This window comes from Streptomyces sp. NPDC051105, assembly GCF_040682795.1.
Lineage (GTDB): Bacteria > Actinomycetota > Actinomycetes > Streptomycetales > Streptomycetaceae > Streptomyces.
Genome location: NZ_JBFBBR010000001.1, coordinates 226023 through 283469, shown reverse-complemented (window position 1 = coordinate 283469; position 57447 = coordinate 226023). Strand labels below are relative to the sequence as shown.

Sequence of the window (57447 nt, the reverse complement as noted above, 5' to 3'; positions counted from 1 at the left end):
CGATCCTCGTCATCAGCCCCATCGTCTGCCCCGCCGTCGAAACCCGGCCCGGCCCCACGCTGCCCGGCACCGACGGCAAGGTCCGCACACTCGACCGCCCCGCCGAACTGACGGTGGGCGCACTGACGTTGACCCGCGTCCGTGAGCTGCTGGCCGAACATGTGGAGCGACGCCGGAAGGCCGGTGACCACCGGCTCCACCTCATCGACGGCACCACGCTCTTCGGCCCCGAGGACACCGCCGACCTCCCCGACGGCCTCCACCCGAACGCGGCAGGCTACGCCCGCATGGCGGAACGCCTCCTGCCCCGGGCGTTCGGCGAGGCGGGGCTGTTGCGGTAGGACGCAAGGCCGGACGGGCCGGTCCCGTGACGGATGTTCACAGTCCGACTGGACCCGCAGATTTAACCGCGCACCCCTTGTTACGTCATTTCTACGCGCGTAACCTCAGCCGGTCGCATGGATCCCACCGGTCGAAAGCATGTCATGTGCCCTCTCTCCGGCGGACGTTGAAGGAGTCATCCTCGTGCAGATTCACAGACCCAGCGCATCGCGTGTAGCCGGCGCCGCGTTCGTGGCCGCGGCGGCCACGGCGGCCGTCATCGTGGCGCCGCTGCCCGCCGCGTTCGCCACCCCGTCGGCGAACGCGGTCATCTCGGAGGCGTACGGCGGCGGAGGCAACTCCGGGGCGACGCTCACCAACGACTTCGTGGAGCTGGCCAACCGCTCCACGGCGGCCTACTCCCTGGACGGCTACAGCGTCCAGTACCTCCCGGCCTCCGCCTCCGCCGGTTCGCTGTGGCAGGTCACCCCGCTCACCGGCGCGCTCCCCGCCGGCGGCACCTACCTGGTCGGCGAGGGCGCGGGTGCGGGCGGCACGACCGCCCTGCCGGCCGCCGACGCGACCGGCAACACCGCCATGTCCGCCACCGCCGGCACCGTGGCCCTGGTCAAGGGCACCACCGCGCTGACCTGCAAGACGGCCGCCGACTGCACCGGTGACGCCAATGTCGTGGACCTCCTCGGCTACGGCACCGCCGTCGTCCGCGAGGGCACCGCCGCGCCGGCGACGAGCAACACCACCTCCGTGTCCCGGGCCGCCTCGCTCGCCGACACCGACGACAACTCGGCGGACTTCACGGCCGGTACGCCCACCCCGACCAACAGCGCGGGCGACACCGCGAGCGGCGGCACCGGCGGTGGCACCGGCGGCCCGACCGCGCCCGGCGCCTTCCGCATCCACGACATCCAGGGCACCACCCGTATCTCGCCCCTCAAGGGCCAGAGCGTGGTGGGCGTCCCCGGCATCGTGACCGCCGTCCGCACCACCGGCAGCAAGGGCTACTGGATCCAGGACCCCACCCCCGACGCCGACCCCGCCACCAGCGAAGGTCTGTTCGTCTACACCGGCTCCGCCACGCCCACCGTCTCGGTCGGCGAATCGGTCCTGGTCAGCGGCAAGGTCTCGGAGTACTACCCGGCCTCCGCCGCCCAGTCGGTCACCGAGCTGGGCAGCCCGGTCTCCACCACCCTCTCCACCGGCAACGCCCTCCCGGACGCGGTCGCCCTCAACGCCTCCACCATCCCGGACGAGTACACGCCCACGGCCGGCGGCGGCAGCATCGAGGGCCTCACCCTCCAGCCGACCGTGTACTCGCAGGACTTCTACGAGTCCATCGAGGGCATGCGCGCCTCCGTCTCCGACGCCCGCGTGGTCGGCGCGACGAACACCTACGGCGAGATGTTCGTGACGGCCAAGCCGCATGAGAACCCCACCCAGCGCGGCGGCACCCTCTACGGAGGCTACGACCAGCAGAACACCGGCCGTATCGAGATCGTCGCGGCCGACGGTACGACCCCCGTCATGAACGTCGGTGACAAGCTCTCCGGCACCACCACGGGCCCGGTCGACTACTCCGACTTCGGCGGCTACCTGCTCGCCCCCTCCGCCGCCACCACCGGCACGGCCGTCGACAACGGTCTCCAGCAGGAGGTGACGCGCAAGCAGACCCACGACGAACTGGCGCTCGCCACCTACAACGTGGAGAACCTCGACCCGACCGACAGCGACGACAAGTTCACCCGGCTCGCCAAGGGCGTCGTCAAGAACCTCTCCTCGCCCGACATCGTCACCCTGGAGGAGATCCAGGACGACAACGGCGCGACCGACGACGGCACCGTCTCCGCCGAGGAGACCCTGAAGAAGTTCACCGCCGCGATCGTGGCGGCCGGCGGCCCGAAGTACGCCTGGCGGTACGTCAACCCGGTCAACGACGAGGACGGCGGCGAGCCCGGCGGCAACATCCGCCAGGTCTTCCTCTTCAACACCAAGCGGGTCTCCTTCGTGGACCGCGCGGCCTCCGGCGACGCCTCCACGACCGCCGTGTCCGTGGTCAAGGACCGCAGGGGCCAGGCCCATCTGTCCGCCTCCCCGGGCCGTATCGACCCGGCCGGCGCCGCCTGGACGGACAGCCGCAAGCCCCTCGTCGGCGAGTTCGTGTTCCAGGGCCAGACGGTCTTCGTCATCGCCAACCACTTCATCTCCAAGGGCGGCGACGACCCGATCCACGGCCGCTACCAGGAGCCGACCCGCTCCTCGGAGACCCAGCGGGGGCTCCAGGCCGAGGAGGAGAACGCCTTCGTCGAGTCGCTGCTCGCCGCCGATCCCCGGGCCCAGATCGTGGCCGCCGGCGACCTGAACGACTTCGAGTTCTCCGACGCGGTCAAGACCCTCACCGACGACGGCAACGACCTCACGGACCTCATCAACACCCTGCCGGTGTCCCAGCGTTACAGCTACGTCTACGACGGCAACAGCCAGACCCTGGACCACATCCTGACCAGCCCCTCCATCACCCACTACGACTACGACGTCGTCCACATCAACTCCGAGTTCGCCGACCAGGCGAGCGACCACGATCCCCAGGTCGTCCGGATCGACGTGAAGAACTGCGGCAGGAAGGCCCACCAGCCGAACCCGCACAAGAGGTAACGGCAACGGGTGCCGGCACCGCATCCCGCTGTCGCTGAACCCGTCTTCGTCCCGCAGCGGGAGGAGAACCCGGATCCCGACGACGAGGCGGTGGTCGTCATCGCGCGCAGCACCCAGGAGGCGATCGTCGTCAACCTGCCTGGTCTGTACGCCCTTCCGGCCGACGGGGGATGACGGTCATGCCCGCCTCGCCTCCGCGGCCGTGACTCAGGTGCGCGGAACGGCTTCCAGGAAGTGGTGGAGGGAGGCGGTCATCCGGGTGACGAAGGCGTCGCGGGTCCGGTCGGGGACGAGGTCGAGGGAGAGGTAGGGGTTGAGGTCCTCCAGCTCGACCAGGAGAAGGGAGCCGTCCGGGGCCCGGCAGGCGTCCACGCGCTGGATGCCGTGGTCGAGCGTGTTCCAGTCGATGAAACGCCGGGCGAAGACGAGATCGGCTTCGGTGGGCTCGTACGGTTCGAGGACCCAGCGGCGGCCGGGGTCGGGGGCGTACAGCGCGTACTGGAAGGCGTCGTCGACGTAGTAGAAGGACACCTCGTAGCGGAAGTCGACGCGTGGCTGGACCAGGATGTCGCCGTAGGCGAGGTCGGCCAGCCGGTCCCGGGCCACGAAGGTCAGGCCTATGGAGTCCGCTCCCGTCCTGGGCTTGACCGCGTACTGGTCGCTCTCGGGCAGGCGGTCCAGATGCTCGGGCCGGTCGACGGTGGGGATGACCGGGTATCCGGCGGCGGTCAGGTCCGGCAGGTATCCCTTGCCGGACATGTCGCCCCGCCCGTGCAGTGGGTTGTAGACCCGGCTGCCGCCCGCCCTGGCCCGGTCGCGGAAAGCGTCGTACTCCCGCTGGTAGTGGAGTGCCGGACCGCTGTTGCGGACCACGACCGCGTCGAAGCGGTCCATCAGGGCCGCGGCGTCGAGCGGATGGCACAGGGCGATGTCGAAGTCCCCGCGGAGCCGGGAGGTCAGGAACACGTCCTCGTCGCCGTACCGACGTCCGCGCGCCGGATAGGCGAGGTCGGTCACGTACAGCAGGCTCGGGCGGGCGGACATGGGGTTTCTCCTCGGCCGGTGGTCACGCGTGCGGTCAGCCGATGGTGGCACGCTCCCGGCGGGGAGCCGGGCCGCCCCCCGATTCGGTCGCCCCCCGGATCCGCGAGTCGCCGGGCGGCGGCCTACGACCGGAGGCGGGCGCCCGGACCCAGCCGGGCGGTGACTTCCGCCGGGGCGAGGGCGGCGTGGTCCGCGGAGCACTGGACGACGACGCGGACCGGAGCCTCGCAGCCGGTGTGACGAACGTCCAGCGGCGGACTCTCCCCGGGGTTGAGGGCGTAGGTCTCGCCCCACTGGGTCAGCGCCATGAGGACGGGCCACAGGTCCCAGCCCTTGCGGGTCAGCCGGTACTCGTTGCGGGCGCGGCTGCCGGGCTCCCGGTAGGGGACGGTCTTCAGGACGCCGGCCGAGATCAGCTTCCGGAGACGGTCGCTCAGCACCGCCTCCGACAGGCCGATATGCCGGTGGAAGTCGTCGAAGCGGCGGACCCCGTTGACGGCGTCACGCAGGATCAGCAGCGTCCATTTCTCTCCGACCACGTCGAGCGTGCGCTGGACGGGGCAGTTCTCCGTGCTCGCCTCAAGCCACTCCATGACGCCATCGTAGGCCCCTGACTTCGTCATTGACAGTCAGGTGAGCCGGAAGCTAGCTTCATTTGAAAAAGTCAGAGCGATCAGTCTGGCGGATCGGTCAGATGGATCAGTCAGACGGATCAGTGAGATGGATCAGAGGGAAGGGCTCAGCGCTGTGGGACGGACACGTACGTATCAGTGGGACGATCCCGCGGTCCTGGCGGAGGCCGCCGGACGCATGGCCGGTATCGACTTCCTGCGCGAGCTGCAGGCCGGACGGCTGCCGAGCTCGCCGATCAACCACACCGTCGACTTCGGGCTGGACGAGGTGGAGCCGGGGCGGGCGGTCTTCTCCATGACGCCGGGTGAGGAGCACTACAACCCGATCGGCAGCGTGCACGGCGGCATCTTCGCCGTCCTGCTGGACTCGGCCGCGGGATGCGCCGTGCAGTCCACTCTTCCGCAGGGCATGGCCTACACCTCCCTCGACCTGACCGTGAAGTTCCTGCGCCGCATCACCGTGGAGACCGGCACGGTGCGCGCCATCGGAACGGTGGTCAGCAAGGGCCGTCAAACCGCCCTCGCACAAGCGCAGTTGGTCGACGGGACGGACCGGCTGCTCGCCCATGCCACCAGCAGCTGCATGCTCTTCCCGGTGCCGCCCCCGCGCTGAGCCGCGAGCCGGAACGCCCCCGGAGCGCCGGTTCGAGGCGCCCGGGGCCGAGCGCGCCCCGGGGTGACCCCAGGGCGCGCGGCACCGTTCCTCCGCCTCTTCCGCCCCTTCCGCTTCTTAGGCCGACCGGCCTCTTTCGCGTCCTATGCCGACCGGCCTCAGTGGCCGGCCGCCCCCTCGGGTGCGCTGTACGCCGGCTGCTGTTCGGCTGTTCCGGCGTCCGTGCCGGACCGGCGGCGGCCCGGTGTCCACAGGAGGGCGCCGGAGGCCAGGCCGAGGGCGGCGAGAAGCCACCAGACCCGGTGGAAGGAGTCGACGGCGGTGGCCGTGGTGGGCGTGCCGAGGACGGCGACGAAGAGGCTGATGCCGAGGACCGCGCCGAGCTGGCGGAGGCTCGCGTTGATCGCCGAGCCGAGCGCGAACCGCTCCGGCGGCAGTGCCTGGACGGCGGCTCCGGACTGGACGGGCAGGGTGAGCCCGACACCGAGGCCGGTGAGCAGCGCCGCGGGCAGCCAGTGGGTGGTCCAGTGCGGGGTGGCGCCGGCGAAGACCGCGGTGAGGGCGAGGCCGGCCGTCCAGAAGAGGGCGCCGAAGGTGAGCACACGGCGCGCCCCGTGGGCGTGGGAGAGGCGGCTGGCGGTGCGTGCCACGGCGGTGACCACCAGGGGGCTCGGCGCGGTGGCGAGGGCGGCGCGCAGCACCGAGTAGTGCCACACCGTCTGCAGGAAGATGATGTTGCTCAGCAGCATCCCGTAGAAGGCGGCGGCGAACACCAGAGTCGCCGCGTTGACCAGCCGGAACTGCCGCACCCGGAAGAGCGCGAAGTCCATCACGGGCTGTGCGGTGGCACGGTCGCGCACGACGAAGGCCGGGAGCAGCAGCGCGGCGAGCACGAAGGCGCCGATCACCCGCGGGTCGGACCAGCCCCAGTTCGGGCCCTCGATGATGCCCAGGCTCAGCGCGGCGGGCATCCCGGCGATCAGCAGGACGCCGAGCGGGTCGGGCAGGCCGTGGGCGTGCGGGTCGCGGGTCTCGCGCAGCAGGCGCAGCCCGAAGAAGGCGATCACCGCGCAGATCGGCACGTTGACCAGGAAGATCCAGCGCCAGGAGGCGTACTGGGTCAGCAGGGCGCCCAGGGTGGGGCCGAGCGCGGCGGCCGCCGCGCCCATGGAGCCCCAGGTGCCTATCGCGACCGGCCGCCGGGCCGCCGGGAACTCCGGGAGGATCAAGGAGAGCGAGGTCGGAGTGACCAGGGCGGCGAACGCCGCTTGCAGGGCCCGCCCCGCGATGAGCATTCCGGCGTTCGGGGCCAGCCCGCACAGGGCGCTCATCGCCGCGAAGCCGGTGATGCCGATGAGGAAGACCCGCTTGCGCCCGTAACGGTCGGCGAGCCGGCCGGCCGGGATGAGGACGGCCGCGAAGACCAGGCTGTAGGCGTTGAGCACCCACGCCAGATGGCCGGCCGTGGCGTGGAAGCTGCGGCCGATGGTCTCGAAGGCGACGTTGACGATCGTGGTGTCGAGGAACACCACGAACGCGCCGAGGCTGCTCAGCGCCAGCACCCGCAGCGCATGCCGGCGGGCGGCCGCGTCCTGGACCGGCTCCTGTGTCGTCGCTGACCCGGCAGGCGCGGCCGTGGAGGCCCCCTCGGGTACGGCCATGGTGTCCTCACCTGTGAGTTTGATTCTCCTACTGACTGGTCGCGACGCTACCCCGAGTGGGTCGTGAAACACAACCAACCAGGGGTAACGTGGGCTCATGAACGTACAACCGCAGCAGGCCGGGGAGTCGCAGACGGGCAGCGCACGGGCCGTCACCGAGCCGCTGTCCTCGGTCATGGCGGACATGCCGGTGGGCGTGCGCCCCTGCTCGATCGCCGCCGCACTGGGGATCGTCGGCGAGCGGTGGTCGCTGCTCGCGCTGCGGGAGATGGCCTACGGCGTGCACCGCTTCGCGAAGATCGCCGGCTACACCGGCGCACCGCGCGACATCCTCGCCGACCGGCTGCGCAAGCTCGAAGCGGCGGGCGTGATCGAGCGGCGGCAGTACAGCGAGCACCCTCCCCGTCACGAGTACCACCTGACGCAGGCGGGACAGGAGCTCTTCCCCGTCCTGATCGGCCTGCTGCAATGGGGCGACAGGTGGGCGGTGGACACCCCTGCCGTCGCCTTCCGGCACGAGTGCGGTCATCCCCTGCGGATGGAGTCCGGGTGCCGGCACTGCGAGGGGGAGATCACCCCGGAGTCCCTCTTCCCGCACCTGCCCGACGCGCACTCCTGACCTCGGCGCCCCGGCTCGTCACTCGGACCCGGCGACGGACCGTCCGGGTGGCCCACCGGTCAGCGTCCTCGCCCACCGGTACTCGCAGGCACGCCCCCACCTGTCACGGCCGGGTCAGCGGCGCAGTCCGAGGGCCTCCCGCCCCGCGTAGCGTGCTTGCGCCCCCAGTTCCTCCTCGATGCGGAAGAGCTGGTTGTACTTGGCGGTGCGGTCCGAGCGCGACAGTGAGCCGGTCTTGATCTGGCCGCAACCCGTGGCGACGGCGAGATCGGCGATCGTCGTGTCCTCGGTCTCGCCGGAGCGATGGGAGATGACGACCGTGTACCCGGCGCGGTGGGCGGTGGCGACCGTCGCCAGCGTCTCGGTGAGGGTGCCGATCTGATTGACCTTCACCAGAACGGAGTTGGCGATGCCGTCGCGGATACCGGCCCGCAGCAGCGTCTCGTTGGTGCAGAAGACGTCGTCTCCGGTGAGCTGGCAGCGGTCGCCGAGCCGGGCGGTCAGGTCGCGCCAGCCGGCGTGGTCGTCCTCGGCCATCGGGTCCTCGATGGAGGCCACGGGGTAGCGGTCGACGAGGGCGGCGAGGTAGTCGGCGTGTTCGGCGGGGGTACGGCGGACGCCCTCGCCCGTGTAGTCGTAGCCGCCGTCGCGGAAGAACTCCGAGCTGGCCGGATCCATGACGAGCGTGATGTCGGTGCCGGGCTTGTAGCCCGTCTGCTCGATGGCGCGGACGACGAAGTCCAGGGCCTCGTCGGCGGTGCGCAGGTCGGGAGCGAAACCGCCCTCGTCGCCGACGTTGACACTGTGGCCGGCGGCCAGCAGGTTGCCGCGCAGGGTGTGGAAGACCTCCGAGCCCATGCGGACCGCCTCGGCGAAGGTGGCCGCACCGATGGGCGCGATCATGAACTCCTGGAAGTCGAGCGGATTGTCGGCGTGCGCGCCGCCGTTGACGATGTTCATCATCGGCACCGGCAGCAGCCGGGCGTCGACTCCGCCGACGTAGCGGTACAGCGGCTGCCGGTGGGAGGCCGCGGCGGCCTTGGCGGTGGCCAGGGAGACGCCGAGCAGGGCGTTGGCGCCGAGCCGTGACTTGGTCTGCGTGCCGTCCAGCTCGATCATCGTGCGGTCGACGGTCGCCTGGTCCTCGGCCTCCAGTCCGGTCACGGCGTCCGCGATGCTCTCGTTCACGGCGTCGACGGCGCGCCGAACTCCCTTGCCGTGGAAGCGGGTCGGGTCGCCGTCGCGCAGTTCGACCGCTTCGCGGGCGCCGGTGGAGGCGCCGGAGGGGACGGCGGCGCGGCCCAGTGAGCCGTCCTTGAGTTCCACGTCGACCTCGACCGTGGGGTTGCCCCGGCTGTCGATGATCTCGCGTGCGACGACCCGGCTGATGGCGGTCACGATGCACTCCTCACGCTGGGCCCGTGCGCTGACGGGCAGTAAGTTCCATCGAGAAACAAAGTGAGTCCCGATAGGGAACTTACTATGGGTACATGAGGATGCACAACGCTGACGAGACCTGCGGGATCGCCCAGGCCGCCATGGTCCTGGGGGACTGGTGGAATGTTCTGGTGCTGCGCGAGGTCGCCCGCGGCCATGTCCGCTTCGACGCGCTGGCCGCCGAGATCGGCCTGTCCCGCAAGGTGCTCACCGAGCGGCTGGGCCGGCTCGTCGCCCACGGTGTCCTGCACCGCAGCCTCTATCAACGGCGGCCGGTGCGTTACGAGTACCTGCTCACCGACGCCGGTGCCGGGCTGCTGCCGCTGCTCGTCGCGATGCAGGACTGGGGTGACCGCTGGGTGCTGGGCGACGGCGGCCTCACCGCGACGGCGGCGGCGGACGGTGCCGAACACGCCCGCGTGCACTCCCTGGTCGGCACCCGACTGCCCGACGGTCTCGAACTGCCCGCCGCCCAGGGCCCCGGCGTGCCCCTGGTCTCCCCGGACGCCCCGGCGACCGTGCTGTTCACCTACCCCGGCACCGGAGTCGAATGGGGCGAGCCGCCGATCCCCGGCGCCCCTGGCTGCACGCTGGAGAACCGGCTCTTCCGGGACGCCTGGCCCGAATTCCGGAAGGCGGGCGTGGAAGTGCGCGGGATCAGCACCCAACTCACCTACGAACAGGCGGAGTTCGCCCGCGCCGAAGAGGTCCCGTACCCCCTGCTCTCCGACGCCGCCCACCCACTCGCGGCGGCCCTGCGGCTGCCGACCTTCCGCAGTGCGGGCCGACTGCGCCACAAACGCCTGATCCTGGTCGTCGACGCCGAACGGACCGTACGGCACGCGCTGTTCCCCGTCGACGACATCCCGCACGCCGTCGCGGAGAGTCTGCGACTGGCGGCGAACCGCGCTGCCGCGGACGGGAGTCGACCGGGCGCGGGCGGATGGGGTCAGGGGGCCGCGGGATCCGGTTCGTCTGCTTCCGCTTCCTGGTAGGAGTAGCGCTGCCGCTTCCACGCGTCGGCGATGTCGTGGCAGCCGCGTTCCTCCCAGAAGCCGCGCCGGTCGGCGGTCACGACCGGCGTCACCCGGTCGCGAGGGACACCTCGGTCGACTTGATCAGTGCCACGACCGGCGAACCGGCTGTCAGACCGAGGTCGGCGACCGCGTCCTTGGTGATCGCCGAGGTGAGCTCGCCGCCGTCGACGGTGACCTTGACCGTGGCCATCGCCCCGCCCACGGCGACATCGCTCACCGTGCCGGGCAGCCGGTTGCGGATGGACAGCCCCGTCACGGGGCCGGTGGCGAGGGCGACCTCGGTGGACTTCATCATGGCCCGGACGGCCGACCCCTCGGCGAGCCCCAGGTCCTCGACCGCCTCCAGGGTGATCGCGGCGGTGAGGTCCTGGCCGCCGTCCAGGCGTACCTTCACGGTCGCCATCACCTCGCCGGCGGTGACGGCGGTGACGGTGCCGGGGATCTGGTTGCGGATGCTCAGGCTCATGACGAGGCGCCTCACAGACAGAAGGACGGACGGGGGCGAATTGCCACACTTTGTATGGATCGGTGAATCCACAAACTAGCCGCTTCGGCAAACGTCCGTGGTGGCTCCCGTCGCATCCGCCACCCGCGTACCCGCCCGGCCCTGGCACATCCGAGAGGGCTGTACGCCATCGGTGCCGCGCTCACCGCGGCGAGGTCGACATGGCAGTGTAGTTCAATTTGATTGACTCGTGAGTTCAGCCAAACGTACCTTTCCTGCTATGGCTGATGATGAACCCACACGGGCGGCCCGACTGCTGGACGCCCAGGCCAAGGCCGAGCGGCTCTTCGCCGAGATGGAGAAGCGAGGGCTGGTGGCGCCGGGCGAAGGAGAGCGGGCGGTCAGCGACCGCGTCCGTGACCTGGCGAACGAACTCTTCGGTACGACCCGGCACTGGCACAAGCGGATCGTGCGCTCGGGCCCGAACACGCTCAAGCCGTACAAGGAGAACCCGCCGGACCGGGTGATCGGCGCGGACGACATCGTGTTCGCCGACTTCGGGCCGATCTTCGAGGAGTACGAGGCCGACTTCGGGCGGACCTTCGTCCTCGGCGACGACCCGGTCAAACGACGGCTCCGCGACGACCTGGCGAAGGTCTTCGCCGCCGGGAAGCGGTTCTTCGAGGCCGATCCGGACATCACCGGGAAGCAGCTGTACGCCGAGGTGGAGCGGCTGGCCGCCGAGGCCGGCTGGGAACTGGGCGGCTGGCACGCCGGCCACCTGGTCGGCGAGTTCCCGCACGAGAAGATCGACGGCGCGGACACCGAGTCGTACATCGCACCCACCAACGACACGCCGCTGCGCCGCACCGACAAGGCGGGCCGCACCTGCCACTGGATCCTGGAGATCCATCTCGTCGACCGACAGCGGGAGTTCGGCGGTTTCTACGAGGAGCTCCTCACGCTCTGATCCGGCCCGGGCGGCGTCCGGCCCGGGCGGCGTCCGGGCCGGGCGCGCCGCGTCGACGCTCCCCAAGGAGACCGCCGATCGGGACCTCGCGTTCTCCTCGGCCGTCGATCCGGACCGGCCCGAAGCCGTGCCGCGACCGCGTGCCGAAGCGGCCGGACACGGTGATCGCCGCCGGGTACTTCCCGCACGGCGTGTTCGGGAGTCGGACGGCACCTTCGGCAGTGTGTCGCCGCTCCGGCCTAGGGTGATGGCTCGGAGGACCGGCCGGGTCGGCGGGTGAAACGTCGTAGACCCCGTCGCGTGGGCCTGAGCGGCTGGTCCTCGGGGGCGATCGGGTTCTGGCCCGCGGCCAGGGCCGGTGCCGTGGCCGGGGCCGGTACGGACCGGCCGTGCCGTTCGAGCCGGCCCCGGACGGCCTGGGCCATGGCCTGGTGGGACGGTTCCCGCAGCAGGCCCTCCGACGACAGGTGCTCCCACATGTGCAGCAACTCCTGTCCCCGGGTGGCCACCTGGCCCTCGTCGATCAGCCGCTGCCACGCCGCGGTGGCACGGGCCACCTCGGGCGCCGCCCGGTTCAGATCGGTGCGGCAGCGGATGCGTGCGACGGTCAGCGCGAGGACGGTGGAGAGCATGTAGTCGCCGCGCTGATACGCGAGGTACGCCTCGATCGCCCGTGCCTCCAGCGAGAGTTCGTCCTCCGCGCCCCTGCGCAGCGTGAGGTGCTCCCGCAGCGCGCTGGCGAGGACGAACGCGGCGTGCAGCTCCTCGCGCTGCGCGTGCTGGATGATGCGTTCGACACGGGCGAGCGGAGGAAACGACTCCTCCTCCGCGGCCGTACGCTCGCGCCCGGGCGGCAGGTCCTCCTCGTCGGCGATGGTCCGGCTGGAGCCGTCGGGATACACCCGCAGGCGGGCCACCTGCTGCACGGTGCGGTCGATGACGGTGGCCGCCACCGGGGCCCGCAGGGTGCGGGCGAACATGGCGATGGCGTCGAGTATCGCCTCGTTGGGGGGCCGTGTGCCGCCCATCTCCAGCAGATGGCCGTTGACCACCGTCGACCCGTCCTCGGCCACATAGGCGTCGAGCCGGATCAGCGGCGGTGCGCTGAGCGCGGGCAGGTTTCCCTCGTTACGGGGGGTCAGCGAGTAGGTCATCCGTTCAGACTCCGGGTCGGACGACACCGACGATGGGCATGGAGGCGGCCGGTGCGGTCGTGACCGTGCGTCCGGGCCGCGGGGCGTGGACGATCTGCCCGCCCCCTATGTACATGCCCACGTGCGTGGCGTCGTAGTAGATGATCAGGTCTCCGGGCCGCACGGAGGCCAGGCTGACCCGGGTCAGCCCCTGCCACTGCGCCTGCGAGGTACGGGGTATGGGGTGCCCGGCAGCCGCCCACGCCGTGGAGGTGAGTCCCGAGCAGTCGTACGACGAGGGCCCCACGGCGCCCCACACATACGGTTTGCCGATCTGCGCCATCGCGAAGTCGACGGCCTTCGCGGCCGCTCCGCTCGCCTTCGTCCGGCCGCCGCCCGAGCCGGAACCGGTCGAGGTTCCGCCTGAATCGGGCCCCGTCCACTCGGACTTGGCCTGCTGCGCCTCCTCCTTCTCCAACTGGGCCAGTTTGCGGGTCTGTTCCTTCTTGAGTCCCGCCTCGATCCGCTCGGCCTCGGCGATCTTCTTCTCGATCTTCCCTTTCGCCTCGGCCTTGTTCGCGCGGCTGCTCTTCAGCTCCCGCAGCTTCTTTGCCGCGGCGTCGGTCTGCCGGTTCAGCTCCGCGCGGGCGCTCTTCTGGCTCTCGGAGACGTTGACCAGATTCCGCAGGGCCTGACGGGCCTGGGAGGCGTCGTTCAGAGCCTGGTCGGGGTGGTCGCCGAGCAGCAACTGGATGCCCGTGGAATCGAGATTGCCCCCGCGGTACTGCGTCCGGGCGGCCGCACCCGCGAGGTCGTGCAGATCGTCCAGCCGGTCCTCGGTGCGGGCCAGGTCCTTGCGGAGCGACGTCAGCCGCTTCTCCTGCTCGGTCGCCTTCACGTCCGCGGTGTTGTAGGCCTCGGTGGCCACCTCCGCCTCGCGGTAGAGGCCGTTCAGCTCGTTGTGGATGTCCTCGATCGACTGGTCGTCGCGTGGATCGGGTGCGCCCGGCGCCGCGTAACTCGGGCCGGGTAACAGGGTGATCGCACAGACGAGGGCTGCTATGGCGGCACGGCCGCGCAGCCGTCTGCCGCCGGTCGACACGTTCATCGGCTCCATCTTCAGAGGTCGCGTGCAGGCGGCTCAGACGGGTGACTTGCCCCTCCCGGTCGCCACCGCGGTTCTCACGGAGGACCGTTCGAGCCTCGAACACACTACCTCCCCCTGAACGGCAGCCCCTTGTATCCCCACACGTGTCGCAAACAGCACACGTTGCCCGAGCGGGTGCCGGCTTCTCCGGAGCCGGTCCCGGAGCCCCGGGAACTCAACGACTCGGAGAGCGACTGGTTGCCGGGGCGGAGTCGGAGGGCCGCAACAGCCCGCGAGCCGGGCTGGATCACGAGACGTCGCCGTCAAGGACTGACCCCGTGGAGGGGTCAGAGGCCGAGCGGCGGCGACGCCCGGAGGCGATCAGCGTGTGTTCCCTCGGTCAGGGCGTGCCGTGTCCTACGCCCAGCAGCCGTTGACCGTGGCGGCGAGGCCGTCGAGGGCGTCCTTGGTGGCGGCCGGGTCGGCGGTGGAGTTGTTCTCGATGAAGGAGAAGATCTTCCAGCGTCCGTCTCCGGCCTTCGTCAGTCCGCTCAGCGCGATCGCGCCGGTGAGCGTGCCCGTCTTGGCGCTGACCTTCCCGACGGCGCACTGGGAGTCCGCGGTGTCGAACCGGCCCCACTCGGGGCCCAGCGTCGAGCCCGCCTCCCCCGCGACGGGCAGACCGTCCACGATGTACTTCAGGGTCTGGCTGTTGGCGGGGTCGTCGGCCAGGTCGAGGATGTCGGCGATGGTCTGTGCCGGGATGCGGTTGGCACGGGACAGTCCGCTGCCGTCGTGGATCACCAAGTTGTCCAGGGACACGCCGTACCGGCCGAGGATCTGACGTACGACCGCCGTGCCGTCCTCGAAGGTGGCCGGCCGGCCGGCGGCGAGCGCGGTCGTCCGCAGCAGGGTCTCGGCGATGTCGTTGTCGCTCACCTTGAGCATGTGCTCCACGATGGCCGACAGCGCGCCGGACCGGTGCTGTGCCACGGGGACGGTTCCGGTGCCGGCGACGCCGTGGGTGACGCTCCCGGTGACGGTGACACCCTGCTTGGCGAGGAGCCTGGCGAAGGTCTGACCGGCGTCCAGGGACGTGTCCGTGACGTGGTGGCCGTCGACCACCAACGCCCGTACCGGGGCGACGGAGTCGGGGTAGTAGCCGTCGTTCCAGCCGGTGGCGAGCGTGGGCTCGGGGAAGAGGCTGTCGTCGACCTGCACCTTGACCGAGGTCAGGCCCGTGCTCTTCAGGCCGGCGACGACGGTCTTGGCCATCGCGTCGAGGTCGGCGGAGGTGAGGGTGCGGTCCCCGCCTCCGACCAGGGTGAGGGTGCCGGCGCCGTAGACGACCTTCGTGGTGAAGCGGTGGTCGGGGCCGAGGACCGTCAGCGCGGCGGTCGACGTGGCCAGCTTGGTGTTGGACGCCGGCATCAACGCGGTGGTCGCGTCGTGACCCCATACGACCTTGTTGGACTCGGCGTCGATGACAACACCGCTCAACGTGCTGCCCAGACGGGTGTCCTGGACGCGGATGCCGAGGTTGTCCGCGATCTTCTGCTCGGCGGGGTCGAGCGCGGCGGCGGTCTTGGAGACGGCCTTCTCGGCGGCGAAGGCCGACGTGCCGAACAGGATCGTCCCGGCCACGGGGGCGGTCACCGCGATGACCGCGGCACGGCGGATCGCCGGACTGATCGTTCTGCTCTTGCGGTGGCGTCCGCCCGCGCTGTCGACGGAGGGCGAGTTCAGCATGGGGGCCTCGGTACGGGGTGGGTGAGTGGGGGGAGCGGAAGATCCAGGGATCTTGGAAGGGAAAGTAACAGCTGTAACTGGCGTTACCCACGGGTACGTTGTGAAGCGGGGGAGCCTGGCTGGTTTGCGACGGTGCCGGACTTCCGGGGTGGCTCCTTCGAGGCGTCGGCGAGGCCGTCCGCGGCATGGATGCGCGACCGCGGCATGGATGCGTGACGACGAGCCGACGCGTCGCCGATGCGCACCGGACCTGCTGACGTGCGGTTTTCACCGAGAGCGGGATGCCTTCCTGTGAGCTGTAGGATGATCCGACTCTGTGGCGTGCGACGACGAGAGGTACAGGATGGCCGGCGGTTCGAACGCCACGACGACAGGTGTCCCTCGCACCGGCCTCCTCTCGCAGGCCGTCCGGCCTCGGCGGGGGCGGGGCGAGCCCTGGCTCGCGACGGTCGCGGTCGTCTTCACGCTTGCCCAACTCGTCCTCGTACGGCCGGATCTCGGTCTCGGCTGGGACGAGACCGTCTACGTCAGCCAGGTCAGCGGTCACGTTCCCGCCGCCTACTTCAGCGCGCCCCGCTCCCGCGGCATCTCGTTCCTGGTCGCCCCGATCGCGTCGTGGTCCGACTCCACCGTCCTGCTCCGGACCTACCTGGCCGTCCTCTCAGGCCTGGCCCTCTACTTCGCCCTGCGCGTCTGGCGAGGCCACTTCAGGGCCGGCGTCCTGGCTTTGGCCGGCGCCCTGTTCGCCTCGTTGTGGGTGACGCTGTTCTACGGCCTTCAGGCCATGCCCAACTACTGGGTCGCCATCGGCGCCCTGGCCTGCGTGGGCTGCCTCCTGCGCGCCCGCGCGAACGCCCGCGACCGGGCGGCCTGGTGGGGGCTGTTCGCGGGCGCGGCGCTGATGGCGTGCATGCGCCCGATGGACGCGGTCTACGTCGTGCTGCCCCTGCTCGCGCTCTCCCTGCGCCGCCCGCGCCTGCTCGCCGTGCTGGCCGTGGGGCTGGTGGCGGGCGCCGGCGAATGGGTGATCGAGGCATACGTGAGCTATGGCGGCCTCGCACAGCGCCTCTCCGACGCCTCCGACATTCAGGGCGGCCTCGGCTGGCACCTCGCGGTCGTCGACCAGCTGCGCAGCCTCGGCGGACGTACCCTGTGCCGGCCCTGCACCGGATCGGTCCCCAACCCGGCGGTGACCCTGTGGTGGTTCGCGCTGCCGCTCCTCGCCGTCCTCGGCGCGGTGGTCGCCGTCCGCACCCGGCGCGCGCTGCCCGTCCTGCTCCCGGGGGCCTGCGCCGTCACGGCCGCGGTCCCCTACCTGTTCCTCATCGGCTACGCGGCCCCCCGGTTCCTGCTGCCCGCCTACGCCCTGCTCGCCCTCCCGGTCGCCGAGGGCCTGGCCCACCTGGTCACCGCCCCGGCCCGCAGGGCCGGGCGCACCCTGGCTGTCGGCCTGGTGGCGGTCGGCCTGACAGGGCATCTGGGCGTGCAGTACGTCGTCCTGGAGCACACCGTGCACAGCTCCGCCGCCTCCCGCGCCGACTGGGCCCGCACCGCCACCGCCCTCCATGACCTCGGTGTACGGCCGCCATGCCTGCTCAGCGGCTACGAAGCCGTGCCCGTAGCCTTCTACACCGGCTGTGACTCCGCCCAGACGTCGGGGCACGACGCCAGCATGACCAGGGCCGAGCTGACGCGCGCCGCTCACCGCACACCCTTCGCCGTCCTCGTTCCGCCGGGAGGCCGTCCGCCCAGGTACGCGCGCACCTGGCCCAAGGAGCGGGCTGGCGTTCTCCGGGCGTACGTAGCACCCGAGGTACGGCAGGGAAGGTGACCGTCACGAGAGCCTGCCAACCACCGTGGGCAGGCGCCCGTACGTCTACCTGGGCATCACCCTGATCGTGCTCGCCGCCGCCGGTTGGATGCTCGCCGCGCACCGGGCCACGCGGGACAGGTGAAGGAGAGCCGCCCGACAGCGCCGATGACCATGCCGGGCGGGGGCCGTGGTGGACTCGGCCGTATCGGGCGGCCCGATACACCACCGCCGTCACCGGAGAGCGCCGCGACGCCGATGACCCGCTGCGATACGCCTGAACGGGTGCAGGCTTCTCGTTCCCCCTCCCGCTGCCCCCACTGCTCCGCCGGGAAGGCGTTTCTTCGCTCCAAGGGCGTTGACGCACACCACGCGACGACGAACACCACTGGTACGTCGTGCCTCACGTTTATGTGCGGGAACTCGAGGCTCCGTCCGGCCGACTACTGAAGCGATACGGCTTCAACGGCGTCTTCCGCACGACGGTTCGATGCGACCAGGAAGGTCGAGCATGGCCGAGATCCGACAACCGTCCCACCCTGCCGACGCGACCGCCCGCAGGCTGCTGCCGCCCCCGGCGCTGTGCGGCTTCCTGCTGCTGCTCGCCCTCGTGTTCTCGGCGTCCTACGCCGTCGGATCGGCCGCCGGTCCGGTGGCCCCCGGCATGCACGGGACCGGTAGCGCCGGAAGCGGCGGAGAGGGCGGTGGCGATGGCGGGAGTGGCGGGAGTGACGGGAGTGACGGCGGCATGGAGGACATGCCCGGGACGGACGGGAGCACGCAGGACATGCAGAACATGCCGGGGACGACGGACGGGAGTGGCCGGTGACGGCGGGCGAAGCGGTGGCCGGCCTCACGGTCACGGACCTCACCGTCGGCGGGATGACCTGCGCGGCCTGCGTGCGGCGGGTGGAGAAGAAGCTCGCCAAGCTGGACGGCGTCACGGCCACCGTGAACCTCGCCACCGGGATGGCCCGGGTCAGCCACCCGGCGGCCGTCGCGCCGGAGGACCTCGTCATCGCGGTCGAACAGGCGGGCTACCAGGCCGCCCTGCCCGTGCACGAGGAGAAGGAGACCGTCGAGGACAGCACGGACGACGGATCTGCGGCCGCCGCCCGCCAGGATCGCGAGCGCCTCCTCGTCACCGCGCTGCTCGCCGTCCCGGTCCTGGTGCTGTCGATGGTGCCCGCCCTTCAGTTCCGCAACTGGCAGTGGCTGTGTTTCGCGCTGGCCGCCCCGGTGGCGGCGTGGAGCGCGTGGCCTTTCCACGACCGCGCGCTACGAGGGCTGCGCCACTCCGCGGCCACCATGGACACCCTGGTCTCGCTGGGCGTGGTGGCGTCGTTCTCCTGGTCGGCGTACGCGCTGTTCCTCGGGGGAGCGGGCGAGCCGGGGATGCGGATGCCGTTCAGTCTGCTGCCGTCCGCGTCGGACGGCACGGCGCACGTCTATCTGGAAGCGGCGGTGAGTGTGCCGCTGTTCGTGCTGACCGGACGGTACCTGGAGGCGCGGGCACGCCGGGGGACCGGCGCGGCCCTGCGGGCGCTGGCGGGTCTGGCGGCCAAGGAGGTGTCCGTCCGCGACGAGCACGGCGAGCGGTTTGTCCCCATGGAGCAGTTGAGGGTCGGGCAGGTCTTCGTCGTGCGCCCGGGGGAGCGCGTCGCCACCGACGGGCGGGTGACGGAGGGCAGTTCGGCCGTGGACCTGTCCCTGGTCACCGGTGAGAGCGAGCCCGTGGAGGTGAGCCCCGGCTCGGCGCTGGTCGGCGGGGCCGTCAACGCCGGTGGGCTGCTTCTCGTCCGGGCGACGGCCGTCGGCGCGGACACCCAGCTGGCCCGGATCACCCGGCTGGTCACCGAGGCCCAGGCGGGCAAGGCGCGGGCGCAGCGGCTGGCCGACACGGTGGCCGGGGTGTTCGTGCCCATCGTGCTGACGATCGCGGTGACCGTCCTCGGGTTCTGGCTCGGCGCCGGCGCCGACCCGCAGGCGGCGCTCACCGCCTGCGTGGCCGTCCTTGTCGTGGCCTGCCCGTGTGCGCTGGGGCTCGCCACCCCGACCGCTCTGATGGCCGCCACCGGGCGCGGGGCGCAACTGGGTGTGCTGGTGAGCGGGCCGCAGACCCTGGAGGCGCTCCAGCACGTGGATACGGTCGTCCTGGACAAGACCGGCACCCTGACCTCCGGTCACATGACCGTCGCCCGGGTGACCACCGTGCCCGATGGCCCGGCACCGGAGGAACTGGTCCGCCTGGCCGGAGCGGTGGAGCGGGGCTCCGAGCATCCGATCGGGCGGGCGGTCACGGCGTACGCGCGCCGCTCGGCGGACCAGGAGCCGCTGCCGGACGTGACCGGCTTCACCGCCGCGGCGGGGCGGGGTGTCACGGGGCGCGTGGCCGGTCGTACCGTCGAAGTGGCCGTCCCCGACGGCGAGCTGCCGCCCGTGCTGGCCGAGGCTCTGGCCGCGGCGGAGGGCGAGGCGTACACGCCCGTGGTGGTCCGCGTGGACGGCCGGGCCGTGGCGCTGATCGCCGTCGGCGACCTCGTACGGCCCGGCAGCTACCGTGCCCTGGAACGGCTGCGGCGAATGGGCCTGCGCCCGGTGCTCGCCACCGGGGACCGCGAGGCTCCCGCGCGAGCGGTGGCGCAGGCACTCGGGATCGACGAGGTGCACGCCCGCTGCTCCCCGGAGGACAAGGCCGACCTGGTCCGGCGGCTGCGGGAGGAGGGCTGCCGGGTCGCGGTCGTCGGCGACGGTGTGAACGACGCCGCCGCGCTCGCCGGCGCCGACCTGGGCATCGCCATGGGCAGCGGCACCGACGTGGCCATCGGGGCGGCCGACCTGACCCTGGTGCGCGGCGACATCGAGGCACTCGTGGACGCCGTCGGGCTGGCCCGGCGCACGCTCGGCACCATCCGCGCCAACCTGCTGTGGGCCTTCGGCTACAACGTCGTCACCGTGCCGCTCGCCATGGTGGGGCTGCTCAACCCCATGCTCGCCGCCGCCGCGATGTCGGTGAGTTCCGTGCTGGTGGTGGCCAACAGCCTGCGGCTGCGCGGCTGGCAAGCGCAACCGACGACCGGCGGCGGCCGGGGACGCGGGGCGCGACCCGGGAAGGCGGCAGTTCGGTGAGGTGGACGGCTACGGCCCCTGGTGACCGGCGGCGGCTGAAGGACGGCGCGCTCGCCGCGCTCGTTTCCGTCGCCGCGTGCGCCGTGGCCCTGGCGGGCCTGACCGCCTGGACCGGCACCGGCAGGGCGGGCAGCCCGGCGCGTCTGAGCGTCACCGAAGGACGCGTCCTGTTGCCGTCCGCCGGGGTGGCGGAGACGGCCGCGTTCTTCCGTATCGAGAACGAGGGCGGTTCGGCCGACAGCCTGATACGCGTGACCTCGCGCGACGTCCCCGGCGGCATCACGCTCGCCCGGCACCGCATGAACGAGGGGAACGCGGCCTACCGCGCCGCCGTCGACTCCGTCGGGATACCGGCGGGCGGGAGCGTCGCGATGTCGCCGCAAGGGGTGGACCTGACGGTGTCCGCTCCGGCCGGGAAGTGGAGTTCGGGTGATCTGGTGCCCTTCACCCTGGAGTTCCGGCACAGCGGGCGGGTCAAGGTCCTTGCGGTGGTGGGGCGTTCGGGAAGTGCCCCGTTCCAGTAGTCGTGCTGATCGGCCGTTGAGTTCCCGGATGCAGGGTGTGAGGTGCGTCACTGGCCGGCTGGTGAGTCGGAGGGCGGGTGCCCGCACGTACCCCCTGACGACGACCAGTCGCCGGGTGCGAGGATGGGCGGGCTATGACTGTCCGAGGGTGGTGCCGTGCGCTGCGGGCCGGTGTGTTCGCCGCCGTCTGCGTGCTGCTCGCCGCCCTCGGTCACGTGATCATGTCGGGCACCTCCGTCCCCTGGTGGGCCATGGCCGCCGGCGCGGCCGGAACCGGCACGGCAGGCTGGCTGCTGGCCGGCCGTGAACGGGGACGCACGCTGATCGTCACGGTCGTGACGGTGGCGCAGGCGGTGCTGCACGAGGCGTTCTCGCTGGCGCAGACGGTCACCCCGGCGACGGTGCCAGGCCAGGGCACCGCGGCCCGTGCCCCGGGTTCCATCACGAACATGAGCGGCATGAGCGGCATGGGCGGCATGGGCGGCATGGGCACGGGCGGCATGGACATGGGCTCCACGCCCATGGGCTCCCTGCACATGGACCCGATGGACATGGGCTCCATGGCGCATGCCATGACCGGTGCCCCACACGCGCACGGTATGGCGGGCATGAGCGGCGCCGCCACGTACGGCATGTTCGCCGCCCACCTCCTGGCCGCAGTCCTGTGCGGGCTCTGGCTCGGGTACGGCGAGCGCGCGGTCTTCCGCGTCCTGCGGGCCGCGGCCACCCGGCTGGTGGCGCCGCTGCGGATGCTGCTGGCCGGACCCGCGCCGCTCCCACGCCCGCTCGCGGGCAGGCGCCGCGCCACCGACGTCCCGGCTCCGGCGCGCCTCCTCCTGTGCTGCTCGCTCACCTCTCGGGCCCCGCCCACGGGTGCCGCTGTCGCCTGAGACAGCCGGAACCACCGGGGCCGCACGTCTCGCCTCCCGTCCTGCCGCGTTCGCGCGCAGTTCCTTCTTGCCGGCGCTGCACACCGGCACGTCCCTCGTGCCGCCGCGCGCCGACACCTCCTGACGGGCCCCGGGCATCGCCGTACCCACCGTGTACGGACGCACCCCACGTCCCGGTGCGCCGCCGCTCCCAGCGGCCGGCCCCCGGACGTCCTGACGACCCGAGAAGGACATCACGTGACTGCTCCCGTCCTGCCCGCTTCCCGGGCGAAACGAGCCTCGACGGACGCGGCGGCGACCGCCTGGGCGCTGGCCGCCCGTAGCGGCGACCGCCACGCGGCCGAGCATTTCGTCCGCGCGCTCCACCACGACGTGCTGTGCTACGTCGCCCACCTCAGCGGCGATCCCCAGACCGCCCACGACCTGACCCAGGACACCTTCGCGCGGGCCTTCGGCAGCCTGCACCGCTTCGAAGGCCGGGCCTCGGCCCGTACCTGGCTGTTGTCCATCGCCCGTCGCGCGGTGGCCGACAGCTTCCGGCACGCTGCCGCCCGGCCGCGGCTCGCCGACACCCCCGACTGGCAGGCGGCCGTCGAACGCGTGCAGCCGAGTGGCCTTCCGGGCTTCGAAGACGGCGTGGCCCTGCTCGACCTGCTGGAGGCGCTGCCCGACGAACGCCGTGAGGCGTTCGTCCTCACCCAGGTGGTCGGCCTGACCTACGAGGAGGCCGCCGGCTTCACCGGCTGCCCCGTCGGCACCGTCCGCTCCCGGGTGTCGCGCGCCCGGGCGGCCCTGGAACGGCAGCTCCTGGAGGCCGAGGCACCGGCCGCCCTGACGGCCTGACACGACGGCGGGTTGGTGCTCCCCGGGGAGGGAGCGCCAACTCCGGTGCGAGGTCGGGGCTGTGACTGTAGAAGATGTCGACGTAGTCGGTGCCGAGATCGCGCAGGCTGTGGTCGAGCGAGGCCAGGAGCGACTTGCGGGAGCCGCCCCTGAGGTAGGGACTCGGACCCAGTGGGTTGCCGGCCTTGGTCGGCAGGATGAGCTCGTCCGGGTAGGGCGCGAGGTCCTTCCGGAGCACCGTGCCGGAGAACTTCTCGGCGGCGTGCGGCGGCGGATCGGCGCATTGACATTCCGGTCGATCACTCGGAGACTCGGTCGCATGCCCGAGGTCCTGATGCTCACCAGCGAGCGATGCGTCGACCTCGTACGGGTGTCCAGCGCCCAGTGTTGATCCTCTGGTCCCCTTCGCCAGTCCACTGTCGCGTGCTGCCGCGTCCGCTCTGACCCGCGAGGACGTGAGTCCCGATCGCCCCGGGCGCTCGACGCCGATCCGTGCACAGTGCCTCAGACAGCGTCCCCGTCTGCCTTCTGACAGCCGCCACCCCGCACAGTGATCGGAAGCATGATGAGCCCGGAATTCCTCTGGTACATCCCCAACACCGTCGAGCCGGGACATCGCGGTGACGACACGACGACCGGCTGGGGCTCCGTCGAGTACTCCACCGGCCTCGCCCGTGCGGCCGAGGAACACGGGTGGGGCGGCGCACTCCTGGGAACGGGATGGGGCCGCCCGGACACCTTCACCGTCGCCACGGCGCTGGCCGCCCGGACCACCACCTTCAAGCCCCTGATCGCGGTCCGCCCCGGCTACTGGCAGCCGGCTCACTTCGCCAGTGCGGCGGCGACCCTCGACCAGCTCAGCCGCGGCCGGGTCCTGGTCAACATCGTCAGCGGACTGGACAACCTCGCCGCGTACGGGGACACCCGCAGCGATCCCGCACAACGCTACGACCGCACCCGGGAGTTCCTCCATCTCGTACGACGCCTGTGGACCGAGGAGGACGTGACGTTCGACGGCGAGCACTTCCAGGTCGGCCGGTCCACGGTGGCCCCACGCCCGTACGCGACCGGTGCGAGAGCGCATCCGACGCTCTACTTCGGCGGTGCGTCCGAGGCCGCCGAGCGGGTGTCGGCGGCGGAGGCGGACGTCCAGCTCTTCTGGGGCGAACCGCTCGACGGACTCGCCGGACGGATCGACCGGCTCAAGGCGTTGAGCGACCAGGTGGGCCGCAGGCACGAACCACTGGAGTTCGGGCTGCGGATCACCATGCTGGTGCGCGACACCACGGAGGAGGCGTGGCGTGCGGCCGAGGAGCGGGTCTCGAGGATGGCGGCGGACGGGGGGAAGGAACTGACCTGGGTGGGGGACCGCAGGACCGCCGTCGGACAGCGGCGGCTCTTCGACCTCGCCGCGCGGGGCGAGGTGCTCGACACCTGCTTGTACACCACGCCCGGCAGGTTCGGCGGCGGGGGAGCGGGGACCACCTGGCTGGTCGGCTCCGCCGCCGACGTGGCCACGGCGCTGGACAACTACCGCAAGCTCGGCATCACCCACTTCGTCCTCTCCGACACCCCCTACCGGCAGGAGATCGGCCGCATCGGCGACCAACTGCTGCCCCGGCTGCGGTGACCACACGATGGCTCGTCCCAGGGCCCGTCCCTGAAAAGGCCGCAGCACCGGAAACGGCCGCCGCACCGGGGAAAGCCGTCACCCCCCGATGCCACCGACATCGATGAGAACGGATGCGTAGTGAGCGCGAAGCAGCCCAGAACACTGAAGACCGTGACCGGAGCCGGTGGCACGTCGGAGACGTACGACCTGGCGATCGACCCGGCCCGATCCACGCTGGACACCGCCGTGCGGGTGGCGAAGCTCGCCGAGGCGGCAAGGTTCGACGCGCTGTTCACCGCCGATCTGCTCAGGTTCGACGCCCAGGGCGCGATCGGCTCGCAGGAGCCGCTGGTCTTCGTCTCGGCGCTGAGCCAGGTGACCACGCGGATCGGCCTGATCGCGACGGTGTCGAGCACCTTCCACCACCCGTTCAACCTGGCCCGGCTCTTCGGCACCCTCGACCACGTCAGCAACGGGCGGGCCGCCTGGAACCTGGTGACCTCCTCGATCGGTGAGGAGAACTTCGGCGCCGGCGAACTGCCCAGCCCGGAGGAGCGTTACGCGCGCGCCGCCGAGACACTGGACGTGGTCAACGCGCTGTGGGACAGCTGGGAACCCGGCGCGCTGACGGCCGGTGCGGACGGGAAGGCGGTGCTGCGGCGCGACCGAGTACACCCGATCCACCACTCCGGCCGGTTCTTCACCGTGACCGGCCCGCTGAACATCCCGCCGCTGCCGCAGCGGCGCCCGGTGCAGATACAGGCGGGGCAGTCAGCGGCGGGGACGGCGCTGGGCGCCCGCTACGCGGAAATCGTCTTCACGTCGCTGCCCACCCTCGACCACGCTCTGGACTTCACCCGGAAGATCCGCGACCAGGCCCGGAGCCTGGGACGGGCCGACGGACTGCCGCTGATCTTCAGCTCGTTCCACGCCACGTACGGGGCCACCGAGGCGGAGGCGAAGCGGCTCGTACGCGAGAAGCGGGAGTCGATCGACTTCGAACGCGGCCGTGCCCAACTGGCCGACATGCTCGGCGGCGGAGTCGACCTGTCGGACCTCCCGCTCGACGCGACGCTCCCGGAGAGCCTGCTGCCCGACGTGGCGTCGGTGAACCGCCGCCGCGGCCGGGTCGACATCTTCACCGGCTACGCGCGGCAGGGCTACACGCTGCGGGAGCTCATCGTCGCGGCGCAGGACACCGGACACTGGGCGGCGGCGGGAACGCCCGAGCAACTCGCCGACGCCGTCGAGGAACGCTTCCGCGCAGGCGTCCTGGACGTGATCTCGCTCGGCGGACTCGCGGACCCGCGCCAGCACGACTTCGTCGTCAACGGCCTCCTGCACGAGCTGCGCAAACGAAAGATCGTCGCCGCCGACTACACCGGCACCACGCTCCGTGAGAACCTCGGACTCGAACTGCCGGCCCGCGACATCGCACCTGTCCGGGTCTGACCCCGGCCGAGAGGCGGCCCGGCTGGGCGAGGGCGCCGACGCCGTCATGCTCCCGGGCCGCCCATGGCCGCCCCCGCATCGAGGCCACGTCCACAAACGCCGGCACGGCCGCGTGGGGCGGCGTCGGTGTGCGCGGGCGGCCGAGGGGGAGCCGCCAAAGGCGGCCGTGGGGACCCGCAGGGCGTGTTCCGGAAGGTCCGGTTGTCAGGAGGCAGCGGCAGCGGCAGCCTGCTCCGGCTCGGAGACGGTTGTGGGCTCGTCGGTTCCCGCTTCGTGGCGTCGGGTGAGGTGGCGGTCCAGCAGAACGCTGCCCAGGTGGCGACCCCGAAGGCCGCGCCGATCCAGGCCGTACCCGCCAGCCCCGATCCCGTGTTGATCACGAGGCCGGATGCCAGGGGGGGGCGACGGCGATGCCGACATCCCGTCCGGGGCACCCGTGCGGACGCCTCGCGCGCCCTACTGAACCTAGGTCTGACGGGTCCACCCCCCGGCCCGTCATGCCGCTGTAGTGGTATCACTGGATGCATGGATCAAACCGACGAGCTCGGTGACTTCCTGCGCTCGCGCCGGGCCCGTCTGCGTCCCGAGGACGCGGGGGCGGCTTTCAGCGGCGGTGCGCGCCGGGTCCCCGGACTGCGCCGTGAAGAGGTCGCGCACCTTGCCGGGGTGAGCACGGACTACTACGCCCGCCTCGAACAGGGCCGGCACCCCCACGTCTCGGAGACGGTACTGGAGGCGGTCGCCCGCGCTCTGCGCCTGGACGACACCGAACGCGGCTACCTCTTCGAACTCGCCCGACCCAGGACACCCCGCCCGGAACGGCGCCGTCCGGCCCCGCTACCGCGCGTGCGTCCGGCGATCCACCAGATGCTGGACGTCCTCAACGATGTCGCGCCGGCCCTGGTCCTCAACCACCGCAGCGACGTCCTGGCGGTCAACCAGCTCGCCAAGGCGCTGATCACGGACTTCGACGCACTGCCGCACCGCGACCGCAACCTCGCCCGATTCGTACTGCTCCACCCCGCCGCCCGTGACCTCTATCAGGACTGGGACCGGGTCGCGGAGGCGTTCGTCGCCAGTCTCCGTCTGGCTGCCGGACGCCATCCCGACGACCGCCTGCTGAACGAATTCGTCGGGGAGCTGTCAAGCAAGGTTCCCGAGTTCGCCACCTGGTGGGCCGGCCACCGCGTGGACCAGTGCGCCCACGGCACCCGGCGCCTCGTCCATCCCGTGGTCGGCGAACTCACCCTCTCCTACGAGATTCTGGCCCTGCCCGCCGACCCTGACCTGAGTATCTGCCTCTACACCGCGGAACCTGGTTCGGCCTCTGCGGAGACGCTCAGCATGCTCGCCGCCTGGAGTGCCCCGACGGGGCTACGAGGGCGCAGCTCCTCCGAGGCACCCTCAAGTTGACTCCCAAGGTCGTCCGGTCTCGATGTCGCCGTGCACCGTGCTCTCGACGCTCGTCAGCCGTCCGTCGGCGAGCCAGTGCGACACCTCGCCCGGTCGTGCGGGAAGTGGTCGCCGAACATCGGCAGGCCGCTTGCGGACTCGGCGCGGGTCGCCTCGTCCTCCCAGACGTCCCAGTGTTCGGCCAGTCTGCCGTTCTCGACGCGTACCACGTCGGCCACGACGGAGGCGGTCTCGCCGGTGCCTGAGAACCGGCCGTAGAACATCACGTAGTCGCCCTCGGCGACCGCGAGCTGGTTGTCGTAGCGCAGGGCCGCGGGCAGTGCGCGAACGAGGTTGAACAGCCCCTCCCGCCCCGGCGGGATGTGCCGGCTGTGCTGAACGTAGTCCTCGGACCAGAACTCCTCCGCGGCCGTGTAGTCGCGCTTGCCGAAGAGTGTGTCGAAGGCCCTCAGGACGAGTTCTTTGTTCTGCTCGGGTGTGGACATGCCGTGCTCCAGAGGATGTTGGTGATGAGTGCCTCGGCCGTCGTCATCTGTGCGGCTAGGCACGCTTCGCACTGACGCCGGCGAGGCGGCGCCAGTGGGTGAGCGGCGGCGTCTCGCCTCCCTCGTCACTGATCGGCCGCCTGTTCCTCATCGGCCGGACGGTGCCTGGGAGGGCGCGGCCTCGTGTGTGCTCGTCGGCGTGGTCCAGCTGGCGAGCAGGCGGAGTGTTTCCGCGGAGGCGGAGCCGGGTTCGGTGGTGTAGAGCACGATGCTCTGGTCAGGGTCGGCGGGCAGACCCAGCGTTTCGTAGGAGAGGGTGAGTTCGCCGACCAGGGGGTGAACGAGGCGTTGGGTGCCGTGGGCGCACTGGTCCACGCGGTGGCCGGCCCACCAGGTGGCGAACACGGGAACCTTGATGGATAGTTCCCCGACGAGTTCGTTCAGCAGGCGGTCGTCGGGATGGCGTCCGGAGGCCAGGCGCAGACTGGCGACGAAGGTCTCCGCGACCCGGTCCCAGTCCTGATAGAGGTCACGGGCGGCGGGGTGGAGCAGTACGAATCGGGCGAGGTTGCGGTCGCGGTGCGGCAGTGCGTCGAAGTCCGTGATCAGCTGTCTGGCCAGGTGGTTGGCGCCCAGGACGTCGCTGCGGTGGTTGATGACGACGGCCGGTGAGACGTCGTTGAGGACGTCCAGCATCTGGTGGATCGGCTGCCGCATGCGTGGTGCGCGGGCGGGACCGCTCCGGTGGCGTCCGGGTGTCCTGGGCCGGGCGAGTTCGAAGAGGTAGCCGCGTTCGGTGTCGTCCAGGCGCAGAGCGCGGGCGACCGCCTCCAGTACCGTCTCCGAGACGTGGGGGTGCCGGCCCTGTTCGAGGCGGGCGTAGTAGTCCGTGCTCACCCCGGCCAGGTGCGCGACCTCTTCACGGCGCAGTCCGGGGACCCGGCGCGCACCGCCGCTGAAAGCCGCCCCCGCGTCCTCGGGACGCAGACGGGCCCGGCGCGAGCGCAGGAAGTCACCCAGTTCACCGTTGTCGTTCATGCGGCCAGTGTGCTCCCCGCAGCGGCGGGACGGGCCGGTGAAGGTGGACCAGTCAGACCTAGGTTCAGATGGGCGCGCTTGGAGCGTCCACGCGCATGCAGAGCGGCCATGCTGGATGAAAAGCGACGACCTTCTCCCGCGAGGATGCCAGAGGAACCCGGAGGGCCTCCCTGCATGGCCGGAGAAGGGAGCGGCTGTCCTGCACCGCTCCGCTGTCGCCTCGAAGACCGCGTTGCCGCAGGCCAGGCCCGAGCCGGCCCTCACGCGACCCCTTGGAACCCCCTCACAGGGCCCCTCTCCGCCCCAGCCCTGGGGCGGGCCGCTCGAAGGAGATCACCATGACCGAGTTCGCGCCTGTACCCGACTTCGCCCTGGGCCCGGACATCCCGGAGTCCGGGTATGTCGTCCAGGACCTGGGCGGCGGTGCCCACTTCGTCACCCAGGGGATGATCAACACGATGTTCGTGGAGACGAAGAACGGTGTCGTCCTCGTGGACGCCTCACCGTTCCTGGGGGACAAACTACTGGAGGCGATCGAGACGGTCACCCCCAAGCCGGTCACCCATCTGATATACAGCCACGCGCACGCCGACCACATCGGGGCGGCTGACCTGCTGAAGCGGGACGGCCTGAAGATCATCTCCCATGAGATCACCGGCGAGTTCATCAAAGAGGTCAAGAACGACGACCGGCGCCCCCTGCCCACCGAGACCTTCAGTGGCCGCCGCAAGGAGATGGACATCGACGGGGTGCGGTTCGTCCTCGACTACACGGGAGACTGGCATCAGGCCGGCAACCTGTTCATCCACCTGCCGGAGCTGAAGCTCATGGGAGCGATGGACAGCTTCACTCCGAAGAGCGCGCCGTTCTTCCGCCTGTACTTCTCCGCGCACGTGCCCGCGTACTTCGACGCCATGGACCAGTTGCTGGAGTATGACTACGAGACCATCGTCACCGGCCATATGGCCCTGCCCGGTACGCCCGAGGACGTGGCGACGAACCGGGAGTACATCCGGGACCTGCGCGCCGCTGCTTCCGAAGCACTGCGCACGGTCGACATGAGGGAAGCCTCGGCTGCCGCCAAGGTGCCGGCCGACAACAAGCAGGCGGAAATCAAGGTCTGGATGGATGCGGTCACCGCCCGCGCGGCCGAGCTGATGCCGTCCTGGGAAAAGCGCCTGGGAGGAACCGACATCTTCCTCTCCGACAACCTCAACGCCACCGCGTGGAGCGTCTTCATCGACTAGGACGACGCCCTACGGATGAGGGGCGAACCGCGGTGATCGCGTTCGTCGCAGTCGACTTCGCAGGAGGGATGCCGCATGCTTCCGGCGACGAAGCCCTGTCTGACGGGTCTGTGACGGACAGGGGCGAGCACTCGTTCCAGGGCATGTGGGGCGGGGCGATCTCAGTGACGCGGAGTGGGCCAGGTTGAAGCTGCACTTGCCGAGCCCACTCCCGAACCAACAGATCACCCCGCCCTACACCAGCCGGAACGATGCGACTGCCGACCTGGTCACACAACCCATCGGACAGTGCCTGGGGTCCGCCAGGTCAAGCCAGAGCGTCTTCCACGGTGGTGCGCACGTCGAGCACCGTGTCGGCTCCGGTCATCTCCAGGATGCGGAGCAGTTGGCGGGCCGGCGCGGCCACGCGCAGCTCGGTCAGCTGCCGGATGCGCAGCAGCAGGTTCAGGAGGGTCGAGTCCGCGAAGGAGAGGCCGGAGGCGTCCACCACGACTCTGGGATGCTTTTTGGCTGCGATTTCCAGCGCCTCGGCCAGTGGTGAGATTGAGCCCAGGTCATAGGCGCCGTTCGCGACGATGACCCAGGCCCCGTCTCGTTCGTACTGCACTACCGTGGCCGACCTGGTGACAAAGCCATGGACAGACGCGAATGGCGTCTTGTCGTTGTCGTCGGCGCGACTCATACGGCCAGTATGCGCGCGGGCTGTAACGTCGGGATTACGCGTCTCTCCAGGGTTGTCCATGCTTCCGTAGGTCCTGGGATCACCCGCTCGGCCGAAGCGGGCCCCTTCCCCGTGTGCGGCGTCCCCCGTTCGGTCGCACGGTGGACGGTGGCCAGCTTGCCGTCAGCTCTCAGCCGTGATCGCCAACCACACTGGCGCCTCCGCGCCGCGTCACTGGGGCTGTCGGCGGCGTACCTTGACGGCGGGCCGTACATCGGGCGGTCCCCACGCCCTGACACGGCGCGTCGTCCACCGAACCGGCGGCCCCGCTCACCCATGCGGCCTACCCGAGGATGCGGCGACGTCGGCTGTTGACGACGCTGGCCAGGGTGCCTGCGCAGAACGGGACCGTGTACTGACCGCGTCTCGGCGCTGCGGGAACGAATGCAGCATCGCAGCACCCAGAAGGAGGCCGTCTTGGCACCGTTGACCCGAATTCCGCTTGATGGCGGGGGCTGCATTCTGGTCGAGGAACCAGCAGGTGTGCTGGAGGGACCGGTGAAGGCCGGCCGTCTCGGCGAGGCCATTGGTGAGCTGCCCAGGACGCTGCAGGAAGCACTTGCGCCGGTTACGGAGGCGGCTCGCGCCACACTCGACCAACTGCGCAAGGCCCGTCCCGATGAGATCGCGGTCGAGTTCGGTGTCGACCTCGCTGCCACGGCCGGGGCAGTGATCACCAAGAGCCAAGCGAGTTGCCATCTCAAAGTGATCATGTCGTGGAAGACGAAGGACGACACGGGTCCTCCTCATCCAGACGCAGGCGCAGGCTGATCCGATGGCCGACACCGCGAAGACACCCGACGGGGGCATGGCGTGCCTACCCGCTGCCGTGGCACAGGTCCTCGGACCGGACGGCGAGGTCGCCGGGGCCGGCTTCCCCGTGGCCGACGGACTGCTGGTCACCTGCGCCCACGTCGTCGGGCTTGCCGGAGGGGGGCCCGGTACAGAGGTACAGCTGCGCTTCCCCCACCTGGATGGTGGCCCCCGGGTAAGCGGGCTCGTCCTGAAAGCGTTGTGGCGTGCCTCGGAGGACGAGGATGTGGCGGTCGTCCGCCTGAGCAACACCCCGCCCGGTCTGAGGCCGTTGTCGCTGGGCTCCGCGGCCGGCTGCAGCGGCCACAAGGTGCGCTCGTACGGGTTCCCCGCACAGGCTCCGCAGGCGGGGCACCTCGGCTTCGGTGAAGCCGGGGATCTGCTTCCGCCCTCCCCTCGGCGGGGCACCCACCTGCAGTTGACCGACGCCAACGATCTCACCACCGGCTTCAGCGGCGCGCCGGTCCTGGACCAGGAGACCGGGCTGGTCATCGGCATGCTCACGGAAATCACTGCCCCCGACGGCTACCAACGCGGGCAAGGGGTCGCCTACGTCACTGCCACGCAGACGTTGCGGGAGATCGTGCCGGAACTCACGGTGCAAGAGGTGTGCCCCTATCGGGAACTGGAGCCCTTCACCGCAGAACATGCCCGATGGTTCCAAGGCCGTAAAGACGCGGTGCGGCAGGTGGTTGCGAACCTGGCCGGGCAACGGCGGCTGACACTGCTGCTCGGCCCCTCCGGCTCGGGCAAGTCGTCCCTGGTCCAGGCCGGTGTCCTGCAGGCGCTGGCCGCTGGTGAGCTGCCCGGCAGCGACCGCTGGCTGCCCGTCATCGCCCGGCCTCGGCAGAACCTGTTGGCGGAGATCGAGCGCGCTGGACTCCCCGGGGCGATCACGCAGGGCATCGCTGCGGCTGTCAGCCGCAGGCTCTCGGCGGAGAATGGTTACGAGCGCGTTCTCCTGGTCGTCGATCAGTTCGAAGAGCTGTTCACCCAGCCCGGCCATGGCCAACGGCAGGACGGCCTTTCCGCCGTGGAACAGATCACCGCGGCCGTCGCCTCCGCGGTCGGGCTGAGCGTCATCCTGGTCATGCGGGACGACTTCTACCCCCAGCTGGCGGCCCGGGTCCCCAAGTTGCTGGAAACCGCGATGCCAGGTCTCTTGAATGTCCCGGGCACCCTGAGCCAGCAGGACCTGTACGACATCATCACCCTTCCCGCCCAGGACGTGGGACTTCGTTCCCAACCAGGTCTGGCGGAACAGATCGTCACGGATGTCCTGGCCATCACCCCCGAAGCGGCCGCGGCCCGCCAAGCACCCGTCACCGTATTGCCGCTGCTGGAACTCACGCTCAGCCAGCTGTGGTCGCGGCGCCAGGACGGATACCTCACGCACGAGGCCTACCGGCGCATCGGAGCGGTCAGCGGAAGCCTGACCACATGGTGTGACAGCGCCCTCAACCGGCTGCCTCCCGAGCAACACCCGATCGCGCGGCGCATCCTGACCTCTTTGGTGCATCCGGACGATCCCAGCCGCAACGTACCCGCCGTACGTGCCCAGCTGCCCCTCGACGAACTACGCCACCTGGCGGCCGACCCCGACGACGCAGCCGACGGGCACGTCGACGATGTCATCGGCGTCCTGACCCTCCATCGCATCATCACCACCCAGATGCTGCGCTCTCCTGAAGGGCCTGACACTCCTCCGGGCGAGCCGGTGGCCGAACTGATCCATGACGCACTCATCCGTGAGTGGGGCACTCTGCGCGAATGGGTCGCCCAGGACCGTCTCTTCCATGAATGGTTCAACCGGACCCGTGAGCGGCGAGCCCTCTGGGCGGCGACATCCGACCCGGGAGAGCTCCTCAGCGGAGCAGCGCTCGCCGCAGGGCTCGACTGGTCACGCAAATGGCGCCTGCCAGACGACATCAAAGCCTTCCTCACGGCCAGCGAGCAGCGGCAGCAGGCCGCCATCCGACGCAGCAGGCGCCTCAACGCCACCCTCGCGTCGCTCCTCGTCCTCACGCTCCTCGCCGCAGCAGGCGTACTTTGGCAGTGGCGGACAGCCGTCGACGAGCGACAGGCAGCCCTGTCCCGACAGCTCGCCACCCAGTCCGGCACCCTCATCGACACGAACCCCGACCTCGCCTCGCTGCTCGCCATCCGGGCCTACCGCGCCAGCCCCACCCCTGAAGCCCTCGCCAGCCTGGAGAACGCAGCAGCCCTGCCGCTGAAGCAGCGCCTGCCGGGCCATACAGATGGGGGCGCGGCGGTGGCGTTCAGCCCCGACAGGCGCACTCTTGCCACCGCCGGCGAAGACGGAACGGTCCGGCTGTGGGACGTGTCCACCTGGAAAGTCCACGCCACACTGCCGGGCCACACCGACAGGGTCTCGTCCATGGCGTTCAGCCCCGACGGCCACACCCTCGCCACCGGCAGCACCGACAAGACGGTGCGGCTCTGGGACATGGACGCAGAGGAGTCCCGCGCCACCCTCCGCGGCCACACCAAGGCCGTGACGTCGGTGGCCTTCAGCCCCGACGGCAGCACTCTCGCCACCGGCAGCGACGACGCGACCGTGCGGTTCTGGGACGTGACCAAGGAAGTAGGTGTCGCCACCCTACCCGTCAGCGCCGATTACACCGTGACGTCGGTGGCTTTCAGCCCCGACGGAAGCGTCTTCGCCGCCGGTAGCGCCGACGCGACGGTTCATTTGTGGGACGTGAACTCGGGGGAAGACCTCGCGGCGCTCACCGGCCACACCGCGCCCGTGTTCGATGTGGCCTTCAGCCCAGATGGGAGGACCCTCGCCACCAGCAGCGACGACTTCACAGTGCGGCTGTGGGACATGGCCACCAAAAAACCCCGCAGCACACTGACCGAAGAACTCCAACGTGTGTTCTCGGTGGCCTTCAGCCCCGACGGCAGCACCCTCGCCACGGCAGGCGAGGACAAGACAGCACGGCTGTGGGACGTGAACACGGGAAAGATCCGAGCCGTTCTCAGCGGTCACACCGATCCTGTGCTGTCGGTTGCGTTCAGTCCCGACGGGAGCACCCTCGCCACCGGCAGCGAGGACGCGACGGTGCGGTTGTGGGACCTGAGCAGCGGATATGCCCGCGCTCCCCTCAGCGGTCACACGCAACCCGTCATGTCCCTGGCGTTCAGTCCCGACTCGAACACCCTCGCCACCGGCGGCGCCGACAAGACCGTACGGCTGTGGGACCTGGCCAGCGGAAAAACGCGGGCCAAACTCACCGGCCACACCGAGCAAGTCTCCTCTTTGGCGTTCAGCCCCGACGGCCACACCCTCGCCACCGGCAGCACCGACAACACGGCACGGCTGTGGGACCTGACCACCCGAAAAGTGCGGGCCAAATTCACCGGTAACACCGACGCAGTTCTGTCCGTGGCGTTCAGTCCTGACGGAGACACCCTCGCCACCGCCGGCGGCGACAAGAAGGTACGACTGTGGGACGCAGCCACCGGAAAGCTCCGCGCCACTCTGCCGGACGCCACCAGCGGTTTGTGGTCCATGGCATTCAGCCCCGACGGCCGTATCATCGCCGCCGCCGGCGACGACAAAACGGTGTGGCTGTGGGACGTCGCCACCAGAAAGGCCCGGGCCCCCCTGATCGGCCACACGGACAGAGTCCATTCCCTGGCGTTCAGCCCCGACGGGAGCACCCTCGCCACTGGCAGCACCGACAAGACAGTACGGCTGTGGAGCGTCGCCACCGGCAAAGCAAGGGCTCCCCTGACGGGTCACACCGCCAGGGTCTGGTCCGTGGCCTTCAGCCGCGACGGGCGGACCGTCGCCTCCGGCAGCGACGACTTCACGGTTCGACTGTGGGACGTACACACCGGAAAGACCCGCGCCACCCTCACCGGCCATACCAACGCGGTGACGTCGCTGGCGTTCAGTCCCGACGGGCACACCCTCGCCAGCGGAAGCGGTGACACCACTGTGCGGCTGTGGAACTCGGTTCTTCCCGAGCCCGATGCGGCGATCCGGAAGATCTGCCAGGCCGTCCATCGCGATCTGGCCGCGGACGAACGGGCGTCCTACCTGTCCGGACAATCTGATGGGCACGTCTGCCCATCAGGCTGACACGTCAAGGTATGGAAGCGCGGGCGCCGGTGACGATCATTGCCCGGCCGGTGAGGTCGACGCCGGCGATGACGTCCATGGCGGTGCTCGAGGCCGTGAACGGAGTTGCGATGCGCATGACTGTTGTCCACGTGGGTGACGTCTGCGCGGTGGGGGGGAACGGGCCGGGCCGGTCCGTCACGGCGGACCGGCCCGGCACTTGCTGCCGCTAGCCGCTGATCACGCGCAGGGGTTCTCCGTTGAGGAAGATGACGTGCGTGTTGAAGAAGGCGTCCAGGCCCTCGGGGCCGAGTTCGCGGCCGTAGCCGGACTGCTTGACGCCGCCGAACGGCACGCCGATGTCGACGGTGATGCCGTTGTTCAGGTTCACGGTGCCGGCGTGGATCTGCTGGGCCACGCGCAGGGCGTGCTCGGTGTCGGTGCTGTAGACGGCGCCGGACAGGCCGAACTCGGTGTGGTTGGCGATGCGGATGGCCTCTTCCTCGTCCCGGTAGGTCAGGACGGTCAGGACGGGCCCGAAGATCTCCTCTTGTGCGACCTTGGCGTCCGGTGACACGCCGGTGATGATCGTGGGGGCGATGTAGTAGCCGACGTCGTGGCCGGGGGCCCGGCCGCCGCCGACGGCGAAGGTGCCGCCTTCCTCTTCCGCGGAGGCGAGGTAGTCCAGGACCCGCTCGTAGTGCTTGCGGGTGACCATTGCGCCCACGTCGGTGGCCGGGTCGCGGGGATCGCCGACGGTCAGCTTGGCGAACGCCTCGGCGAGGGCGGCGACGATCTCGTCGTGACGGTGCTCGGGCACGATGAGCCTGCTGGGGTTGGTGCAGCTCTCCCCGTTGTTCCCGCAGACGCCGGGCACCAGGGTCTCGACGATGCGGTCCAGGTCGGCGTCGTCGAGCACGAGTGCCGGTGACTTGCCGCCGAGTTCGAGGGTGAGCTGCTTGAGGGTGTCGGCGGCAGCGGCGGCGATACGTCGCCCGACCACGGTGCTGCCGGTGAAAGTGATCTTGTCGACGCCCGGGTGGCGCACCAGGTAGTCGCCGCCCGCGGGCAGGGCGTTGACGATGTTCAGTACCCCGGCGGGCAGCCCTGCTCGCAGCGCGGCGTCGGCGAAGTAGCCCGCGCTCAGGGGAGTGTCCTCCGACGGCTTCATGATGACGGTGCAGCCGGCCAGCAGGGCCTGGGGGAGCTTGAACGCGGCGAGTGCGAGTGGTGCGTTCCAGGGGACGATGGCCGCCACGACGCCCACCGGCCGCTTCTCGATGCGGGCGCTGACCCCTGACAGGCCGGTGCGCAGTTCGGTCAGTTCCGTGGTGCCCGCCAGGGAGACGTAGTAGCGCAGCAGGCCGGGCATGGTCAGGGCCCCGCCGCGGCTCTGCCCGGCCGTCAGGCCGGTCTCCGCGACCAGCACCTCGGTGACCGGATCGACGTCCTTCTCCAGTTCGTCGGCGAACCTCGTCAGGATCTCGGCTCGCTCCCGCAGGGTCAGTCGCGGCCACGGACCGGAGTCGAACGCGGTACGGGCCGCGGAGACGGCCGCGTCGATGTCCTCGAAGACCGCCGCGGCAGCTGATCCGATCTCCTTCTCGGTCGCGGGATCGACGACCGTAATGCGCTCGCCCGAGGAGCCGGGACGCCAGGTGTTGTTGATGAACAGGTCCCGCTCGAACACGGGCGAGGAGGGCGAGTTTGTACTCATGACATACCTTCCGCTACGGCCAGTAATGAAAATAACTGGATGTTTACCATCTAGGCACGGGGTCCGGGATTTGTCAATAAACGGTTGGTTACCTTAGGCTGGTGCCATGCCCTACGACTCCGCAGCAACCCGCGCAAAGATCCTCGTGGCGGCAATCGAGGAGTTCAGCGCGTACGGCTTCGCCGGTGCCCGCATCGAGCGCATCGCCGAGGCAGCGGGCGCCAACAAGCGGTCCATTTACGTGTACTACACCAACAAAGAGGGCTTGTTCGCCGCCGCCCTGCACAGGGTCATCAGCGAACTGAACGCCGCGGTGCCGCTCACCGAGGACGACTTGCCGGGCTACGCGGGCCGCATGTTCGACTACTTGACCAGGCGCCCTGCCGCGCTGCGCATGCATCTGTGGCGCCAGATGGAACGGCCTGAGCTGGGCCCCGACGCGGCGGACGTCTACAGCGAGAAGATGGCCCGGATGACCGCGGACTCGGCCGCCGGGCAGCTGCCGTCGACAGACCTGCTCGTCCTCATCACCGGGCTCACGCAGAGCTGGGTTCTCGCGCCGCGAGATCTCCTCACGGCTGTCGACGGCGCCGACCCCTACCGGCCGGAACGGCTGGCCGAGCACCGGGCCGTCATCGTCGAAGCCGCCCGCCGCCTCTGTGCACCCGCCCCAAAAGACGCAGTCGGCTCAGCGTAAAGACGCGGCTGCCTCAGCAGCCGCCCTGAGAGTGCCGGGGTTGTACCTGGCACACCGCATCGGATCCGGGCCTGCTGACCGCGAGCCCGGTGCCACTCCTCGCCGGGCGGCCAGAGCCCGAGTGGGCGTTGCTCGTGGCCGGCTGAGCGGAACCGGCGGCCAGGGCCTGGTCCGAGCCGGCAGCGTGGGAGGGCGAGGCCGGCCTCGGCGGACCGCCCATGCCCGCGAGCGCGCTCGGCGGGATCCTGATCGCCGAATTCACCGTCCACGCCTGGGACATGGCAGCAGCCACCGGACAACGGCTCACTATTCCCGCGGCCTTGGCCGAAGGCACGTTCGCTACATACTCGCGTGAGGCACCCCGCATGCGCGGTCTCGGCCTTCTGGATGCCCATTGGCGGGCGGCGAACTACCTGGCCGTCGGGCAGATCTACCTCATGTCCAACCCTCTACTGGCCGAGCCGCTGGCGCCTGAGCACGTCAAGCCGCGGCTGTTGGGGCACTGGGGCACCTCACCGCCGCCGGCTCCCCTGGCGCCGCCCGATCGCCCGTCGAGCGGTTGCTCAGAGCCAGTCCTTCCGCTTGAAGATGAAGTACAAACTGGTGCATACGGCTGCCATCAGGACGATGGCGAAGGGGTATCCGAACCCCCAGTGCAGCTCGGGCATGTGGGAGAAGTTCATGCCGTAGATAGTTCCGACGAGCGTCGGAGCGAACAGAATCGCGGCCCAGGACGAGATCTTCTTGATCTCCTCGTTCTGTTCGAAGCCCGCTTCGGCCAGCGCCCGCATCTCCGCGTTCTGTTGCTGGGTGACCAGGGTCGCGTTGACCGTGAGGATCTCCGTGAGGGCCTGGCGGAAGCCGTCCACGCGTTCGCTGATGTGAGTGACGTGGTCGGCGACGTCGCGGAGGTAGCGCTGGAGTTCCTCGTCCGTTTCGTACTTGGCGAAACCGGCGATCAGGCTGTGCAGCATGCCGACCAGGGGTCGGGTGGCGCGCTGGAACTCGACCATCTCGCGGGAGAGTTCGTAGATACGGCGGGAGACCTCCGGGTCGCCGCGGAAGACCTCCGTCTCGATCTCGTCGACGTCGTTCTGGACGCCCTCGACGACCGGGGCGTAGCCGTCCACCACCGCGTCGAGTATGGCGTAGAGGACTGCCTCCGGGCCGAGTTTGAGGAGGTCGGGGCTGTCCTCCATGCGGTGGCGGACCGCCGAGAGGTCCGGTGCCGCGCCGTGCCGGACCGTGATCACGAAGTCCGCGCCCACGAAGACGTGCAGCTCGGCGAAGTCCACCTCCTCCGGCGCGTCCAGATAACGGGCGGCGCGCAGGACCACGAAGAGCGTGTCGCCGTACCGCTCCAGCTTCGGGCGCTGGTGCGCCTCCATCGCGTCCTCGACCGCGAGCGGGTGCAGGTCGAACTCGGCGGCCAGGGAGAGGAGTTCGCCCGAGGTGGGGCGGGCCAGGCCGATCCATGCCATCCCCGCGGGCTGGTCGCGCAGTTCGCGGTACGTCTGCGCCAGGGTCGCCGGCGTCGACACCCGCACCCCGTCGCGGTACAGCGCGGCCTCCACGACGCTCGCCGGCTCACCCGGCCCTGCCGCCGACGCGGACTCCGGCTCCGGCAACTCGGCCGTGTCCTGCTCCGGCGGCAGGGTGCGGCGCCAGACGGACCTTCTGGTGTTCCGGCCGTTCCTGCCGTTCCCGGAGTTCTTCGAGACCGGGCTGGGGCGTCGCTCGGACATCGCGGCCGCCTCTCGATGGGACTGCGTCGGCGTTCTCGGTGTGATCGTAGTGATCAGGCGTGATCAGTGGGCCTCGGAGCAGGATATACGGGGCATACGGGCCCGGCGGAGGGAATCAAGGACGGGATTCGGTGAGAGAAGCGGACACGATCTGTCCCTGACGGACGTTACCGTGCGCGCTATGGCGAAGACGTCACCCGGCCCGGTGCTCGGCACCCGCGCCCTCAACCGTGCCACCCTCGACCGTCAGTTGCTGCTGCGCCGCTCACCCCGGTCGGTGAAGGAGGCCGTGGCGCATCTCGTCGGCCTCCAGGCGCAGAACGTGAAGCCGCCGTACTACGCCCTCGCCGCCCGCCTCGACGGCTTCGACCCCGAGCGGCTCTCTCAGCTGATGGCGGACCGGGAGGTCGTGCGTATCGTCACCCTGCGGTCGACCATCCACACCCACACCGCCGACGACGCCCGCACCCTGCGCCCGCTCGTCCAGCCCGCCCGGGACCGCGAGCTGACCGCCTTCCGCAAGGGCCTGACCGGCGTCGACCTGGACCGGCTCGCCGCACACGCCCGTGACCTGGTCGAGGCCGAGCCGCGCACCATGGCCGAACTGCGCCAGACCCTCCTCGCCGAGTGGCCCGACGCCGACCCGGAGTCGCTCGCCGTCGCCGCCCGCTGCACCCTGCCCCTCGTCCAGGTCCCCCCGCGCGGCCTGTGGGGCCGGTCCGGGCAGGTCGCCCTCACCACCGCCGAGCACTGGCTGGGCCGCCCCGCCGCACCGGCCCCGGCACCGGACGGCACCGTGCTGCGCTATCTCGCCGCCTTCGGCCCGGCCTCCGTCAAGGACATGCAGACCTGGGCCGGACTGACCCGGCTGCGCGAGGTCTTCGAACGGCTCCGGCCCCGCCTCCTCGCCTTCCGGGACGAGAACGGAGTCGAACTCTTCGATCTGCCCGACGCACCCCGCCCCGATCCCGAGACCCCCGCCCCGCCGCGCTTCCTCCCCGAGTACGACAACCTCCTCCTCTCCCACGCCGACCGCACCCGGGTCATCCCGCCCGAGCACCGGGGCCGCCTCTGGCAGGGCAACCAGCCCCACCGCACCCTGCTCGTGGACGGTTTTCTGGCGGGCGTGTGGAAGCCGGTGGACAACGCCCTGGTCATCGAGCCCTTCGCGCCGCTGAGCCGGGCCCGGCGGACCGCCGTGCTGGAAGAAGGCGAGCGGATGCTGGCCGTCCTGCACCCCGCGACGTCGTACGACATCCGGTTCGGGACCGTCGTAGCCCGGTGATCTCTCAGTTCGGTCCGTTCGGTCCGCTCGGTCCGCTCGGTCCGAGCGTCGTGGAACGCCTCCCGCGCCACTCGTTCGGAGCACGTGCGAACGCGGCCTCTGGAGCCGGGGCCGTGGAACTGCGGCAGCTCAGCCATTTCGTCGCCGGCACCGAGGAGTTGCACTGCGGGACGGCCGCCGACCGGCTGCGCGCAAGCGGCCGGGCCGGGACATGGATAGGGGGCGCTGCGGGCTGCTCGTGGTAGCCCGCAACGCCCCCTGGTCACTCACCTGAGGGAGGCTCAGGAGGTCTTCTGGTTACGAGTTGACCTGTGTGGTCACCAGGTTCGAGAAGGTTGTCAGCCGGGTGTAGACACCCGGGTAACCGGCCTCCGCGCACCCCTCTCCCCAGGAAGTGATCCCTGCCAGGACGCCCCCGATGAGCAGGGGACCGCCGCTGTCGCCCTGGCAGGTGTCTACGCCGCCGGATGTGTATCCGGCGCAAACCATGTCGGTCTGGACGAAGTCCGAACCGTAGGAGCTCTTGCAGCTGGTGTCGGACACGATCGGGACGGTCGCGGTCCGCAGCTGGTTGGAGGAGCTGCCGTTCTCCGAGGTGGTGCCCCAGCCGAGGATGCGGGCCGTGGTGCCGGCCGCGTACACGCTGGTCTGGGAGGAGCTGACGTACGACGCCGGGGTGTACGACATCGCCGTCGAGAGGGTGAGGACCGACACGTCGTCGCCGTTGGTGGCGTCCGTGTAGTCCGGGTTGATCCAGATCTTGCTGACCCGGCTGACCGTGCCGTTGGTGCCGTTCAGGTTCGTACGGCCGCCGACCACGCGGACGCTGCTGGTGGACTCGCCCTCCATACAGTGCGCGGCGGTCACCACCTTGGTGGCCGACACCAGGGTGCCGCCGCAGAACTGGCTGCCGGACGCGTCCGTGATCTGCATCATGAACGGGTACGCGGTGGTCGTGGTCGTCGTGCCGCCGACGATCGGCTGGGGGGCGGCTGACGCGGTGGGGGACGCGATCAGCGCGGTCGCTGCGGCGGCAGCCGTCGCCGCCAGGACGGCGGCGGTCTTTCTGGCGCGGTTGAGCCCGAACATGAGTCTCCTCAGTGGGGGTTGCCGGTGGGGGGTCGCGCGGGTGTGGGGGGTGCACGGGGGTCGCGGGACCGGCCCCCGTATGCCCGGGCGAGCGGCACATCCATAAGCTAGAACTCGGAACCCCACCCTCCCAATGAGGGAACCCCCTAGGGGGATGGGGGAGGGAAAACCCTCGGTCCGCCTCAGTTAACCGGGAGCGCTCTCACTTCGCGCGCCGCCCTGCCGCCAAACGGACTATGTCCACCCGCGATCGGATGCCCAGCTTGCGGTAGACCCGGGTGAGCGTCGCCTCCACCGTCTTGACGCTGATGAACAGCCGGGCGGCGATCTCCCGGTTGGTGGCGCCCTCCATGACCAGCGCGGCGACCTGACGCTCCATCGCGGCCAGCCCCTCCAGGGCGGCGGCCGGCTCGGCCGGCGCCCCGACCGCCGGCTCGGGCTCGGGCTCGGACCCGGGGGCCGAGACGGCCTCGTCCACCTGACGCAGCCACGGCAGCGCCCGGCACCGCCGGAACAGCCGGGTGGCCTCGTCGTACGCCGTGGGGGAGCGCCGCTCGCGCAGCGAGGCCAGGGCGAACGCGGCCCGGGCCTCCTCCAGGCCGTAGCCCAGTTTGGCGAACCGGTCCTGAGCCGAGGTCAGCTGGGCGACGGCCGCCTCGTGCTCCCCGCGCGCCGCCCGGACGAGCGCCTCGGCCCGGTCGAGCACGGCGAGAACACTCTCCCGGCCGAGTCTGAGGGCGTGCTCCCGGGTACTGTCGATGACGTCCTGGGCCTCGGCCGTCTCACCCACCCGGACCAGCGCCTCGGCCAGGTCGCCCTGCCAGCGGCCGCGTGCCGGGTCGGTGATGCCGAGGCTCTGTTCCAGCTCCCGCACCCGGCGCAGCGAGCGTACGGTGCCCGCCGGGTCGCCCGCCACCAACTGGGCGTATCCGAGGGCGCCCAGGGCCCGGGACAGATACATGGTGTCGCCGTCCTGCTCGGCGTGGTCCACCGCCTCCCGGGCCAGCGCGAGGCCCCGGTCCACGTCACCGCCGGAGGCCTCGGCCAGTGAGGTGAGCATCGCGGAGGCGGTCTCGCCGATCCCGCAGTCGTGAGCCAGGTGCAGGCCCTCCCGGGCCAGGTCGAGGGCCCGGCCGCAGTGCCCGGAGCGCAGCTCGGTCTCGGCGAGCCCGCGCAGGAAGTGCACCTCGCTCTCCACCTGGCCGCGCCGGCGCACTTCGCGCAGCAGCGCGGTGACCGTGGCCCGGGCGTCGGCCAGCTGGTCGCCCATCACCAGCCAGCGGAACCGGGCGCTGCCCGCCCCGTTGTGATGGCACGACACGTTCGGGTCCTGCGGCTCCTTCAGGGCGCGCTTGATGGTGGCGGGCGCGGCCGGATGGCCCATCAGGGTCTCGACCTGGGCCTGCAGGGACAGCGCGAGCAGCTCGGTGCGCCGGTCGTCGCCGCGGGCCGCGAGGCCGGCGGAGTGCGCGGCCGCCTGCCGGGCCTCGGTGAAGTCGCCCTCCACGATCAGGGCGCGCCAGGCCAGCTGGTAGTGGACCAGGCCGAGCAGCCGCGGGTCGTCGCCGGCGTCGGCGAGGGCGTGCGGGAAGGCCGCGTCGACCTCGGTCATGGTGTGGCCGGCGGAGTCGATCACCAGGATCCAGGCCCGCACCCGGTCGGCGGGCCGGGTGGCGCGGGTGAGCACCTCACGGGCGATGTCCTGGGCGAGGTCGACCTCGCCGGCGCTGATCGCGTCCTCGGCGGCCAGCAGCCGGCGCTCGTCCGGGCCGGGCCTGTTGTCACCGGGGGTGTGCCGGGCGGCGAGCAGGCCGAGCTGTGCGGCCACCGAGGGTGCTCCCCGGTCCCGGGCCTGGGTCGCGGCCTCGGCGAGCCGGGCGGCCACCTCCGGGTCGGTGCCGGTGGCGGCCAGGGCCAGATGCCGGGCCCGCTCGATCGGGTCGGAGGCGGCCGTGGACAGCGCCGCGTGCGCGGCCCGGCGCTCCTGCGCGGGCGCCTCGGCGTACAGCGCGGCGGAGATGAGGGGGTGGGCGAAGCGTACGGCCGTGCCCTCCGGCTCGGTGGCCAGCAGCCCCAGTTCGGCCGCCTGGGCGCACTCGGCCTCCGCGTTCTCCCGGCCGGCCGCGTGCAGCAGGGCGTGCGTGGGCCGGGCGCCGGCACTGGCCACCAGGAGGGTGCGGCGGGCCTCGACGGAGAGCATGTCCAGGCGGGTGAGGACCAGGGCGCGCAGCGAGGTCGGCACCGGCAGCGGCTCGCCGGGCCGGGGCGGGGTCGGGTTCTCGGCGAGAGCGCGGCCGAGTTCCAGGGCGAACAGCGGGTTGCCGCCGCTGGTGCGGTGGATCTCCCGGACCGCGGCCCGGGTCAGCGCGGCGTGGCCGCGGTGGTCGAGGAGTTCGGCGACCTGCCCGCGGGTGAGCGGGCCGAGGCGGACGGCGACGGTGTCCGGGGGTGACGCGCGTAGGTGACGGTCGTACTCCTGGCCCTCCGTGCGGACCGCGCAGAGCAGTTGGACCGGGGTGCCGCCGAGGCGGCGGGCGGCGAAGCCGAGGAGTTCGGCGCTGGCCGGATCCAGCCACTGGAGGTCGTCGGCGACGATCAGTACGGGGCCCTCGGCGGCCAGCGCGCGCAGCGCGGAGAGGACCGCGAGGCGCAGGGCGAGGCCGTCACGCTGGAGGGTGGACTCGCCGCGGCCGGTGAGGGCCGACTCCAGGGCAGTGCGCTGGGCGCCGGGCAGCCGGGGCGCGACCTCGTCGAGGACCAGCCCGAAGAGGTCGGCGAGGGCCAGAAACGGAAGATGGGATTCGGACTCGGTGGCCGAGCACCGCAACACGGTGCGGGCGGCGCCGGCGTATTCGGCGTCCAAGGCCCCCAGGACGGTCGATTTCCCTATTCCGGCGGGCCCGTGCAGGAGCACGCTGCCGCCCGAGGCGAGCTGGTCACGGGCGGCCGAGAGCAGCTCCGCCCGGCCGATGACCAGGTCGGGGCGGCATCGGGCAGGCTCCTGGAAGTCCCGTCGCACGGTCACCGCTCCCCTCGTGTGTCGTGTTCGGGCCAAATTCTAGGCAACGAACCCTGAAATCCGGCCGAACGGCAAGGTGAGGGAAATAACAGCGGCCTTGCATCGGGCAATTCAAAGCGCGCATGCATGAATGGAATGGGTTCCCTCCGCTACGGCAACAACCCCGTCCGACGAGCCGCCGACACCGCCTCCCCCCGGGTGTGCGCGCCCAGTTTCCGCATCGCCGAGCGCAGATACCCCTTGACCGTCTCGGGTCGCAGCCCGAGCCGCTCGGCCACCGCCGCGTTGGTCGCGCCGGCCGCCACCCAGGCCAGCACATCCAGCTCCCGGGGCGCCAGCGTCCCCTCGGCCGCAGGTGCCGGGGTGGCCAGCAGTCCGCAGGCGGCGAGGAGTTCGGCGCGCAGCCGGGGGTCGGGGATCCGTGGGGCCAGCGCCCGGAGCGCGGCGTGCGCCTCTCGCACCTGCTCCCAGGCGCCCCCCGGATCCGGTACGCCGGCGGGTTCCGGCCGCGCCGCCGCCAGCAGGCCCCGGGCCTCGTCCCGTACGACGAGAGCCTGCTCCACGTCCCGTGCCGCCGCCACCGCCGCGCCCAGCGTGCGGTCGCCCAGCGGCTGGGCGGTGCGCAGCGCGCCGTACAGCACGCCCCGCACCCGGCGGCGTACCACCACGGGCACCGCGAGGACCGAGCGGATGCCCTCGGCCGCCACCGGGATGTCGTACTCGTGGCTGATCTTCCGGGAGACGGAGTAGTCGGTGACCGCGCACGGCCGGGCCAGCATGACCGCCCTGCCGCCCAGGCCGTTGCCGGAGGTGACCGCGAGCGAGCGCAGGGCGGCCGTGTTGGTGCCGGTCAGCTCACTGATCCGGACCTGCGGCCGGTCGGCGTCGACCAGCCCGCCGAAGGCGATCGGGAGCCCGGTGGCGCGCCGGAGTCTGGCCAGCGCACCGCGTATCTCCACCGCCCCCGCGACCTCTGCTGCCACCTGTCCTGCCCCTTCGACCCCGGCCTCGTGCTGTCCACACCCCCGTTCGGGGGTAGTGAGACCTGCATCACGGATTACACGATGCCAGAGAGCCGCCCGGCAATGGTCCGGTACCGAAGGAGACGCGTATGACGAGTGCGACGGAGGACTTCCGCAGGGCACGGGACTTCCTGCTGGAACACCGTACGGACTATGCCACCGCTTACGAGGGCTTCGCGTGGCCGCGTCCGGACCACTTCAACTGGGCGCTCGACTGGTTCGACGTCATCGCCGAGGGCAACGACCGCACCGCCCTGCACATCGTCGAGGAGGACGGCACCGAGACGAAGCTGTCCTTCGCCGAGCTGTCCGAGCGCTCCGACCGGGTGGCGAACCATCTGCGGGCGCGGGGCGTCGAGCCGGAGGACCGCATCCTCGTCATGCTCGGCAACCAGGCCGAGCTGTGGGAGACCGCGCTGGCCGCGATGAAGCTGCGCGCCGTCGTCATCCCGGCCACCCCGCTGCTCGGTCCGGCCGACCTGCGCGACCGCGTCGACCGGGGCCGGGTGAAGCACGTCATCACGCGCACCGAGGACGCCGCCAAGTTCGCCGAGGTGCCCGGGGTGTACACCCGGATCGCCGTGGGCGGCCTGGCCGAGGGCTGGGAGGCGTACGAGGACGCGTACGCGGCGTCCGCCGGCTTCCTGCCGGACGGGCCGACGCTCGCCGACGACCCGCTGATGCTCTACTTCACCTCGGGCACCACCGCCCGGCCCAAGCTGGTCGAGCACACCCACACCTCGTACCCCATCGGGCATCTGGCCACCCTGTACTGGATCGGCCTCAAGCCCGGCGACGTCCATCTGAACATCTCTTCGCCGGGCTGGGCCAAGCACGCCTGGTCGAACCTGTTCGCGCCGTGGAACGCGGAGGCGACCGTCTTCATCCACAACTACAGCCGCTTCGACGCGGGCCGGCTGATGGCCGAGATGGACCGGCACGGGGTGACCTCGTTCTGCGCTCCGCCGACGGTGTGGCGGATGCTGATCCAGGCCGACCTGACCCAGCTGCGCACCCCGCCCCGTGAGGTGGTGGCGGCCGGCGAGCCGCTCAACCCCGAGGTGATCGAGCAGGTGCGGCGGGCCTGGCACGTCACCATCAGGGACGGGTTCGGGCAGACCGAGACGGCCGTGCAGGTCTCCAACAGCCCCGGGCAGCCGCTGAAGACCGGCTCGATGGGCCGTCCGAGTCCCGGGTACCGCGTCGAACTGCTCGACCCGGTGTCGGGCGCGCCGGGGGCGACGGAGGGTGAGATCGCCCTCGACCTGTCGACGCGGCCGGTGGGCCTGATGACCGGGTACCACGGGGACGCGGACCGTACGGCGGAGGCGATGGCCGGCGGCTACTACCGCACCGGTGACATCGGCTCCCGGGACGAGGACGGCTACATCACCTACGTCGGCCGCGCGGACGACGTGTTCAAGGCGTCCGACTACAAGATCAGCCCGTTCGAGCTGGAGAGCGCGCTCCTCGAACACGAGGCGGTGGCCGAGGCGGCCGTCGTCCCGGCGCCGGACGAACTGCGGCTCGCCGTGCCCAAGGCGTACATCGTGCTGGCGGCGGGCTGGGAGCCGGGCCCGGACACCGCGAAGGTGCTCTTCGAGCACTCGCGTCAGGTCCTGGCGCCGTACAAGCGGGTCCGGCGGCTGGAGTTCGCGCCGCTGCCCAAGACCGTGTCCGGCAAGATCCGGCGGATCGAACTGCGCGAGGCCACGGCGGCCGGGTGGGCCGACGAGTACCGCGAGGAGGACTTCAGGTGAGCACCTCGTACACGCACGGCACGAGCGGGACCGTGCTGCTCGGCGACACCGTCGGCGCCAACCTCGACCGGGCCGTCGCGGCCTGGCCGGACCGCGAGGCGCTCGTCGACGTGCCGTCCGGGCGGCGCTGGACGTACGGCGAGTTCGCCGCGGACGTGGACCGGTTGGCGTACGCGCTGCTGGCGAGCGGGGTCGCCAAGGGTGACCGGGTGGGCATCTGGGCGGTCAACTGCGCGGAGTGGGTGCTGGTGCAGTACGCCACCGCACGCATCGGCGCGATCATGGTGAACATCAACCCGGCCTACCGCACCCACGAGGTCGAGTACGTCCTCAACCAGGCGGGGATCTCCCTGCTGTTCGCCTCCCTCAGCCACAAGAGCAGCGACTACCGGGCGATGGTGGAGGAAGTGCGGGGCAGGTGCCCGGAGCTGCGGGAGACCGTGTACATCGGGGATCCGAGCTGGGAAGCGTTGCTCCGGCGTGGAACCCCCGACCTGTACGAGGAGTTCCGGACCCGCAGGAGTGAGCTGTCCTGCGACGACCCCATCAACATCCAGTACACCTCGGGGACGACCGGCTTCCCCAAGGGGGCCACCCTCTCCCACCACAACATCCTCAACAACGGTTACTTCGTCGGAGAGTTGATCTCCTACACCGAGCAGGACCGGATCTGCATCCCGGTGCCCTTTTATCACTGTTTCGGCATGGTCATGGGGAATTTGGCCGCCACATCGCACGGTGCCTGCATCGTGATACCGGCCCCGTCCTTCGACCCCGAGGCCACCCTGGAGACGGTCCAGCGGGAGCGCTGCACCTCGCTGTACGGCGTCCCGACCATGTTCATCGCGGAGCTGAACCTCCCCGGCTTCGCCTCGTACGACCTCTCCACGCTGCGCACCGGCATCATGGCGGGCTCGCCCTGCCCGGTCGAGGTGATGAAGCGGGTGGTCGCGGAGATGCACATGGCGGAGGTCTCCATCTGCTACGGCATGACCGAGACCAGCCCGGTGTCCCTCCAGACCCGTATCGACGACGACCTGGAACACCGCACCGGCACGGTCGGCCGGGTGCTGCCGCACCTGGAGGTCAAGGTCGTCGATCCGGCCACCGGGGTCACCCAACCCCGTGGCGTGGCAGGTGAGTTGTGCACGCGCGGCTACAGCGTGATGCTCGGCTACTGGAACGAGCCCGAGAAGACCGCGGAGGCCGTCGATGCCGGGCGCTGGATGCACACCGGCGACCTGGCGATGATGCGTGACGACGGGTACGTCGAGATCGTCGGCCGGATCAAGGACATGATCATCCGGGGCGGTGAGAACATCTATCCGCGCGAGATCGAGGAGTTCCTCTACGCCCACCCCAAGATCCGTGACGTCCAGGTGGTCGGGGTGCCGCACGAGAGGTACGGCGAGGAGGTCCTGGCCTGCGTCATCCCGCACGACCCGGCCGACCCGCCGAGCCTGGAGGAACTGCGCGCCTTCTGCGAGGGCCGGCTGGCCCACTACAAGGCGCCGAGCCGCATCCAGATCCTGGCCGACTTCCCGATGACGGTGTCGGGGAAGGTGCGGAAGATCGAACTGCGCGCAAAGTACGCCGGGGGCCAGAGCGCCCCATAGGGGCGCGGGGAACTGCGCGACAAGCCCCCACCGGCCTGCGGGGGGGGTCATGAAGCCGAGCTGCGCAGTTCATCGGCGTGCCCGTTCATCGGCTGTGGCGTCCCCGTGAGGTCCAGCACGAAGAGCGGAATCCCCAACGCGTCGGCCCGCTCACGCGCGTCCTCGGCGTACCCCGCGAGGGAGAAGTAGACGCAGCCGGAGTCCTCCGTCATCGCCGTCAGCCACAGGCACTCCACGTCCCGCAGTGAGGCCGGCCGCACGGTCGGGTCCACCTGGGCGACCAGGCCGCGCGCGGCCAGGCCGATGCCGGACGGCGGCCGCTGGTCGGCGCGGCGTATGTCCCGGTAGCCGAGCCATCGCAGATAGAGCGCGGCGGCGGTGACCGCGTCGCGGGCGGTCCGGATCGTGACCGGCTGGAAGGGTGGCCGCGGCTCGGGATCCGGCGGGGGCGCCGACCCCGTCCCGGCGATCGGCACGCGCAGCACCGCCCCGCACGGGCAGCCCAGCTCCGGCCGCGGCCACTGGTCCCGGCGGCCGCAGGAGCCGCAGCTCACCGTCACCCAGTCCTCGTCCCAGGCGCGGTGCGCCACCGGCGTCGGCGCGGCCGTGCCGTCCAGGGCCGGGGTGACCGGGGCGCCGCAGGCGCAGGGGTACGACGGCGCGCTGTAGACGTGCTCGCGCCGACAGGCCGGACAGCGCACCGGCACGGTCTCGGACATGGCCCCACCCCAGGCGTCGCGTCGGTTCGGCGGTCCCATGGTGCTCCCGCCGGGGCCCGGTTGTCCGTCCCTTGACGACGTTCGTCACCACGCCTACATTGATTTCAGATAGTAGAAGTTAGTTTCCGTATTGCGGAATTATGCTCACCGCGGGGCGCGACGGGAGCAGGCATCCGACAGTCGAAGCAGGAGTACTCGATGGCTCGAATGACCGCTGCCCGCGCGGCAGTTGAGATCCTCAAGCGCGAGGGCGTCAGCGCCGCGTTCGGGGTGCCGGGCGCGGCGATCAACCCGTTCTACGCGGCACTCAAGGCATCCGGCGGCATCAACCACACCCTCGCCCGCCATGTCGAGGGCGCCTCGCACATGGCGGAGGGCTACACCCGGGCCCACCCCGGCAACATCGGCGTCTGCGTCGGCACGTCCGGTCCGGCCGGCACCGACATGATCACCGGGTTGTACTCGGCCACCGGCGACTCCGTCCCGATCCTCTGCATCACCGGCCAGGCGCCGACCGCGGTGATCCACAAGGAGGACTTCCAGGCCGTCGACATCGCCTCGATCGCCAAGCCGGTGACGAAGCTGGCGGTCACCGTGCTGGAGGCTGCCCAGGTCCCCGGCGTCTTCCAGCAGGCCTTCCATCTGATGCGCTCCGGCCGCCCCGGCCCGGTCCTGATCGACCTGCCGATCGACGTCCAGCTCACCGAGATCGAGTTCGACCCGGAGACCTATGAGCCGCTCCCCGTCTACAAGCCGGCCGCGACCCGCGCCCAGATCGAGAAGGCGATCGGTCTGCTGAACGCCTCCGAGCGGCCGCTGATTGTCGCGGGCGGCGGGGTCATCAATGCCGACGCCGCCGAACTGCTGGTGGAGTTCGCGGAGTTGACGGGGATCCCGGTCGTCCCCACCCTCATGGGCTGGGGCGTGCTTCCCGACGACCACGAGCTGAACGCCGGCATGGTCGGCCTGCAGACCTCGCACCGCTACGGCAACGCGACCTTCCTGGAGTCCGACTTCGTCCTCGGCATCGGCAACCGCTGGGCCAACCGCCACACCGGCAAGCTGGACGTCTACACGGCCGGGCGGAAGTTCGTGCACGTCGACATCGAGCCGACCCAGATCGGCAGGATCTTCGCCCCCGACTACGGCATCGCCTCCGACGCGAAGGCCGCTCTGGAGCTCTTCGTCGAGGTGGCACGGGAGGTGAAGGCGGCGGGCAGGCTGCCGGACCGGAGCGAGTGGGCCGCCGCGGCCCAGGAGAGGAAGGCGACCCTCCAGCGCCGGACCCACTTCGACGACATCCCGATCAAGCCGCAGCGTGTCTACGAGGAGATGAACAAGGCCTTCGGCCCGGAGACCCGGTACGTCTCCACGATCGGCCTCTCGCAGATCGCCGGTGCCCAGATGCTGCACGTCTTCAGGCCGCGGCACTGGATCAACTGCGGCCAGGCGGGCCCCCTCGGCTGGACCATCCCGGCCGCGCTGGGCGTGGCCAAGGCCGACCCGGAGGCCTCCGTGGTGGCCCTCTCCGGCGACTACGACTTCCAGTTCATGCTGGAGGAGCTGGCGGTCGGCGCGCAGCACAAGATCCCGTACGTCCACGTCCTCGTCAACAACTCCTACCTGGGCCTGATCCGTCAGGCGCAGCGGGCGTTCGACATCGACTTCCAGGTCAACCTCGAGTTCGAGAACATCAACTCGCCGGAGCTCGGCGTCTACGGCGTCGACCATGTGAAGGTCGTCGAGGGCCTGGGCTGCAAGGCGATCCGGGTGACCGACCCGAACGAGCTGGGCGCGGCCTTCGAGCAGGCCAAGAAGCTGGCGCAGGAGCACCGGGTGCCGGTGGTGGTGGAGGCGATCCTGGAGCGGGTCACCAACATCTCGATGTCCACGACCAACGACATCGGGAACGTCGTCGAGTTCGAGGAGATCGCGACCGAGCCCGGGCATGCGCCGACGTCGATCAGGACGCTGAAGGTCTGAGCCGCCACACGCCAGCGAGAGCACGACAACCGGGTCAGAACAAGGCGGGCGGTCCATCCCGAGGGATGGACCGCCCGCTTCGCGCTGTGGGTGACACGGGGCCCGCCGCCCCCGTGCCGGCGGGCTCCGTGTGGTGTGAATATGCCCGCCGACTGGGGCGGTTGAAGCATGCTCAACAGGATTCAGAGCTTGATTTGAGGATCGGCCGTCCTCTTTACCCGGCTTCACGGGCTTTCGGGATGCTCGGTGAGCCCCGGCCAGTCGTCCGGTCCGCCGCCCTGCCACTCGATGAGGTCGCTCTCCTCGACCTCGATCCGGTCCAGATCGGCCATCCGCAGGATTTCGACCACGTCGTCGAGATGCGAGGCGATCCCCAGGGTCACCTCCCCCTCGGTGACGCGTCGGGAGCCGTCCAGGGCGGGGGCGTGCACGACGATATGGGGGAACTCCGTCGGTGGGTGCGCTGTCATGCCTTCAGCGTGCTGCGGCCGGGGCGGATGCGCACGCCGAAGCGCCGGATGCGGGCGGTTCGGCATCCGGCGGTCCCGCGCTCCGGTACTCGGTGAGGCTTCTTCGGCTGTGGCCGTCCGACGGCGCGAGGCTGGGCGCGACAGGTCGTTCGCGCCGCCGGACGGGGTCCGGGAGGGCTGGGACCGCGGCGGGTGCGACGGAGCCGGGGCACGCTTCCCTCTGGTCGAGAAGGGCGCTCGGTTCCTTCACCACCGCACTGGCTCGCACGCCGCCGCGGTCCTTGCCATGCCCGCGCACCTCCGGTGGCCACCCCTCATCCGGGCCGTCCGGCTGTGCGCGGGCCGTCTGTGTCAGTCCTCGCGCAGGGCGCGGACCGCCTCCTCCACGCGCTTGCCGTACTCCGGGTCGGCGGCGTGGAAGTGGGCCAGGTTCTTCTCGATCACGTCGTCGCGGGAGACCTGCGAGAGGCCGCCGGCCGGCAGGGTGTGGTCGACGCCCAGGCGGTGGCGGTGCGCGTCCGCGTAGGCGAACAGCCGGCCTTGGAGCGTCTTGTCGGGGGAGGGGCCGATGCCCGGCACGAAGTTGTTCGGGGCGAAGGCGGCCTGCTCGACCTCGGCGAAGACGTTGAAGTGGTTTCCGGGCGGCACCGGCGCCTGGGCGCGACAGGACAGTTGTCAGCGCCGGCGCCGCCCGGAAGTCATGGGGTTGCGGCTCAGACCTGGGCGCCGGAGAGGCGCTCCACCGCGCGCAGCAGCGCGGAGTGGTCCAGGCCGCCGTCGCCCTGCGCACGCAGGGAGGCGACCAGTTGGGCCACCACGGCACCGACCGGCAGCGCGGCGCCGACATTGCGGGCCGCGTCGGTCACGATGCCCATGTCCTTGTGGTGCAGATCGATCCGGAAGCCCGGCTTGAAGTCGCGGTTCAGGAAGTTGTCCTTCTTCCGCGCCAGCACGGTCGAGCCGGCCAGGCCGCCGCCCAGGACGTCCAGTGCGGCGGTCAGGTCCACCCCGGACTTCTCCAGGAAGACCACGGCCTCGGCGCACGCCTGGATGTTCACGGCGACGATCAGCTGGTTGGCGGCCTTCACGGTCTGGCCGGAGCCGTGCGGACCGCACAGCACGATGGTCCTGCCCAGTGCTTCGAAGATCGGCTTCGCGGTGTCGAAGTCGGCCTGCTCGCCGCCGACCATGATGGACAGCACGGCCTCGATCGCCCCGGCCTCGCCGCCGGACACCGGCGCGTCCAGGACGCGGATGCCCTTGTGCCCGGCCGCCTTCGCCAGGTCGACGGAGGTCTGCGGGGTGATGGACGACATGTCGATCAGCAGTGCGCCGGGCTTCGCGTTCTCCAGGATGCCGTCGGGGCCGTAGGCGATGGCCTCGACCTGCGGCGACGCGGGCACCATCGTGATGACCACGTCGGCGTCCCTGACGGCCTCGGCGATCGAGGGGGCGGCCGTGCCGCCGGCGGCCGCCAGCCGGTCCAGTTTCTCCTGCTCCAGGGTGAAGCCGGTGACGTCGTAACCCGCCTTGAGCAGGTTCTCGGACATGGGCGAGCCCATGATGCCGAGGCCGATCCAGGCGATCGCCGGGCGGGTGGCAGGGGGAAGGGTGCTCATGATGCGGGTGCCTCTCTCAACTGCTCTGCGGAGTCGGGGGGTTCAGCGGGTGGCGCGTGCGTCGCGCGGCAGCCAGTCGAAGGCCTCGGCGCTCGGGCGGTCGCCCGGCTTGTACTCCAGGCCCACCCAGCCGTCGTAACCGGCCTTCCGCAGCTGGTCGAGCAGCTCCTCCAGGGGGAGCGACCCGGTGCCCGGGGCGCCGCGGCCGGGGCTGTCGGCGATCTGCACGTGGCCGGTCTTCGCCGCGTACCGCTCGATCACCGACGGCAGGTCCTCGCCGTTCATGGACAGGTGGTAGAGGTCCATGAGGAAGCGCGCGTTGCCGAGTCCCGTGGCCTCGTTGACCTTGTCGACGACGCCGACGCCGGCCGGTGCGCTCACCAGCGGGTACCGCGGCGACTCGGGCCCGTTGAGGGTCTCGATCAGGAGCACCGCGCCGATCCGGTCGGCCGCGCGGGCCGCGAGGGTCAGGTTCTCCAGTGCCAGCGCGTCCTGCTCGGCCGGGTCCACGCCCTCGACACGGTTGCCGTAGAGCGCGTTGAGCGCCTTGCAGCCGAGCGACTGCGCGAAGCCGGCCGCCACGTCGATGTTGGCGCGGAACTTCCCGGACTCCGTACCCGGGATCGACAGGGCGCCCCGGTCGGGGCCGGGCAGCTGTCCGGCGTAGAAGTTCAGGCCCGTCAGCTGTACGCCCGCGTCCTCGATCGCGCTCTTCAGCGCGTCGAGCTCGGACCGCTCGGGGGTGGGGGAGTCGACCCAGGGCCACCACAGCTCGACCGCGCCGAAGCCGGCCGCGGCGGCGGCCGCGGGGCGCTCCAGGAGCGGGAGTTCCGTGAAGAGGATCGACAGGTTGACGTTGAAGCGCTGCTCTGCAAATCCCATGGGGTCGGCGCTCCCTTCCGCTTGTCTGTATTTCCGTATTACGGAAGTTGATTTCTGCTTAATGGAAGACTGCCTGTGGCCGGTGAGAGCTGTCAAGAGCGCCCGCGCGAAACCCGCGCCCTACCCTGAAGGCATGGCACGGTCCAACGACGAGGTCGCCGCCCTGCTCCAGGAGTACGCGGACCTGATCTCGATCACCGGCGGAGACGCCTTCAAGGCGCGGGTCTACGAGAAGGCCGCCCGGGCCGTCGGCGGTCACCACGCCGATGTCGCCACGCTCGACCTCAAGGGGCTCCAGGAGATCCCGAACGTCGGGAAGTCGATCGCCCAGAAGGTCCTGGAGTTCTTCGACCAGGGCAGCGTCTCCGCCGTGGAGGAGTTGCGGGCGAAGATCCCGGCCGGCGTGCGGCGGCTGACCGCCATCCCCACCCTCGGCCCGAAGAAGGCGATGGCGGTCTACGAGGAGCTGGGCATCTCCTCGGTCGAGGAACTGGCCGACGCCATCCAGCAAGAGCGGCTGCGGGATCTCAAGGGCTTCGGGCCGAAGACCGAGGAGAACATCCTGCACGGAATCGAGCTGCTCCAGGCGGCCGGGGGCCGGGTGCGGATCGACATCGCCATGGACCTGGCGGAGAGCATCGTCGGCGCGCTGTCCGCGGTGACCGGCTGCGAGAAGTGCACGTACGCCGGGTCGCTGCGCCGGTTCCGCGAGACGATCGGTGACATCGACATCCTCGTCGCGGCCGAGAAGTCCGCGCCGATCATGCGGGCGTTCACCGAGCTGCCCTACGTCACCGAGGTCATCGGGCAGGGCGAGACCAAGACCTCCGTCCGCACCGGCAAAGGGCTCAACGTCGACCTGCGGGTCGTACCGCCGGACTCCTGGGGCGCGGCGCTCCAGTACTTCACCGGCTCGAAGGCCCACAACATCCGCACCCGCGAACGCGCCGTGCACCAGAAACTCAAGCTCTCCGAGTACGGGCTCTTCGACGTCGAGACCGGCGAGAAGATCGTCTCCGGGACCGAGGAGGAGGTGTACGCCCGCCTCGGCCTGCCCTGGATCCCGCCGACCCTGCGCGAGGACCGCGGCGAGATCGAGGCGGGGTTGCGGGACGAGCTGCCGGAGCTGGTCACCGAGGCCGACCTGCGCGGCGACCTGCACACCCACACCGACCTCACCGACGGGCTCGCTCCGCTGGAGGAGATGGTGGAGGCGGCGGCCCGGCGCGGCTACGCCTACTACGCGATCACCGACCACGCGCCCGACCTGGCCATGCAGCGCATGACCGACGAGCGGATGCTGGCCCAGCGCGAGCGGGTGCGTGAGCTCGACGGCACCTACCCCACCAGGGGCCGGCGCGGCGGGCTGCGGCTGCTGCACGGCACCGAGCTGAACATCGGCCCCGAGGGCGAGGTGGACTGGCCGGACGACTTCCTGGCCGGGTTCGACCTGTGCGTGGCGTCGATCCACTCGCACTTCAACCAGAGCCGCGAGGCCCTGACCCGGCGGCTCGTCCGGGCCTGCGAGAACCCGCACGTCCACATCATCGGCCACCCCACCACCCGCCTCATCGGCAAGCGGCCCGGCATCGACGCCGACCTCGACGCGGTCTTCGCCGCGTGCGCCCGCACGGGTACGGCCCTGGAGATCAACGCCCACCCGGACCGCCTCGACCTGCGCGACGAGGACATCCTGCGGGCCCGGCGGCACGGCGTGAAGTTCGCCGTGAACAGCGACGCCCATGCCGTGCCCCATCTGGCCGCCATGCGGTACGGCATCGGCACCGCCCAACGCGGCTGGCTCACCAAGGACGACGTGATCAACACCTGGCCGGAGCGACGACTGCTGAGCTTCCTGCGCGAGCGCGGCTGAGCCAGGAGCCCGTCCAACGCCTCCGCCGGCAGTCCGCATGCGGGGCTGGTCCAGGGGCGCACCCCGTGGCCGGCGGCGGCCGGCCTGTCCGTGTGGACTTCCTCCTGTTCGGCCACGCGATCGCGAGGGCGATCGGGCACGGCGCGTGTGAGCGGGCTCGGGGCTGATTCACCGGACAAACCGCCTGACAGGCGGCCGGGCGGCGGGGTGCCTCGGTCGGCTAGGGTCGGCTTGTGGCGGACGCAGCGGCTCCGTCGCGGTGGAACTGACTGGCCCGGGGTGCGTCGCGGCTGTGCGGCGGTCGGCCGAAGTGCAGGTCAGGGATGTTTTCTGGGGGCACAATGCGATTGAGAGTTGAGTTCACGACCGAGCCCTTCGACCTGGACGAGGCACCCGCCCACGCGCTGGTCGCCCGTGAGGTCGTCGAGGGCGCTCCGCTGGACGCGGTGGACGTCGGGCCGTTCGG

At 70.9% G+C, this 57447-nt stretch carries 45 protein-coding genes and 5 pseudogenes (2 of these 50 running past the window's edge); 27 read left to right on the top strand and 23 right to left on the bottom strand.

Annotation, left to right across the window (positions count from 1 at the left end; genetic code table 11):
- The 3 genes and pseudogenes from AB0N16_RS01335 to AB0N16_RS01325 form a co-directional block, all read left to right on the top strand.
- Positions 1 to 341, top strand: the 3' end of a protein-coding gene (locus AB0N16_RS01335; RefSeq protein WP_365791802.1) for an SGNH/GDSL hydrolase family protein. 799 nt of this gene lie to the left of the window's left edge; the window shows 341 of its 1140 coding nt (coding positions 800-1140); its start codon lies beyond the left edge, outside the window; the stop codon is at positions 339 to 341.
- A gap of 184 nt (positions 342 to 525) precedes the next feature.
- Positions 526 to 2991 carry a lamin tail domain-containing protein gene (locus tag AB0N16_RS01330; protein ID WP_365791800.1) on the top strand — a complete coding sequence of 822 codons (2466 nt, stop codon included), beginning with the start codon at positions 526 to 528 and terminating at the stop codon, positions 2989 to 2991.
- A gap of 39 nt (positions 2992 to 3030) precedes the next feature.
- Positions 3031 to 3165: pseudogene (locus AB0N16_RS01325) on the top strand (cupin); the annotation flags it as partial.
- A 33-nt stretch (positions 3166 to 3198) separates the two neighbouring features.
- Here AB0N16_RS01325 and AB0N16_RS01320 read toward each other — a convergent pair.
- Positions 3199 to 4035 carry a hypothetical protein gene (locus AB0N16_RS01320; RefSeq protein WP_365791799.1) on the bottom strand — a complete coding sequence of 279 codons (837 nt, stop codon included), beginning with the start codon at positions 4033 to 4035 and terminating at the stop codon, positions 3199 to 3201.
- 122 nt (positions 4036 to 4157) lie between these two features.
- Positions 4158 to 4628 carry a helix-turn-helix domain-containing protein gene (locus AB0N16_RS01315; protein WP_365791797.1) on the bottom strand — a complete coding sequence of 157 codons (471 nt, stop codon included), beginning with the start codon at positions 4626 to 4628 and terminating at the stop codon, positions 4158 to 4160.
- A gap of 154 nt (positions 4629 to 4782) precedes the next feature.
- On the opposite strand from AB0N16_RS01315, the gene AB0N16_RS01310 reads away from it, so the two are divergent.
- Positions 4783 to 5280, top strand: coding sequence for a PaaI family thioesterase (locus tag AB0N16_RS01310; protein ID WP_365791795.1), 498 nt, complete (start codon positions 4783 to 4785; stop codon positions 5278 to 5280).
- A 158-nt stretch (positions 5281 to 5438) separates the two neighbouring features.
- On the opposite strand, the gene AB0N16_RS01305 is transcribed toward AB0N16_RS01310, so the two are convergent.
- Positions 5439 to 6941: an MFS transporter gene (locus AB0N16_RS01305; RefSeq protein ID WP_365791793.1), complete on the bottom strand. Its 1503-nt coding sequence runs from the start codon at positions 6939 to 6941 to the stop codon at positions 5439 to 5441.
- A 97-nt stretch (positions 6942 to 7038) separates the two neighbouring features.
- Here AB0N16_RS01305 and AB0N16_RS01300 point away from each other — a divergent pair, with 97 nt between their 5' ends.
- The gene (locus AB0N16_RS01300) at positions 7039 to 7560 is read left to right on the top strand and encodes a helix-turn-helix domain-containing protein (protein ID WP_365791791.1); all 522 of its coding nucleotides are present in this window, start codon (positions 7039 to 7041) and stop codon (positions 7558 to 7560) included.
- 114 nt (positions 7561 to 7674) lie between these two features.
- On the opposite strand, the gene eno is transcribed toward AB0N16_RS01300, so the two are convergent.
- Positions 7675 to 8958: a phosphopyruvate hydratase gene (gene eno / locus AB0N16_RS01295; RefSeq protein WP_365791789.1), complete on the bottom strand. Its 1284-nt coding sequence runs from the start codon at positions 8956 to 8958 to the stop codon at positions 7675 to 7677.
- Positions 8959 to 9050: 92 nt separating this feature from the next.
- Here eno and AB0N16_RS01290 point away from each other — a divergent pair, with 92 nt between their 5' ends.
- Complete coding sequence (locus AB0N16_RS01290; protein ID WP_365791787.1) at positions 9051 to 9992, top strand: winged helix-turn-helix transcriptional regulator; 942 nt, start codon at positions 9051 to 9053, stop codon at positions 9990 to 9992.
- Here AB0N16_RS01290 and AB0N16_RS01285 read toward each other — a convergent pair.
- Positions 9947 to 10072: pseudogene (locus AB0N16_RS01285) on the bottom strand (sulfite oxidase-like oxidoreductase); the annotation flags it as partial. The gene AB0N16_RS01290 and the pseudogene AB0N16_RS01285 sit on opposite strands and share 46 nt — an antisense overlap.
- Positions 10073 to 10080: 8 nt before the next feature.
- On the bottom strand, positions 10081 to 10500 hold the full coding sequence (locus tag AB0N16_RS01280) for a TOBE domain-containing protein (RefSeq protein WP_365791785.1): 420 nt from the start codon (positions 10498 to 10500) through the stop codon (positions 10081 to 10083).
- Positions 10501 to 10759: 259 nt separating this feature from the next.
- Here AB0N16_RS01280 and AB0N16_RS01275 point away from each other — a divergent pair, with 259 nt between their 5' ends.
- Positions 10760 to 11449, top strand: a complete 690-nt coding sequence (locus tag AB0N16_RS01275) for a M24 family metallopeptidase (RefSeq protein ID WP_365791783.1) — start codon at positions 10760 to 10762, stop codon at positions 11447 to 11449.
- 239 nt (positions 11450 to 11688) lie between these two features.
- Here AB0N16_RS01275 and AB0N16_RS01270 read toward each other — a convergent pair whose 3' ends face one another.
- The 3 genes from AB0N16_RS01270 to dacB all read right to left on the bottom strand — a co-directional run bounded on the left by AB0N16_RS01270 (position 11689) and on the right by dacB (position 15418).
- Positions 11689 to 12603, bottom strand: a complete 915-nt coding sequence (locus AB0N16_RS01270; RefSeq protein ID WP_365791781.1) for a hypothetical protein — start codon at positions 12601 to 12603, stop codon at positions 11689 to 11691.
- Between the two features lie 4 nt (positions 12604 to 12607).
- Positions 12608 to 13690: an NlpC/P60 family protein gene (locus AB0N16_RS01265; protein WP_365791779.1), complete on the bottom strand. Its 1083-nt coding sequence runs from the start codon at positions 13688 to 13690 to the stop codon at positions 12608 to 12610.
- 396 nt (positions 13691 to 14086) lie between these two features.
- Positions 14087 to 15418 (bottom strand): D-alanyl-D-alanine carboxypeptidase/D-alanyl-D-alanine-endopeptidase, encoded by a 1332-nt coding sequence (dacB, locus tag AB0N16_RS01260; protein WP_365791777.1) that lies wholly within the window; start codon positions 15416 to 15418, stop codon positions 14087 to 14089.
- Between the two features lie 343 nt (positions 15419 to 15761).
- On the opposite strand from dacB, the gene AB0N16_RS01255 reads away from it, so the two are divergent.
- The 6 genes from AB0N16_RS01255 (at position 15762) to AB0N16_RS01230 (ending at position 22614) form a co-directional block, all read left to right on the top strand.
- Entirely contained in the window at positions 15762 to 17249 is a 1488-nt protein-coding gene (locus AB0N16_RS01255; RefSeq protein ID WP_365791775.1) for a hypothetical protein, read from the top strand.
- A gap of 490 nt (positions 17250 to 17739) precedes the next feature.
- A complete protein-coding gene (locus AB0N16_RS01250) occupies positions 17740 to 18057 on the top strand; it encodes a hypothetical protein (protein ID WP_365791773.1) in 318 nt (105 codons plus the stop codon).
- Positions 18054 to 20357 (top strand): heavy metal translocating P-type ATPase, encoded by a 2304-nt coding sequence (locus AB0N16_RS01245; RefSeq protein ID WP_365791771.1) that lies wholly within the window; start codon positions 18054 to 18056, stop codon positions 20355 to 20357. The genes AB0N16_RS01250 and AB0N16_RS01245 overlap by 4 nt, the downstream gene beginning before the upstream one ends.
- Positions 20354 to 20881, top strand: coding sequence for a copper chaperone PCu(A)C (locus tag AB0N16_RS01240; protein WP_365791769.1), 528 nt, complete (start codon positions 20354 to 20356; stop codon positions 20879 to 20881). Before AB0N16_RS01245 ends, AB0N16_RS01240 begins: the two co-directional genes overlap by 4 nt.
- Positions 20882 to 21015: 134 nt before the next feature.
- Complete coding sequence (locus tag AB0N16_RS01235; RefSeq protein WP_365791767.1) at positions 21016 to 21771, top strand: hypothetical protein; 756 nt, start codon at positions 21016 to 21018, stop codon at positions 21769 to 21771.
- A 237-nt stretch (positions 21772 to 22008) separates the two neighbouring features.
- Positions 22009 to 22614, top strand: coding sequence for a sigma-70 family RNA polymerase sigma factor (locus AB0N16_RS01230; protein ID WP_365791765.1), 606 nt, complete (start codon positions 22009 to 22011; stop codon positions 22612 to 22614).
- A gap of 61 nt (positions 22615 to 22675) precedes the next feature.
- Here AB0N16_RS01230 and AB0N16_RS01225 read toward each other — a convergent pair.
- Positions 22676 to 22888, bottom strand: a pseudogene (locus tag AB0N16_RS01225) (aldo/keto reductase); the annotation flags it as partial.
- Between the two features lie 288 nt (positions 22889 to 23176).
- On the opposite strand from AB0N16_RS01225, the gene AB0N16_RS01220 reads away from it, so the two are divergent.
- The 3 genes from AB0N16_RS01220 (at position 23177) to AB0N16_RS01210 (ending at position 27091) form a co-directional block, all read left to right on the top strand.
- On the top strand, positions 23177 to 24244 hold the full coding sequence (locus AB0N16_RS01220) for an LLM class flavin-dependent oxidoreductase (protein WP_365791763.1): 1068 nt from the start codon (positions 23177 to 23179) through the stop codon (positions 24242 to 24244).
- Positions 24245 to 24397: 153 nt separating this feature from the next.
- Entirely contained in the window at positions 24398 to 25678 is a 1281-nt protein-coding gene (locus AB0N16_RS01215; RefSeq protein ID WP_365791761.1) for an NtaA/DmoA family FMN-dependent monooxygenase, read from the top strand.
- Between the two features lie 525 nt (positions 25679 to 26203).
- A complete protein-coding gene (locus AB0N16_RS01210) occupies positions 26204 to 27091 on the top strand; it encodes a helix-turn-helix transcriptional regulator (RefSeq protein ID WP_365791759.1) in 888 nt (295 codons plus the stop codon).
- Between the two features lie 53 nt (positions 27092 to 27144).
- Here AB0N16_RS01210 and AB0N16_RS01205 read toward each other — a convergent pair whose 3' ends face one another.
- The gene (locus AB0N16_RS01205) at positions 27145 to 27576 is read right to left on the bottom strand and encodes a nuclear transport factor 2 family protein (RefSeq protein WP_365791757.1); all 432 of its coding nucleotides are present in this window, start codon (positions 27574 to 27576) and stop codon (positions 27145 to 27147) included.
- 147 nt (positions 27577 to 27723) lie between these two features.
- The gene (locus AB0N16_RS01200; protein ID WP_365791755.1) at positions 27724 to 28614 is read right to left on the bottom strand and encodes a helix-turn-helix transcriptional regulator; all 891 of its coding nucleotides are present in this window, start codon (positions 28612 to 28614) and stop codon (positions 27724 to 27726) included.
- A gap of 338 nt (positions 28615 to 28952) precedes the next feature.
- Between AB0N16_RS01200 and AB0N16_RS01195 the strand changes: the two genes are divergently transcribed.
- The gene (locus tag AB0N16_RS01195; protein WP_365791753.1) at positions 28953 to 29861 is read left to right on the top strand and encodes an MBL fold metallo-hydrolase; all 909 of its coding nucleotides are present in this window, start codon (positions 28953 to 28955) and stop codon (positions 29859 to 29861) included.
- Between the two features lie 307 nt (positions 29862 to 30168).
- Here the strand turns inward: AB0N16_RS01195 and AB0N16_RS01190 are convergent, their stop codons facing one another.
- Entirely contained in the window at positions 30169 to 30543 is a 375-nt protein-coding gene (locus AB0N16_RS01190) for an STAS domain-containing protein (RefSeq protein WP_365791751.1), read from the bottom strand.
- A gap of 456 nt (positions 30544 to 30999) precedes the next feature.
- Between AB0N16_RS01190 and AB0N16_RS01185 the strand changes: the two genes are divergently transcribed.
- Both AB0N16_RS01185 and AB0N16_RS01180 read left to right on the top strand, forming a co-directional pair.
- Positions 31000 to 31353 (top strand): CU044_2847 family protein, encoded by a 354-nt coding sequence (locus AB0N16_RS01185; RefSeq protein WP_365791749.1) that lies wholly within the window; start codon positions 31000 to 31002, stop codon positions 31351 to 31353.
- A 4-nt stretch (positions 31354 to 31357) separates the two neighbouring features.
- Positions 31358 to 35506 carry a trypsin-like peptidase domain-containing protein gene (locus tag AB0N16_RS01180; protein ID WP_365791747.1) on the top strand — a complete coding sequence of 1383 codons (4149 nt, stop codon included), beginning with the start codon at positions 31358 to 31360 and terminating at the stop codon, positions 35504 to 35506.
- A gap of 208 nt (positions 35507 to 35714) precedes the next feature.
- Here the strand turns inward: AB0N16_RS01180 and AB0N16_RS01175 are convergent, their stop codons facing one another.
- Complete coding sequence (locus AB0N16_RS01175; RefSeq protein ID WP_365791745.1) at positions 35715 to 37202, bottom strand: aldehyde dehydrogenase; 1488 nt, start codon at positions 37200 to 37202, stop codon at positions 35715 to 35717.
- 106 nt (positions 37203 to 37308) lie between these two features.
- Here AB0N16_RS01175 and AB0N16_RS01170 point away from each other — a divergent pair, with 106 nt between their 5' ends.
- Together AB0N16_RS01170 and AB0N16_RS01165 are read left to right on the top strand one after the other, a co-directional pair.
- Positions 37309 to 37899, top strand: coding sequence for a TetR family transcriptional regulator (locus AB0N16_RS01170; RefSeq protein ID WP_365791743.1), 591 nt, complete (start codon positions 37309 to 37311; stop codon positions 37897 to 37899).
- 365 nt (positions 37900 to 38264) lie between these two features.
- Positions 38265 to 38417 (top strand): annotated as a pseudogene (locus tag AB0N16_RS01165) (hypothetical protein); the annotation flags it as partial.
- A gap of 45 nt (positions 38418 to 38462) precedes the next feature.
- Here the strand turns inward: AB0N16_RS01165 and AB0N16_RS01160 are convergent.
- Positions 38463 to 39644, bottom strand: a complete 1182-nt coding sequence (locus AB0N16_RS01160) for a magnesium and cobalt transport protein CorA (RefSeq protein WP_365791741.1) — start codon at positions 39642 to 39644, stop codon at positions 38463 to 38465.
- Positions 39645 to 39825: 181 nt separating this feature from the next.
- Between AB0N16_RS01160 and AB0N16_RS01155 the strand changes: the two genes are divergently transcribed.
- Positions 39826 to 40929 (top strand): winged helix DNA-binding domain-containing protein, encoded by a 1104-nt coding sequence (locus AB0N16_RS01155; protein WP_365791739.1) that lies wholly within the window; start codon positions 39826 to 39828, stop codon positions 40927 to 40929.
- A gap of 297 nt (positions 40930 to 41226) precedes the next feature.
- On the opposite strand, the gene AB0N16_RS01150 is transcribed toward AB0N16_RS01155, so the two are convergent.
- The 3 genes from AB0N16_RS01150 to AB0N16_RS01140 all read right to left on the bottom strand — a co-directional run bounded on the left by AB0N16_RS01150 (position 41227) and on the right by AB0N16_RS01140 (position 46020).
- Positions 41227 to 42018 carry a serine protease gene (locus AB0N16_RS01150; protein WP_351729689.1) on the bottom strand — a complete coding sequence of 264 codons (792 nt, stop codon included), beginning with the start codon at positions 42016 to 42018 and terminating at the stop codon, positions 41227 to 41229.
- Positions 42019 to 42220: 202 nt separating this feature from the next.
- Positions 42221 to 45043, bottom strand: coding sequence for an AAA family ATPase (locus AB0N16_RS01145; RefSeq protein WP_365791737.1), 2823 nt, complete (start codon positions 45041 to 45043; stop codon positions 42221 to 42223).
- A 143-nt stretch (positions 45044 to 45186) separates the two neighbouring features.
- Entirely contained in the window at positions 45187 to 46020 is an 834-nt protein-coding gene (locus tag AB0N16_RS01140) for a helix-turn-helix transcriptional regulator (protein ID WP_365791735.1), read from the bottom strand.
- Positions 46021 to 46148: 128 nt separating this feature from the next.
- Here AB0N16_RS01140 and AB0N16_RS01135 point away from each other — a divergent pair, with 128 nt between their 5' ends.
- On the top strand, positions 46149 to 47819 hold the full coding sequence (locus AB0N16_RS01135; protein ID WP_365791734.1) for an AMP-binding protein: 1671 nt from the start codon (positions 46149 to 46151) through the stop codon (positions 47817 to 47819).
- Positions 47816 to 49435, top strand: coding sequence for an AMP-binding protein (locus tag AB0N16_RS01130; RefSeq protein WP_365791733.1), 1620 nt, complete (start codon positions 47816 to 47818; stop codon positions 49433 to 49435). Before AB0N16_RS01135 ends, AB0N16_RS01130 begins: the two co-directional genes overlap by 4 nt.
- 47 nt (positions 49436 to 49482) lie before the next feature.
- Here the strand turns inward: AB0N16_RS01130 and AB0N16_RS01125 are convergent, their stop codons facing one another.
- On the bottom strand, positions 49483 to 50154 hold the full coding sequence (locus AB0N16_RS01125; RefSeq protein ID WP_365791731.1) for a hypothetical protein: 672 nt from the start codon (positions 50152 to 50154) through the stop codon (positions 49483 to 49485).
- Between the two features lie 198 nt (positions 50155 to 50352).
- Here AB0N16_RS01125 and gcl point away from each other — a divergent pair, with 198 nt between their 5' ends.
- Positions 50353 to 52137 carry a glyoxylate carboligase gene (gcl, locus tag AB0N16_RS01120; RefSeq protein ID WP_365791729.1) on the top strand — a complete coding sequence of 595 codons (1785 nt, stop codon included), beginning with the start codon at positions 50353 to 50355 and terminating at the stop codon, positions 52135 to 52137.
- Between the two features lie 224 nt (positions 52138 to 52361).
- Here gcl and AB0N16_RS01115 read toward each other — a convergent pair whose 3' ends face one another.
- The 4 genes and pseudogenes from AB0N16_RS01115 to AB0N16_RS01100 all read right to left on the bottom strand — a co-directional run bounded on the left by AB0N16_RS01115 (position 52362) and on the right by AB0N16_RS01100 (position 55108).
- Positions 52362 to 52607, bottom strand: a complete 246-nt coding sequence (locus tag AB0N16_RS01115) for a hypothetical protein (protein ID WP_365791727.1) — start codon at positions 52605 to 52607, stop codon at positions 52362 to 52364.
- A gap of 351 nt (positions 52608 to 52958) precedes the next feature.
- Positions 52959 to 53342 (bottom strand): annotated as a pseudogene (locus tag AB0N16_RS01110) (catalase); the annotation flags it as partial.
- Positions 53321 to 54226: a 2-hydroxy-3-oxopropionate reductase gene (locus AB0N16_RS01105; protein ID WP_365791725.1), complete on the bottom strand. Its 906-nt coding sequence runs from the start codon at positions 54224 to 54226 to the stop codon at positions 53321 to 53323. The gene AB0N16_RS01105 and the pseudogene AB0N16_RS01110, both read right to left, overlap by 22 nt.
- 42 nt (positions 54227 to 54268) lie before the next feature.
- Positions 54269 to 55108, bottom strand: a complete 840-nt coding sequence (locus tag AB0N16_RS01100; RefSeq protein ID WP_365791723.1) for a TIM barrel protein — start codon at positions 55106 to 55108, stop codon at positions 54269 to 54271.
- Positions 55109 to 55241: 133 nt separating this feature from the next.
- Here AB0N16_RS01100 and polX point away from each other — a divergent pair, with 133 nt between their 5' ends.
- Positions 55242 to 56981, top strand: a complete 1740-nt coding sequence (gene polX, locus AB0N16_RS01095) for a DNA polymerase/3'-5' exonuclease PolX (RefSeq protein WP_365791721.1) — start codon at positions 55242 to 55244, stop codon at positions 56979 to 56981.
- 341 nt (positions 56982 to 57322) lie between these two features.
- A protein-coding gene (locus AB0N16_RS01090) for a hypothetical protein (RefSeq protein WP_365791719.1) crosses the window boundary here: on the top strand, positions 57323 to 57447 show its beginning. The gene runs 130 nt beyond the window's last position; the window shows 125 of its 255 coding nt (coding positions 1-125); it begins with the start codon at positions 57323 to 57325; the stop codon falls past the right edge of the window.

Bases quoted from the DNA above. Each gene is read 5' to 3' on its own strand.
- AB0N16_RS01320 (WP_365791799.1), bottom strand. From the start codon at position 4,035: ATGTCCGCCCGCCCGAGCCTGCTGTACGTGACCGACCTCGCCTATCCG.
- AB0N16_RS01315 (WP_365791797.1), bottom strand. From the start codon at position 4,628: ATGGAGTGGCTTGAGGCGAGCACGGAGAACTGCCCCGTCCAGCGCACG.
- AB0N16_RS01305 (WP_365791793.1), bottom strand. From the start codon at position 6,941: ATGGCCGTACCCGAGGGGGCCTCCACGGCCGCGCCTGCCGGGTCAGCG.
- AB0N16_RS01300 (WP_365791791.1), top strand. From the start codon at position 7,039: ATGAACGTACAACCGCAGCAGGCCGGGGAGTCGCAGACGGGCAGCGCA.
- AB0N16_RS01290 (WP_365791787.1), top strand. From the start codon at position 9,051: ATGAGGATGCACAACGCTGACGAGACCTGCGGGATCGCCCAGGCCGCC.
- AB0N16_RS01280 (WP_365791785.1), bottom strand. From the start codon at position 10,500: ATGAGCCTGAGCATCCGCAACCAGATCCCCGGCACCGTCACCGCCGTC.
- AB0N16_RS01275 (WP_365791783.1), top strand. From the start codon at position 10,760: ATGGCTGATGATGAACCCACACGGGCGGCCCGACTGCTGGACGCCCAG.
- AB0N16_RS01270 (WP_365791781.1), bottom strand. From the start codon at position 12,603: ATGACCTACTCGCTGACCCCCCGTAACGAGGGAAACCTGCCCGCGCTC.
- AB0N16_RS01265 (WP_365791779.1), bottom strand. From the start codon at position 13,690: ATGAACGTGTCGACCGGCGGCAGACGGCTGCGCGGCCGTGCCGCCATA.
- dacB (WP_365791777.1), bottom strand. From the start codon at position 15,418: ATGCTGAACTCGCCCTCCGTCGACAGCGCGGGCGGACGCCACCGCAAG.
- AB0N16_RS01255 (WP_365791775.1), top strand. From the start codon at position 15,762: ATGGCCGGCGGTTCGAACGCCACGACGACAGGTGTCCCTCGCACCGGC.
- AB0N16_RS01250 (WP_365791773.1), top strand. From the start codon at position 17,740: ATGGCCGAGATCCGACAACCGTCCCACCCTGCCGACGCGACCGCCCGC.
- AB0N16_RS01235 (WP_365791767.1), top strand. From the start codon at position 21,016: ATGACTGTCCGAGGGTGGTGCCGTGCGCTGCGGGCCGGTGTGTTCGCC.
- AB0N16_RS01220 (WP_365791763.1), top strand. From the start codon at position 23,177: ATGATGAGCCCGGAATTCCTCTGGTACATCCCCAACACCGTCGAGCCG.
- AB0N16_RS01210 (WP_365791759.1), top strand. From the start codon at position 26,204: ATGGATCAAACCGACGAGCTCGGTGACTTCCTGCGCTCGCGCCGGGCC.
- AB0N16_RS01205 (WP_365791757.1), bottom strand. From the start codon at position 27,576: ATGTCCACACCCGAGCAGAACAAAGAACTCGTCCTGAGGGCCTTCGAC.
- AB0N16_RS01200 (WP_365791755.1), bottom strand. From the start codon at position 28,614: ATGAACGACAACGGTGAACTGGGTGACTTCCTGCGCTCGCGCCGGGCC.
- AB0N16_RS01195 (WP_365791753.1), top strand. From the start codon at position 28,953: ATGACCGAGTTCGCGCCTGTACCCGACTTCGCCCTGGGCCCGGACATC.
- AB0N16_RS01190 (WP_365791751.1), bottom strand. From the start codon at position 30,543: ATGAGTCGCGCCGACGACAACGACAAGACGCCATTCGCGTCTGTCCAT.
- AB0N16_RS01180 (WP_365791747.1), top strand. From the start codon at position 31,358: ATGGCCGACACCGCGAAGACACCCGACGGGGGCATGGCGTGCCTACCC.
- AB0N16_RS01175 (WP_365791745.1), bottom strand. From the start codon at position 37,202: ATGAGTACAAACTCGCCCTCCTCGCCCGTGTTCGAGCGGGACCTGTTC.
- AB0N16_RS01170 (WP_365791743.1), top strand. From the start codon at position 37,309: ATGCCCTACGACTCCGCAGCAACCCGCGCAAAGATCCTCGTGGCGGCA.
- AB0N16_RS01160 (WP_365791741.1), bottom strand. From the start codon at position 39,644: ATGTCCGAGCGACGCCCCAGCCCGGTCTCGAAGAACTCCGGGAACGGC.
- AB0N16_RS01155 (WP_365791739.1), top strand. From the start codon at position 39,826: ATGGCGAAGACGTCACCCGGCCCGGTGCTCGGCACCCGCGCCCTCAAC.
- AB0N16_RS01150 (WP_351729689.1), bottom strand. From the start codon at position 42,018: ATGTTCGGGCTCAACCGCGCCAGAAAGACCGCCGCCGTCCTGGCGGCG.
- AB0N16_RS01135 (WP_365791734.1), top strand. From the start codon at position 46,149: ATGACGAGTGCGACGGAGGACTTCCGCAGGGCACGGGACTTCCTGCTG.
- AB0N16_RS01125 (WP_365791731.1), bottom strand. From the start codon at position 50,154: ATGTCCGAGACCGTGCCGGTGCGCTGTCCGGCCTGTCGGCGCGAGCAC.
- gcl (WP_365791729.1), top strand. From the start codon at position 50,353: ATGGCTCGAATGACCGCTGCCCGCGCGGCAGTTGAGATCCTCAAGCGC.
- AB0N16_RS01115 (WP_365791727.1), bottom strand. From the start codon at position 52,607: ATGACAGCGCACCCACCGACGGAGTTCCCCCATATCGTCGTGCACGCC.
- AB0N16_RS01105 (WP_365791725.1), bottom strand. From the start codon at position 54,226: ATGAGCACCCTTCCCCCTGCCACCCGCCCGGCGATCGCCTGGATCGGC.
- AB0N16_RS01100 (WP_365791723.1), bottom strand. From the start codon at position 55,108: ATGGGATTTGCAGAGCAGCGCTTCAACGTCAACCTGTCGATCCTCTTC.
- polX (WP_365791721.1), top strand. From the start codon at position 55,242: ATGGCACGGTCCAACGACGAGGTCGCCGCCCTGCTCCAGGAGTACGCG.